This is a genomic window from Shewanella sp. MM_2022_3 (assembly GCF_022557375.1).
Classification (GTDB): Bacteria; Pseudomonadota; Gammaproteobacteria; order Enterobacterales; family Shewanellaceae; genus Shewanella; species Shewanella xiamenensis.
In genome coordinates this window covers 1-57,671 of sequence record NZ_JAKZGV010000010.1, presented here as the reverse complement: position 1 = coordinate 57,671, position 57,671 = coordinate 1, and the positions used below count along the sequence as shown (strand labels likewise).

At 45.4% G+C, this 57,671-nt stretch carries 49 protein-coding genes, 2 tRNA genes and 1 pseudogene (1 of these 52 running past the window's edge); 17 read left to right on the top strand and 35 right to left on the bottom strand.

Annotated features, from left to right (window positions below; genetic code table 11):
- The 5 genes in view from MMG82_RS08230 to MMG82_RS21585 are tightly spaced (at most 32 nt apart) and all read right to left on the bottom strand, a layout consistent with a single transcriptional unit that may run on beyond the window.
- Nucleotides 1-356: the 5' portion of a methyl-accepting chemotaxis protein gene (locus tag MMG82_RS08230; RefSeq protein ID WP_144346397.1), read on the bottom strand. It extends 1,585 nt beyond the left edge of the window; 356 of the gene's 1,941 nt are visible here — the first part of the coding sequence; it begins with the start codon at nt 354-356; its stop codon lies off the left edge, out of view.
- A gap of 25 nt (nt 357-381) precedes the next feature.
- Nucleotides 382-2,556, bottom strand: a complete 2,175-nt coding sequence (locus tag MMG82_RS08225; protein ID WP_037429779.1) for a chemotaxis protein CheA — start codon at nt 2,554-2,556, stop codon at nt 382-384.
- Nucleotides 2,553-2,873, bottom strand: a complete 321-nt coding sequence (locus MMG82_RS08220; RefSeq protein ID WP_241406720.1) for an STAS domain-containing protein — start codon at nt 2,871-2,873, stop codon at nt 2,553-2,555. Before MMG82_RS08220 ends, MMG82_RS08225 begins: the two co-directional genes overlap by 4 nt.
- Before the next feature lie 12 nt (nt 2,874-2,885).
- Nucleotides 2,886-3,251 carry a response regulator gene (locus tag MMG82_RS08215; protein ID WP_241406719.1) on the bottom strand — a complete coding sequence of 122 codons (366 nt, stop codon included), beginning with the start codon at nt 3,249-3,251 and terminating at the stop codon, nt 2,886-2,888.
- A 32-nt stretch (nt 3,252-3,283) separates the two neighbouring features.
- Nucleotides 3,284-4,459: a methyl-accepting chemotaxis protein gene (locus tag MMG82_RS21585; RefSeq protein ID WP_051714127.1), complete on the bottom strand. Its 1,176-nt coding sequence runs from the start codon at nt 4,457-4,459 to the stop codon at nt 3,284-3,286.
- A 514-nt stretch (nt 4,460-4,973) separates the two neighbouring features.
- Between MMG82_RS21585 and eco the strand changes: the two genes are divergently transcribed.
- Nucleotides 4,974-5,525: a serine protease inhibitor ecotin gene (eco, locus tag MMG82_RS08205; RefSeq protein WP_037418449.1), complete on the top strand. Its 552-nt coding sequence runs from the start codon at nt 4,974-4,976 to the stop codon at nt 5,523-5,525.
- Between the two features lie 218 nt (nt 5,526-5,743).
- Here eco and serS read toward each other — a convergent pair whose 3' ends face one another.
- The 6 genes from serS to lrp form a co-directional block, all read right to left on the bottom strand.
- Nucleotides 5,744-7,030, bottom strand: coding sequence for a serine--tRNA ligase (gene serS, locus MMG82_RS08200; RefSeq protein WP_037418445.1), 1,287 nt, complete (start codon nt 7,028-7,030; stop codon nt 5,744-5,746).
- Between the two features lie 18 nt (nt 7,031-7,048).
- Complete coding sequence (gene crcB, locus MMG82_RS08195; protein WP_037418443.1) at nt 7,049-7,423, bottom strand: fluoride efflux transporter CrcB; 375 nt, start codon at nt 7,421-7,423, stop codon at nt 7,049-7,051.
- On the bottom strand, nt 7,416-8,747 hold the full coding sequence (locus MMG82_RS08190; protein ID WP_037418440.1) for a replication-associated recombination protein A: 1,332 nt from the start codon (nt 8,745-8,747) through the stop codon (nt 7,416-7,418). The genes crcB and MMG82_RS08190 overlap by 8 nt, the downstream gene beginning before the upstream one ends.
- Nucleotides 8,748-8,755: 8 nt before the next feature.
- Complete coding sequence (lolA, locus tag MMG82_RS08185) at nt 8,756-9,382, bottom strand: outer membrane lipoprotein chaperone LolA (protein ID WP_047535689.1); 627 nt, start codon at nt 9,380-9,382, stop codon at nt 8,756-8,758.
- A 69-nt stretch (nt 9,383-9,451) separates the two neighbouring features.
- A complete protein-coding gene (locus tag MMG82_RS08180; protein ID WP_047535687.1) occupies nt 9,452-12,190 on the bottom strand; it encodes a DNA translocase FtsK 4TM domain-containing protein in 2,739 nt (912 codons plus the stop codon).
- Nucleotides 12,191-12,514: 324 nt separating this feature from the next.
- Nucleotides 12,515-13,021, bottom strand: a complete 507-nt coding sequence (gene lrp / locus MMG82_RS08175; RefSeq protein WP_037418431.1) for a leucine-responsive transcriptional regulator Lrp — start codon at nt 13,019-13,021, stop codon at nt 12,515-12,517.
- Between the two features lie 180 nt (nt 13,022-13,201).
- Between lrp and ald the strand changes: the two genes are divergently transcribed.
- Together ald and trxB are read left to right on the top strand one after the other, a co-directional pair.
- Entirely contained in the window at nt 13,202-14,317 is a 1,116-nt protein-coding gene (gene ald / locus MMG82_RS08170) for an alanine dehydrogenase (RefSeq protein WP_037418428.1), read from the top strand.
- Nucleotides 14,318-14,568: 251 nt separating this feature from the next.
- The gene (gene trxB, locus MMG82_RS08165) at nt 14,569-15,522 is read left to right on the top strand and encodes a thioredoxin-disulfide reductase (RefSeq protein WP_011622726.1); all 954 of its coding nucleotides are present in this window, start codon (nt 14,569-14,571) and stop codon (nt 15,520-15,522) included.
- A gap of 147 nt (nt 15,523-15,669) precedes the next feature.
- Here trxB and rplT read toward each other — a convergent pair whose 3' ends face one another.
- The 4 genes from rplT to thrS form a co-directional block, all read right to left on the bottom strand.
- Nucleotides 15,670-16,026 (bottom strand): 50S ribosomal protein L20, encoded by a 357-nt coding sequence (rplT, locus tag MMG82_RS08160; RefSeq protein WP_006081652.1) that lies wholly within the window; start codon nt 16,024-16,026, stop codon nt 15,670-15,672.
- Between the two features lie 16 nt (nt 16,027-16,042).
- Nucleotides 16,043-16,237 carry a 50S ribosomal protein L35 gene (gene rpmI / locus MMG82_RS08155; RefSeq protein ID WP_011072303.1) on the bottom strand — a complete coding sequence of 65 codons (195 nt, stop codon included), beginning with the start codon at nt 16,235-16,237 and terminating at the stop codon, nt 16,043-16,045.
- Between the two features lie 85 nt (nt 16,238-16,322).
- A complete protein-coding gene (gene infC / locus MMG82_RS08150) occupies nt 16,323-16,865 on the bottom strand; it encodes a translation initiation factor IF-3 (RefSeq protein ID WP_011072302.1) in 543 nt (180 codons plus the stop codon).
- A 3-nt stretch (nt 16,866-16,868) separates the two neighbouring features.
- The gene (thrS, locus tag MMG82_RS08145) at nt 16,869-18,797 is read right to left on the bottom strand and encodes a threonine--tRNA ligase (RefSeq protein WP_037418422.1); all 1,929 of its coding nucleotides are present in this window, start codon (nt 18,795-18,797) and stop codon (nt 16,869-16,871) included.
- A gap of 376 nt (nt 18,798-19,173) precedes the next feature.
- Between thrS and MMG82_RS08140 the strand changes: the two genes are divergently transcribed.
- Both MMG82_RS08140 and MMG82_RS08135 read left to right on the top strand, forming a co-directional pair.
- A complete protein-coding gene (locus tag MMG82_RS08140) occupies nt 19,174-19,443 on the top strand; it encodes a hypothetical protein (RefSeq protein WP_231570499.1) in 270 nt (89 codons plus the stop codon).
- Between the two features lie 214 nt (nt 19,444-19,657).
- Nucleotides 19,658-19,858 carry a CPXCG motif-containing cysteine-rich protein gene (locus MMG82_RS08135; protein ID WP_011622722.1) on the top strand — a complete coding sequence of 67 codons (201 nt, stop codon included), beginning with the start codon at nt 19,658-19,660 and terminating at the stop codon, nt 19,856-19,858.
- A 9-nt stretch (nt 19,859-19,867) separates the two neighbouring features.
- On the opposite strand, the gene MMG82_RS08130 is transcribed toward MMG82_RS08135, so the two are convergent.
- The gene (locus MMG82_RS08130) at nt 19,868-20,488 is read right to left on the bottom strand and encodes a riboflavin synthase (RefSeq protein WP_037418419.1); all 621 of its coding nucleotides are present in this window, start codon (nt 20,486-20,488) and stop codon (nt 19,868-19,870) included.
- Nucleotides 20,489-20,521: 33 nt separating this feature from the next.
- Here MMG82_RS08130 and MMG82_RS08125 point away from each other — a divergent pair, with 33 nt between their 5' ends.
- The 3 genes from MMG82_RS08125 to MMG82_RS08115 all read left to right on the top strand — a co-directional run bounded on the left by MMG82_RS08125 (nt 20,522) and on the right by MMG82_RS08115 (nt 22,348).
- Entirely contained in the window at nt 20,522-21,901 is a 1,380-nt protein-coding gene (locus MMG82_RS08125) for an MATE family efflux transporter (RefSeq protein ID WP_037427637.1), read from the top strand.
- 255 nt (nt 21,902-22,156) lie between these two features.
- Nucleotides 22,157-22,233, top strand: a tRNA-Val gene (locus MMG82_RS08120).
- Between the two features lie 38 nt (nt 22,234-22,271).
- Nucleotides 22,272-22,348: transfer RNA gene (locus MMG82_RS08115), tRNA-Val, on the top strand.
- A gap of 1,094 nt (nt 22,349-23,442) precedes the next feature.
- Here the strand turns inward: MMG82_RS08115 and MMG82_RS08110 are convergent.
- The 6 genes from MMG82_RS08110 to MMG82_RS08085 form a co-directional block, all read right to left on the bottom strand.
- On the bottom strand, nt 23,443-24,453 hold the full coding sequence (locus MMG82_RS08110; protein WP_047536560.1) for an aldo/keto reductase: 1,011 nt from the start codon (nt 24,451-24,453) through the stop codon (nt 23,443-23,445).
- A 55-nt stretch (nt 24,454-24,508) separates the two neighbouring features.
- The gene (locus MMG82_RS08105) at nt 24,509-25,516 is read right to left on the bottom strand and encodes an NADP-dependent oxidoreductase (protein ID WP_047536558.1); all 1,008 of its coding nucleotides are present in this window, start codon (nt 25,514-25,516) and stop codon (nt 24,509-24,511) included.
- Between the two features lie 21 nt (nt 25,517-25,537).
- Nucleotides 25,538-25,924 carry a hypothetical protein gene (locus MMG82_RS08100; protein ID WP_047536556.1) on the bottom strand — a complete coding sequence of 129 codons (387 nt, stop codon included), beginning with the start codon at nt 25,922-25,924 and terminating at the stop codon, nt 25,538-25,540.
- 5 nt (nt 25,925-25,929) lie between these two features.
- Complete coding sequence (locus MMG82_RS08095) at nt 25,930-26,748, bottom strand: oxidoreductase (RefSeq protein ID WP_047536554.1); 819 nt, start codon at nt 26,746-26,748, stop codon at nt 25,930-25,932.
- Between the two features lie 72 nt (nt 26,749-26,820).
- Complete coding sequence (locus tag MMG82_RS08090) at nt 26,821-27,603, bottom strand: SDR family oxidoreductase (RefSeq protein WP_047536552.1); 783 nt, start codon at nt 27,601-27,603, stop codon at nt 26,821-26,823.
- A 69-nt stretch (nt 27,604-27,672) separates the two neighbouring features.
- On the bottom strand, nt 27,673-28,764 hold the full coding sequence (locus MMG82_RS08085) for an alkene reductase (protein ID WP_047536550.1): 1,092 nt from the start codon (nt 28,762-28,764) through the stop codon (nt 27,673-27,675).
- A 132-nt stretch (nt 28,765-28,896) separates the two neighbouring features.
- On the opposite strand from MMG82_RS08085, the gene MMG82_RS08080 reads away from it, so the two are divergent.
- A complete protein-coding gene (locus MMG82_RS08080) occupies nt 28,897-29,454 on the top strand; it encodes a TetR family transcriptional regulator (RefSeq protein WP_047536548.1) in 558 nt (185 codons plus the stop codon).
- An 83-nt stretch (nt 29,455-29,537) separates the two neighbouring features.
- Here MMG82_RS08080 and MMG82_RS08075 read toward each other — a convergent pair.
- The 6 genes and pseudogenes from MMG82_RS08075 to MMG82_RS08050 form a co-directional block, all read right to left on the bottom strand.
- Nucleotides 29,538-30,571, bottom strand: a pseudogene (locus MMG82_RS08075) (alkene reductase).
- Nucleotides 30,572-31,559: 988 nt separating this feature from the next.
- Nucleotides 31,560-32,849, bottom strand: a complete 1,290-nt coding sequence (gene fabF, locus MMG82_RS08070; RefSeq protein ID WP_047536545.1) for a beta-ketoacyl-ACP synthase II — start codon at nt 32,847-32,849, stop codon at nt 31,560-31,562.
- Nucleotides 32,849-33,658, bottom strand: coding sequence for an oxidoreductase (locus tag MMG82_RS08065; RefSeq protein ID WP_047536543.1), 810 nt, complete (start codon nt 33,656-33,658; stop codon nt 32,849-32,851). The genes fabF and MMG82_RS08065 overlap by 1 nt, the downstream gene beginning before the upstream one ends.
- Nucleotides 33,659-33,699: 41 nt before the next feature.
- Nucleotides 33,700-36,765: an efflux RND transporter permease subunit gene (locus tag MMG82_RS08060; RefSeq protein ID WP_241406718.1), complete on the bottom strand. Its 3,066-nt coding sequence runs from the start codon at nt 36,763-36,765 to the stop codon at nt 33,700-33,702.
- On the bottom strand, nt 36,762-37,877 hold the full coding sequence (locus tag MMG82_RS08055) for an efflux RND transporter periplasmic adaptor subunit (RefSeq protein ID WP_172591420.1): 1,116 nt from the start codon (nt 37,875-37,877) through the stop codon (nt 36,762-36,764). The genes MMG82_RS08060 and MMG82_RS08055 overlap by 4 nt, the downstream gene beginning before the upstream one ends.
- A 78-nt stretch (nt 37,878-37,955) precedes the next feature.
- Entirely contained in the window at nt 37,956-38,594 is a 639-nt protein-coding gene (locus tag MMG82_RS08050) for a TetR/AcrR family transcriptional regulator (protein WP_241406717.1), read from the bottom strand.
- A gap of 69 nt (nt 38,595-38,663) precedes the next feature.
- Here MMG82_RS08050 and MMG82_RS08045 point away from each other — a divergent pair, with 69 nt between their 5' ends.
- Nucleotides 38,664-40,133: an efflux transporter outer membrane subunit gene (locus MMG82_RS08045; RefSeq protein WP_241406716.1), complete on the top strand. Its 1,470-nt coding sequence runs from the start codon at nt 38,664-38,666 to the stop codon at nt 40,131-40,133.
- A 247-nt stretch (nt 40,134-40,380) separates the two neighbouring features.
- On the opposite strand, the gene MMG82_RS08040 is transcribed toward MMG82_RS08045, so the two are convergent.
- The gene (locus MMG82_RS08040) at nt 40,381-41,271 is read right to left on the bottom strand and encodes a LysR family transcriptional regulator (RefSeq protein WP_047536537.1); all 891 of its coding nucleotides are present in this window, start codon (nt 41,269-41,271) and stop codon (nt 40,381-40,383) included.
- Nucleotides 41,272-41,387: 116 nt separating this feature from the next.
- Between MMG82_RS08040 and MMG82_RS08035 the strand changes: the two genes are divergently transcribed.
- From MMG82_RS08035 to MMG82_RS08025, 3 genes are read left to right on the top strand one after another with little or no spacing between them, the layout of a single operon-like run.
- A complete protein-coding gene (locus MMG82_RS08035; protein WP_047536535.1) occupies nt 41,388-41,819 on the top strand; it encodes an organic hydroperoxide resistance protein in 432 nt (143 codons plus the stop codon).
- A gap of 37 nt (nt 41,820-41,856) precedes the next feature.
- The gene (locus MMG82_RS08030; RefSeq protein WP_047536533.1) at nt 41,857-43,266 is read left to right on the top strand and encodes a coniferyl aldehyde dehydrogenase; all 1,410 of its coding nucleotides are present in this window, start codon (nt 41,857-41,859) and stop codon (nt 43,264-43,266) included.
- A 49-nt stretch (nt 43,267-43,315) separates the two neighbouring features.
- A complete protein-coding gene (locus tag MMG82_RS08025; protein WP_047536531.1) occupies nt 43,316-43,999 on the top strand; it encodes a type 1 glutamine amidotransferase domain-containing protein in 684 nt (227 codons plus the stop codon).
- A gap of 425 nt (nt 44,000-44,424) precedes the next feature.
- Here MMG82_RS08025 and def read toward each other — a convergent pair whose 3' ends face one another.
- Nucleotides 44,425-44,916: a peptide deformylase gene (gene def, locus MMG82_RS08020; RefSeq protein ID WP_037427638.1), complete on the bottom strand. Its 492-nt coding sequence runs from the start codon at nt 44,914-44,916 to the stop codon at nt 44,425-44,427.
- 210 nt (nt 44,917-45,126) lie between these two features.
- On the opposite strand from def, the gene MMG82_RS08015 reads away from it, so the two are divergent.
- Entirely contained in the window at nt 45,127-45,570 is a 444-nt protein-coding gene (locus MMG82_RS08015; protein ID WP_139122654.1) for an MGMT family protein, read from the top strand.
- Between the two features lie 127 nt (nt 45,571-45,697).
- Nucleotides 45,698-46,495 (top strand): DUF3108 domain-containing protein, encoded by a 798-nt coding sequence (locus MMG82_RS08010; RefSeq protein ID WP_037419101.1) that lies wholly within the window; start codon nt 45,698-45,700, stop codon nt 46,493-46,495.
- A 151-nt stretch (nt 46,496-46,646) separates the two neighbouring features.
- Here the strand turns inward: MMG82_RS08010 and MMG82_RS08005 are convergent, their stop codons facing one another.
- Nucleotides 46,647-47,426: a class II glutamine amidotransferase gene (locus MMG82_RS08005; protein WP_172591422.1), complete on the bottom strand. Its 780-nt coding sequence runs from the start codon at nt 47,424-47,426 to the stop codon at nt 46,647-46,649.
- A 244-nt stretch (nt 47,427-47,670) separates the two neighbouring features.
- Here MMG82_RS08005 and fadE point away from each other — a divergent pair, with 244 nt between their 5' ends.
- The gene (gene fadE / locus MMG82_RS08000) at nt 47,671-50,118 is read left to right on the top strand and encodes an acyl-CoA dehydrogenase FadE (protein WP_047536523.1); all 2,448 of its coding nucleotides are present in this window, start codon (nt 47,671-47,673) and stop codon (nt 50,116-50,118) included.
- A 154-nt stretch (nt 50,119-50,272) separates the two neighbouring features.
- On the opposite strand, the gene MMG82_RS07995 is transcribed toward fadE, so the two are convergent.
- From MMG82_RS07995 to MMG82_RS07980, 4 genes are all read right to left on the bottom strand, one after another.
- The gene (locus MMG82_RS07995; RefSeq protein ID WP_047536521.1) at nt 50,273-52,285 is read right to left on the bottom strand and encodes a sodium:proton antiporter; all 2,013 of its coding nucleotides are present in this window, start codon (nt 52,283-52,285) and stop codon (nt 50,273-50,275) included.
- A 296-nt stretch (nt 52,286-52,581) separates the two neighbouring features.
- On the bottom strand, nt 52,582-53,694 hold the full coding sequence (locus MMG82_RS07990) for an HDOD domain-containing protein (protein ID WP_037419113.1): 1,113 nt from the start codon (nt 53,692-53,694) through the stop codon (nt 52,582-52,584).
- Nucleotides 53,695-53,703: 9 nt separating this feature from the next.
- Nucleotides 53,704-55,680, bottom strand: coding sequence for an EAL domain-containing protein (locus tag MMG82_RS07985; protein ID WP_047536519.1), 1,977 nt, complete (start codon nt 55,678-55,680; stop codon nt 53,704-53,706).
- An 8-nt stretch (nt 55,681-55,688) separates the two neighbouring features.
- Nucleotides 55,689-56,267 (bottom strand): response regulator, encoded by a 579-nt coding sequence (locus MMG82_RS07980; protein WP_047536517.1) that lies wholly within the window; start codon nt 56,265-56,267, stop codon nt 55,689-55,691.
- Between the two features lie 92 nt (nt 56,268-56,359).
- On the opposite strand from MMG82_RS07980, the gene MMG82_RS07975 reads away from it, so the two are divergent.
- Nucleotides 56,360-57,670, top strand: coding sequence for an HD domain-containing phosphohydrolase (locus tag MMG82_RS07975; RefSeq protein WP_052183991.1), 1,311 nt, complete (start codon nt 56,360-56,362; stop codon nt 57,668-57,670).
- Nucleotide 57,671 lies beyond the last annotated feature (1 nt).

Sequence of the window (57,671 nt, the reverse complement as noted above, 5' to 3'; positions counted from 1 at the left end):
TAATCAACAATATCTTTGCGAATATCTGAAAGTTGTTGACTCAATTCAGGCTCGTTAATCTCCGTCATGGCTTTTTGAATGATGTCATTAAGAATAACATTACGTTCATTAAATACTTTATAAGCTGACTCGTTCTTCTGAAAGATATAGTCATAAGCCTGCATTTGAATTGTAAGCATATTAGCTTGGATGCGACCAGCCATATTAGAGTCGCGCGCCAACGAGCGGTAATCATTAAAACCGTTAATGGCTTTCGTTAGTCCAAAATAGGCGGCTAATGAAATCACGATCAATAGTAATAACACCAATGCATAACCACCAGAAATCTGCATGCTGAGCGTCAGTTTTTTAAACATAGTCAATATTCCTTTTCAACATAGGCTATTCATCTATCAGTGCTACATGATGATATTTTTTGGCGCTAATGCTTGCTTCAGTAATTAAACCCTGTACGTCAAGGATCAAGGCAATATCTCCCGTTCCTAAAATAGTGGCACCGCTTAATCCCTTGAGATGTTGAAACATTTTCCCTAAGGGCTTAATCACTGTTTGCTGTTCACCAAATAATTTATCGACAACTATCCCTGCTTTAGTTCGACCAAAACGAACAACAACAAGGCTTTCACGGGTATGGTTTTGATTTAAATTCGGTATATTAAAAAAACTTTTAAGTCGTATAAAAGGCATCAGTTCCCCACGCAAACTGATGTAATTCTTCTGTTGCTCATGCCATTCGCCCCGATTGAGCTCGACACATTCTTCTACCATATTCAGCGGTATCACGTAGTTTTCGTTGGCAGCACCTACCATAAAACCATCAATAATGGCAAGAGTTAATGGTAATGTGATCGTCACTTTTGTACCTTTACCCAGCTCGCTATCGAGTTCAACTGAGCCGCGTAACGCTTCAATATTGCGTTTAACAACGTCCATACCAACACCTCTTCCTGACAGATTACTTGCTTTATCTTTAGTACTGAGGCCTGGTTCAAAGGCTAATTTCAAAATTTCAGAATGGCTAAGCATCTGGTTTACATCAATTAACCCCAATGCTTCAGCCTTTCTTCTAATGCGTTCAGGGTCAAGTCCAGCACCATCGTCAGTAACTTCAATAACGATATGTCCAGAATCATGGTAGGCATTTAACATCAGATGTCCCTCAGCGGATTTACCGGCCTTGAGACGAGCCTCTGGAAGTTCAATACCGTGATCTAGGGCATTGCGAACGAGGTGGGTTAGAGGGTCATTAATCTTTTCAACAACGATTTTATCGAGTTCAGACTCTCCCCCTTGAATGGTCAACTCAATTTGTTTACCTAGTTCATTGCTGACATCACGTACCACTCGCCGGAAACGTGAAAAGGTTTCGCCTATCTGCACCATACGTAGTTGTAAGGCATTTTCTCTAATTTCTTGAACCAGATGTTCTACCGATCCTACTAGGTCATTAGCATCGAGAAATTGGTAACGGTCGACCATCACCTTCATCGCAGCACTTGCCGTCACCAGCTCACCAACCAAATTAATTAACTGGCCAAGACGATTAGAATCGACGCGAATAGTTTGCGCCTGCTCTCGAGCTTGAATTTGTTTTTTAAGGGCTTGCTCAACCACAGGTTTATCGACAAGTAAGTTTGCAATTAGCACTTCGCCCAGTTTTTTAGTCGTGCAGTCTTCACTCTTACCAGACTGTAAATCGAGTGATTTAGAGAGTTCTCTTTCAGTGATGGCGCCGATCGATAGCAGAATTTCACCTAGTCGCTGATTTTCAGACGGATTCAGCTGTTCAATCAGAGCTTGAAATGATTCGGAGATTTTTTGTGAAGGTAGAATCTGTATATCGCAATCATCTTGGGCAAATTCAAATACCGACTCAATTTGTTCTTTCGTACAATCTCCAGCAAAAATAATACGATAGCGTAAAAAGCAACTTTCGAAGTCACATTCTTCGAATGGCGGCAACTTGTGGCTTAAACAAATAACTTCAAGCACTTGACCTAATTGATGCAAATAACGAATAAAGCTTAATGGATCTAATCCATTACGTAGTGCATCGGCTTTAAAATCCAGTGATATAAGCCAATGGCCCGTATCAAGATAATGTCCTTCTATCCGTTCAGGGGTAATCGCCTCTGCGGCGAGAGTCTGAGGGTAACAAGGTTCAAGGTTTTCATGTTGCGCTAATTCGGCCAAAATTGACTGACTTTGAATGCAGAGTGTATTCAACTCTGCCTCATCCTCCTCTACCGCAGCATTGACCAACGCCCATGTATGATCTTTACATTTAAGGAGTAGTGCTATAAGCGCACTATCTATTTTCAATTCATTTTTGCGCAGCCTATCAATTGACGTTTCAATGGGATGAGTAAAATCAACGATGGCACGATAATTAAAAATACCCGCTGCACCTTTTATCGTGTGCATTGCTCTAAAAAGTTGATTTATTAATTCTGTACTTTCTGCGTCGACCTCTAATGACAATAATGCATCTTCCATTTCTGTCAGTAGTTCTTCCGCTTCGGTCATAAATAACTTTTGTACGTCATTGGCGGTCATAGGCGAGTCTCCGAGGATATCACTATGGTATCGTCAAATGTGCCAGACAAACCCGAAAGTGCGAGGGCATCTATTACCGCTTTGCTGTGGTGACAAAATTCTACTCGATGTGCCTCATTCAATACTTTAAGCGTCAGAAGCCACTGAAGCCCTGCGGTATCGATCTCCGTCACTTGAGAAAGATCAACACTGATGTCTACACCCGGTTGCAAATGACCGACTAGTGCATCACGAAATTCCATAACACTATAGATAGTTAACTCTTCGGTTAAGTTAACCTTTATAGATTGATCTTTTAGCGCGATATTGATTGGCATACACAAATCCTTTTACGGTAAACAAAGTTTAGCTACCGCATCAAGCATTTGGGGTGGTTGAAAAGGCTTGACTACCCATGCCTTAGCTCCCGCCATGCGACCTTCTTCCAGTTTATCCCGACCCGCCTCGGTGGTGAGCATAATGACTGGAGTGAATTTATAACGCGGATGTTTTTTAACTTCTTTTAAAAAGCTAATGCCATCCATATTTGGCATATTAACGTCACTGATAATAAGATTAATTTTATCGCCATTGAGTTTACTCAGTGCATCTTTACCATCACAGGCATCAATGACCTCATAACCTGCGCCCCTAAGCGCAATACTGACGACATGTCGGATAGAGGCAGAGTCATCAACTACGAGTATTCTTTTCATCTCAGTGGCCATCCTTGTTTTATAAACGTGAACTAAAAGAAGTTAATAGAACTTTTCTCTGCATGTTGATAATGGCTATCTTTTTTTGAACTATGGTGAATATGCTGTTCGGTCGCCACATACCTTTGCTTCATCATGGCAAGCAAGGAATCCACATCACCTTCAGGAATAGGTAAACCGGCTTCCCTCGCTTGCTGTTGAACACGGATTAGCTCTGTAAGTTCATCAATACTGGCAACAAGCTGTCTTAACATTTGGTCGCAGCGATCTTGAAATTGAAAATCCACTAATATTTGCTCAATTTCTCTTTTAACTTGCCGACCAAGCTCTAATGCTTGAATACCCTCATCTTTCATTTGCAAAGTACGATTTTCGAGGTGGTCAATTACACGGATGAGAATGGACTCACCACCTTCTAGCGCTTGGCTTTCCTGTAAAGTAGCTGCATCGGTCAGCTGGTATAGCTCCGCCATACGTTGATTTAATTCAGTGATCTGCTGAGTGATCCGTTCACCTGTCTGCCCTGATTGAGCTGACAAGGTTCTGACTTCATCAGCCACTACAGCAAAGCCGCGCCCCGATTCTCCGGCTCTAGCGGCTTCAATTGCCGCATTTAAGGCTAATAAATTGGTTTGTTGGGCAATTTTTCTAACTTCAGCTGCGAGTCCATCAAGTGCTTTGGTATCGTTAACTAATGCGGTTAACTGTTCTAAATGGTGCAGTTTGGCACTATTCATCTGGTTTAAGTCATTAAATAATGCTTTTAGCAGAGCTTTGTCGTCTTCTATAGCTGGGGAGTGGAGTTGATCTGCGATCCCAGTTGAATTACTAGTGACTTTTTCGATTTCGCTGATAATTGAACTAAATCGCTCCGTCATATTGGCTACGCTTTGGTTCATTTGTTGGTCGACAGAGACGATATGTCCCTGCCAAACGGGTACTAAGCGGGAAATAATCGCCTCAAGTTTGGCGACTTGTTGGTCAACATGATGTCGTTTCTCTTTTTCATAGGCGAGTTGGCGAGATTGATAAAGATGAGTCGATTTGTGAATTTGTGCCCGAAGCACCCAAGCAAATCCAAAGTATGAGAGTAAAGATAAGCCTGCAAGCCACCAATGGGAGAGCCAAACGAGCCCGCAGAAGACTATAGCTCCAACAATAAAGGTCAAGGTGGTGGTAGAAAAAAGATTGCGCTCCATGCTTGTCATTTTTACTGTCTCTTTTATTTCTATTATGTTGTTACGGAAGAAACTTTTCCCTACAGATAAACGTAGTCGCTTTTTTCGTATTACGCCAAAACTCTGAGTACTTCTTGAACAAGATCACACAAAAGGCTGATTTAATTAAATAAGCCTCTAATTATCTCAATAAATTTAACATTGGGGATGAAATGACGTTCGGATTAAGTACATCGTAAGTAGTTGATGGCTATCGGTCTCTAAGTGGTATTATTTTTTAAACAGTTTTTAAGCTCAAACAAACCACAGCATCGATACTATAAAATTTTCTATGAATGCGCCATTTTTCAAAAACACAGTTCAACTCTCTAAAATTCATTGATTTTATAGCCGAATGCTAGATAAAGATCTTAAGGAAAATGAGTCATGGGCTTAAATTTTCCTGCATAAATAACCCTTTCTTGCAAGTAAGCCGTTTATAGGTACCGTAGAATGGTTGTTCCATTATCCTAGCAACCTCTTTTTAAGTCTTAAGGAGAAATGTATGAAATTAACTCAATTGCGTCATCTTGCGGTAGTACCACTGGCCTTTACGTTGCTTTCTTTTAATGCCAGTGCTGTAAGTCCGCCTCATCCAACAGGACTTAATGCCCCAATGATTAATGTTTCTCGTATGAACACCAATAATTATGCTCCAGGGGAAGCCGTTAAAATGTTCCCAGCCCCCAACAAAGGCATGGTTCAACATATTTTGACATTACCTAAGCTTGAGAATGAAGCAGACTACATGGTCGAGATCCAAATAGGCCAAACTCAACTTGTTGATTGCAATAAACATGGACTCAATGGCCAGCTTAAAGAGCTCACCGTTGAAGGTTGGGGTTATAACTACTATCAGGTCGATGAAATATCAGAAGGCCCAAGCACTATGATGGCCTGTTTTGAATTAGCCAAAAAAGAAGCATTTCTAAGGATCCCAAGTGAATTAACACTGCGTTATGACAGTCGTCTACCAAAGGTGTTTTATCTACCCGAGGGTGCAGAACTGCGCTTTAGAACGTGGAAGGCTGATTCAGCGTATCAATATTCAAAGTAATCATGTAATAAAATCAAAAAGAAGGGATATCTATTGCAGATACCCCTTTTCATTTTGAGTCTTAACATTGAGTCGTGCTAATTGACGTTTTCTAACACAACCCAGACAGCTTTACCTAAGGTTGCGAGCATCACAGCGCAAAATATGGCGATGACCGCAGTATAGGAAAGCCAACGAAGATAGCGTTGACCTTTATCCATGGTATTGTGTTATGTCAATTAACCGATCTGTGTGAGTCCGCCCATGTATGGACGCAGCGCCTCAGGGATAGTCACGCTACCATCAGCATTTTGATAGTTTTCCAAAATTGCAACTAAGGTACGACCTACCGCAAGACCAGAGCCATTTAAGGTATGTAATAATGCGGGTTTGTTATCAGCCTTAACACGGTAACGCGCTTGCATACGGCGCGCTTGGAAATCCTTCATATTTGAGCATGAAGAGATCTCACGGTAAGTGTTTTGTCCAGGTAACCACACTTCAATATCGTAGGTCTTGCTTGAGCCAAAACCCATATCACCGGTACAAAGCACCACTGTACGATATGGTAAGCCTAAGCGTTGTAAAACCGTTTCCGCATGGCCAGTCAACACTTCGAGTGCAGCCATTGAATCTTCTGGCTTAACTAGCTGTACTAATTCCACTTTATCAAACTGATGTTGACGAATTAAGCCACGGGTATCTTTACCGTAAGACCCTGCTTCACTACGGAAACACGCGGTATGTGCGGTTAATTTAATGGGTAACTCATCTTCATCAACGATGGTATCACGCACTAAGTTGGTTAATGGCACTTCTGCGGTTGGAATAAGGCTTAAGCCTTGGCCTTCTTCGGTCGCAGGTTTTGTGTGGAATAAATCCTCACCAAACTTAGGTAATTGGCCTGTACCCAATAAGCTTGCTTCGTTAACCAGTAATGGCACGTAGGCTTCGGTATAACCATGCTCAGTGGTGTGCAGATCTAGCATGAACTGCCCTAATGCACGATTTAAACGGGCAATTTGGCCTTTCATCACGATAAAGCGTGAGCCAGTGATTTTCACTGCGCTCTTAAAATCTAAACCGTTTAGGCCTTCACCTAAATCGATATGATCTTTAACGGGGAAATCGAAGCTGCGTGGCGTGCCCCAACGACGGATTTCGACGTTTTCAGTCTCGTCAGCACCGATAGGCGCAGACTCGTCTGGCAGGTTTGGCATCGACATAGCAATCGCGTTCACTTCTTCAAGTACCGCGGCCAGCTCGACTTTCTTCGCATCTAATTGCGCACCTAAATCGCCTACCTGCGCCATGATGGCATCCACATCTTCGCCGCGGGATTTAGCTTGTCCGATGGACTTGGAAATAGCATTACGCGAGGCTTGCAGCTCTTCCGTTGCCACTTGCAGTGACTTACGTTTTTCTTCTAATTGGGTGAGATGAGCGACATCTAAAATAAAACCACGGGTAGCTAATCGCTCAGCGGTCACTGCTAATTCGTTGCGCAAAAATTTAGGATCTAACATGTGATATATTCTTAATAGTTAAATGCGAGAAAAAACCAGTTGTTGACCTAAGTAAACCATAAACAAACATAGACTTAGGTTCAACACCACATTCAAAGCTGCCTTCAACCAATCTCCTTCTTGCATCAGCAATAAAGTTTCGTTTGAGAAGGTTGAAAACGTTGTCAAAGCACCTAACAGGCCAACACCAATTAGTGCTTTGAGTTCTGGGCTGATATGACTCAATTGTCCCAGTGCGTAAATGACGCCCATTAAAAATGAACCAAGGACATTGACCAACAGTGTACCAAAAGGAAAACTGCTGCCAAATACTTGGATCATGAATATTGAAATAAGATAGCGAAAAACCGCACCAATGGAACCACCTAAGGCCACAAGTATGAGATTATTCATACCTTTTTCTCCCACTGGCTTGATCTAATTGCGCTAATTGCGCCAATTTGTCCTTAATCCGCTTCTCAAATCCGCGTTCAGTCGGGAAATAAAATTGCGATGCTTGTAAGGATTCGGGGAAATAATTCTCACCGCTGGCATAGGCATTGGGTTCATCGTGGGCATAACGATACTCGGCGCCAAAACCCATTTCCGCCATGAGTTTTGTGGGTGCATTACGTAAATGATAAGGCACGGCCTCTTGGCCCGTTTCGCGCGCCAGCGCCCTCGCCGCTTTAAAGGCTGTATACACGGCATTACTTTTAGGCGCACTGGCTAAATACACAATCGCTTGGGCAATCGCCCGCTCACCTTCGGCAGGACCTACGCGGTGAAAACAATCCCAGGCATTGAGCGCAATGGTCATGGCAGCAGGATCTGCGTTGCCCACATCTTCTGAGGCTATGGCTAATAAGCGTCTGGCGACATATAGCGGATCGCCGCCGCCTTCTAAAATGCGGCAAAACCAATAGAGCGCGGCATCCGGCGCCGAGCCGCGAATCGATTTGTGTACAGCCGAAATCAAATCGTAAAACTGATCGCCATTTTTATCGAACCCCGCCACTTGATGGCCTGCGACTTGTACTAGCATCTCGATGGTAAAACTGCCACCATCGGCCACCATATCGCTCATCAACTCAAGCAGGTTCAGCGCCTTACGCGCATCGCCATCACATAACTGCGCCAGTTTATTGAGCACATCATTTGGCATAATTAACTGTCGTTGCCCTAAGCCACGCTCTGTATCCGTTAAGGCTTGGGTGATGATATGCACTATCTCGTCTTGGCTTAAGCGCTTAATTAGATAAACACGCGCCCGCGACAGTAAGGCATTATTGATTTCAAATGAAGGGTTTTCCGTGGTCGCCCCAATAAAAATCACAGTGCCATCTTCAATAAAGGGCAAAAAGGCGTCCTGTTGACTCTTATTAAAGCGATGCACTTCATCAACAAATAACAAGGTACGTTGGCCACGGGATTGAGCAATCGCTTGCGCTTGCTCAATGGCGGCGCGAATATCTTTTACACCCGACGTGACCGCCGAAATACGTTCGACATGGGCATTAGAATAATGGGCGATAAGTTCGGCAAGGGTCGTTTTACCAGTACCAGGCGGTCCCCATAACATCATCGAATGGGCGCGGCCCGATTCTAATGCTTGGCGTAGTGGTTGGCCCTCACCTAACAAATGGGCTTGACCTATGTACTCAGCTATCGTCCTTGGGCGCATACGCGCGGCCAAAGGACGAAAATCGGGCGCAAAATTAAACGATAAACTACTCACTCGCTAACCTATTGGGGTTTAACACGTTGGTCATCAACATCAACATCAACGTTATCAGGCAACACAAACTTAAACAGCGCTTTATCCGCAGAACTAATAGTGTGTTGGTTGCTTAAGTCAAACTGGCTCAGATTGCCTTTATCATCGAGTACATTAAATTTATTCAGTGTGCCTTTGTTAAAACACACATTAACCGCAGAAATACCAGCGTCCATCGACTTAGGTTTGATTTCATAACAGTCTTGCTTCTTGGTCACGCTATATTGCGACCAAGTGGCATCATCGCGGTGAACTAATAAAGCGATAGGCGATGCATTAATAGCTTCAGCAAAATCCATAATCACAACTTCCTCGGCAAAGGGGTTGTAGATCCATAAGTCTTTACCGTCGGCGACAATTTTAGACTCATCGGGCGCCGTTAAATGCCAATAAAACTGATTAGGGTGAGCAAGTGCAAATACGCCAGCACCGCTTTGGATAACTTTTTTATTCACATCGGTAACGGTTTGCTTAAAATCCGCCTTAAGGGACTCCGTGCCGTTTAAGGTTTCGCGTAATTGCTTAGCATCATCGGCCAACACTGCATTGCTGTATAACAATGGTGATAACAACACAGCACACAACAGTTTTTTCATAGGTATCCTTTGGACTAAAAGTTCAACTCGCCGCATTATGGCAAGTTCAAACTGATATCTAGCTTAACATTAATAGTGTTTTGGGGCCGGAGGTGCTAACACTTCGCGGTTACCGTTATGGCCCTGCGCCGACACCACGCCCTGCATTTCCATTTGTTCGATAATACGTGCTGCACGGTTATAACCAATCTTAAATTTACGCTGCACGCTCGAAATCGAACCTCGGCGAGTTTCGGTCACGAAGGCAACGGCTTCATCATAAAGCGGATCGTATTCTTCATCGGATTCGGCGGTTTCACCCGGCAATAGCACTTGTTCACCCTCACTGACGCCGTTGAGGATCTCATCAATGTATTGTGGCTTACCACGGGCGCACCAATCGGCTACCACACGGTGAACTTCATGGTCATCGATAAAGGCACCATGGACACGATTTGGCACTGCGGTTCCGGGCGGTAAGTACAACATGTCACCCATACCGAGTAAGGTTTCGGCACCTTGCTGATCTAAAATGGTACGGGAGTCGATACGGGAAGACACTTGGAACGCCATCCGCGTCGGAATGTTAGCCTTGATTAAGCCGGTGATCACATCCACCGACGGACGCTGGGTCGCGAGGATTAAATGGATACCCGCAGCACGGGCTTTTTGGGCGATACGGGCGATCAGTTCTTCCACTTTCTTACCGACAATCATCATCATGTCGGCAAATTCATCGACAACCACCACAATTGATGGCAGTTTATCTAAGGCTGGTGCCTCTGGTTCCATGCTGTCTGAAGACTTCCACATAGGATCATAAATCACTTCACCATTGGCTTTAGCTTCAGCGATTTTCGCGTTATATCCCTTGATGTTACGAACGCCCATCATAGACATTAGCTTGTAGCGGCGCTCCATCTCACCCACACACCAACGCAGCGCGTTGGCCGCTTCTTTCATGTCGGTAACGACTTCACAGAGTAAATGCGGGATCCCCTCATAAACCGAGAGCTCAAGCATTTTCGGGTCAATCATGATAAAGCGAACATCTTCAGGACCAGACTTATACAGCAAGCTGGTGATCATCACGTTCACCCCGACTGATTTACCCGAGCCTGTCGTACCAGCAACCAATAAGTGCGGCATTTTACCTAAGTCAACCACCACAGGCTCACCGGAGATATCTTGGCCAAGCACCATAGTTAAATTCGATTTGCTCTGAGTAAAGGCTTCACAGTCGAGTACATCACGCATATACACTGTTTCGCGAAACTTGTTTGGCAGTTCGAGGCCAACGTAAGATTTCCCTGGGATCACTTCAACGACTCGGACACGCTCTGCCAGCAGTGAACGGGCTAAGTCATTTGCAAGGTTTGAAATCTTAGAGGCTTTAATACCTGGCGCAAGTTCAAGCTCAAAACGAGTGATCACCGGACCTGGATAGACCCCCACAACAGTGGCAACAATATTAAAGTCGGCAAGCTTAGCTTCAACCAAACGTGCCACATGTTCTAACTCTTCGGGACTAATCGGGTTCTTCTTGCGATCAGGCACATCGAGCAAACTGATGCTCGGCAGCGGATCCATAGGCTTAGTCGGCACAGGTTTATCTTCTTGGCCGGGTAATACGACAATGCCATCGACAATCTTAGCCTTAGGGGCCTGCTTTTGACGCTGCGCTTGAGTTACTGCACCCGTAGATGCTTTGGTATCAAAATCGATCACATCGTCATCATTGAACGTTAAGATGTCATCGTCTTCATCAATGATAGCTTCGCGATGCAATACTGGTTCATCCTCATCGTCGTCGAAAACCTGAGCATTGAAACCGTTATCGGTTTCATCTTCGTCCAAATCAGCATCTTGCGCTTTAGCTACCCAAGGTGGCGCTTCAAAATGACCGTATTCAGCGACCGCGCTAACAGGATCAAGTTGCGGCTCAACGCGTTGCTGGCCTTTAGGTTCAGCTTTTGCTTTATTGTTGTTTAAACTTAAAATTTTAACCAAAGAAGATAACTTACCTTTACCACTACTGGCTTCAGTGATGAATTCTTCACGGGGCTCTTCTGGTAACGCCCGTGTATGGATCACGCGGCTTTGTGTTGTATCTGGTTGACGTATTTTTGCTTTATCAAGCACATGTTGCGAATCACGACGCTCGCGGAATTTATCCACAACAGACATAAAACCGCGAGTATCTTCCGTTTCTCGCTCACGCTTTAACGACTGAGGTAAACGTTTGAGTTGTTTGTAGCACCAGATTGAGACAAAGCCGACCTTTTCAACCACAGTCAGCCAACTGATCCCTGTTAATAGCGTAAAACCCGAGCCTAAACAGCACAATAGCAATAAGGTTGTGCCTAACTTATTAAAATATGGCAGCATCGCTTGACCAATGACATCACCAGCTACACCGCCTGCGGAAAACTCATAGATATTATTGGCGTTCATGCTGGCTAATGCCGAAAAACCAAGAATAAGTAGCAGAAAACCAATGATCCGCAATGCGACCGAAAAGTAGTCGATTTCCAACAAATCATGGGCGCGCTTAAAAAGCAGCCAACCAGTAGAGGCGACAATAATTGGCATGATATAGGCTGTCACGCCAAAAAAATACAGCAGGATATCGGCGATCCAAGCACCAACAGCCCCTGTCCAGTTATTGATATCACCTTGAAAATGAGACTGACTCCAACCCGGATCTGAGGGACTGAAACTGGCTAAAGCGAGCAAAATATAAGTGGCTACAACACAGCAAATGATGAGTCCGCCTTCGAGCAGACGCTGCAAGCCTGAGAGCGTGCGTACACTATTTCCTTGAGACAAACGACTTAATCCATAAAATTGAAACAGGTGGGCTAACGATACCAGAATCCCATTAAATGTGGAGCATCTTAGGCTGTTTTTCTCCTAAGAATTACTGCTATAAGATAAAAAAACACTCTTGGCTCATAAAAGCTAGGACTTTGACCATTAACTGATTATTCCGCAATCAATTTAGGCTACATTGTTGAAGACAAATGCCAGATAAAAATATGCCCCTAAGCTGGCTAACTTAAGGGCAAAAGCAAGGTTATAAGTGTGGTTTTAAAAGGCTTACACTGGAATAAATAAGGGGCCTAGGCCCCTTATTGTAACCGTTTCAGGGTATTAAATATCGCAGAGCAGCTGGTTTATCGCAACACGACTAGTATGTTTAACTTCTTCCATCACCACGTAGGTACGGGTATCAGAAACAGAAGGTAATTTCAGTAAAGTTTCGCCCAATAAGCGGCGATAAGCCGACATATCAGAAACACGTGTTTTTAATAAGTAGTCAAAGTCACCAGAAACGAGATGACATTCTTGAATATCATCCAACAGTTGCACAGCGCGATTAAACTTATCAAATACTTCGGGAGTATCACGGCTTAATGTGATTTCCACGAATACCAGTAGGGATGCACCCAAGAAATGAGGATTCACCAAAGCAGTATAGCCATTGATATATCCTTGCTTTTCGAGTCGTTTCACTCTTTCTAAACACGGAGTAGGACTTAATCCCACTCTTTTAGATAGTTCCACATTTGAAATGCGTCCATCAATTTGTAATTCATTAAGAATGTTGCGATCGATGCGATCCAAGTCTTTTACAGGACTCTTTTTATTATATGCCATTTATTTAACCTTGCTTTATCACTAAAACAACATTTTATTCTACGTATGTCTAAAGTTCAGCAGCATAAACTGCGTCGCCGATACTATACTAGATATCCCTGAATTAATCACGTTCAGGTCACGATAAAATAACAATTATGCCCATTAAAAGTGGGTTTTTCAGGCAATTGAGGCTCAAAAATGATTATTGGTGTACCAAAGGAAATTAAAAACCACGAGTATCGTGTCGGTATGGTTCCTTCAAGCGTTCGCGAATTGACAATCAAAGGTCATGAAGTGTTTGTAGAAACGAATGCCGGCACGGGAATTGGTTTTACTGATCAGGATTATATTGATGCAGGCGCAAAAATATTAGCAACTGCTGCTGAAGTTTTTGCTAAAGCAGAGATGATTGTAAAGGTAAAAGAGCCTCAGGCAGTTGAACGCGCCATGCTGCGTCATGACCAGATTTTATTCACTTATCTGCATTTAGCACCGGATTTACCACAAACTGAAGATTTAATTAAAAGTGGTGCCGTATGCATCGCTTACGAAACTGTGACCGATGACCGTGGTGGCTTACCGCTGTTAGCCCCGATGTCAGAAGTGGCTGGCCGCATGTCTATCCAAGCAGGTGCGATGGCGCTGGAAAAATCTTCTGGTGGTCGTGGTATGTTATTAGGTGGTGTACCCGGTGTTGAGCCAGCTAAAGTTGTGATCATTGGCGGTGGCATGGTCGGTACTAATGCAGCGCAAATGGCTGTCGGTATGGGCGCGGATGTAGTTGTGCTTGATCGTAGCATCGATGCACTACGTCGCTTAAACATGCAATTTGGTTCTGCAGTTAAAGCGGTTTACTCGACTGCCGATGCGATTGAGCGCCATGTATTAGAAGCTGACTTAGTCATTGGTGGCGTATTAATTCCTGGTGCTGCGGCACCTAAACTGGTGACACGTAGCATGATTTCTCGTATGAAACCAGGCAGTGCTATCGTAGACGTTGCTATCGACCAAGGCGGTTGCGTGGAAACCTCCCATGCAACGACTCACCAAGATCCAACTTATATCGTTGATGATGTTGTGCACTACTGTGTAGCGAACATGCCAGGCGCTGTAGCCCGCACATCAACCTTCGCTCTGAATAACGCAACTCTGCCTTATATTCTTAAGTTAGCTAACTTAGGTTATAAAGCTGCTCTGTTACAAGACAAGCACTTACTGAACGGTTTGAACGTAATGCACGGCAAACTGGTTTGTAAAGAAGTGGCTCAAGCATTAAATCTTGAGTACACAGCGCCAGCAAGTTTATTAGCCTAATCATATGAGAGCCTAGGTTCACACGGACCTACTCTGCTTTGTTCGGCCTCACTCTGTTGAGGCCGATTTTTTATGCAGATCACAATTATCTTCACTCACGCCGGTTTTAAGCCATAGCCTTAGTAAACTCAGGCTGACAATTTGCCTTAGGATTCGATTAGCATAATCTAAAAGAATCACCAAACATCGCTTTACCCCTACAGGTAAATTCCCTACAATCCATGCAATTTGCTAAAAGCACGGAGAGAAAAATGAGCCAAGTCAGACATAGTAACCTATTGATTTTAGGTTCAGGTCCCGCAGGATACACAGCCGCAGTTTATGCTGCGCGCGCAAACTTAAAGCCTGTGATGATCACAGGTATGCAGCAAGGTGGTCAGTTAACGACCACAACTGAAGTTGAAAACTGGCCAGGTGATGCAGAAGACTTAACGGGTCCAGCATTAATGGAACGTATGCAAAAGCATGCGGAAAAATTTGATACTGAAATTCTGTTCGATCATATTAATGAAGTGACGCTAACTGAACGTCCTTTCCGTTTAAAAGGCGATAACGGCGAATATACCTGTGATGCGCTAATCATCGCCACTGGCGCCTCTGCCCGTTACTTAGGACTTGAGTCGGAAGAAGCGTTCAAAGGGCGCGGCGTATCGGCCTGTGCAACCTGTGATGGTTTCTTCTATCGTAATCAAAAAGTTGCAGTGATTGGTGGTGGTAACACAGCCGTTGAAGAAGCACTATACCTAAGCAATATCGCCGCCGAAGTGCACTTAATTCACCGTCGCGACACCTTCCGCTCAGAAAAAATTCTTATCGACCGTTTAATGGATAAAGTCGCCAACGGCAACATTATCCTGCATCTCGACCAAACCATGGAAGAAGTGGTTGGTGATGCAATGGGTGTAACAGGTCTAAAAATGAAGAGCACCAAAGACGGTTCTATCACTGATCTAGCTGTTGCCGGTGTGTTCGTGGCCATTGGTCACAGCCCAAACACAGGGATTTTCGAAGGCCAATTAGAGATGAACAACGGCTATTTGAAGGTGCAAAGTGGTCTTCAAGGTAACGCCACGCAAACCAGTATAGAAGGTGTGTTTGCCGCAGGAGATGTGATGGATCAACATTACCGTCAAGCGATTACCTCTGCGGGTACAGGTTGTATGGCAGCATTAGATGCCGAGCGTTACTTAGACGCGAAGAAATAATCTACTGTAAGTCTTATCTAGACTCAAATAATAGCAGGCATAGGTTAACTACCTAAGCCTGCTGTTTTTTATCTGCATATTGTGGCTAAAAACAGCAACAAAAAAAGGGACCAAATGGTCCCCTCTTAAGTGCGACAAACTAATTGCTTAGTTTAACGCTTCTTTTGCTTTTTCAACTAAAGTTGCGAATACAACTTTGTCAAATACAGCGATGTCAGCCAAAATCTTACGATCGATTTCGATAGACGCCTTTTTCAGACCGTTGATGAAACGGCTGTAAGACAGACCATTTTGACGAGCTGCAGCATTAATACGTGCAATCCACAGTTGGCGGAATTGACGTTTTTTCTGACGACGGTCACGGTAAGCATATTGACCAGCTTTAGTTACTGCTTGAACAGCAACGCGGTAAGTACGGCTACGAGCGCCATAATAACCTTTAGCTAATTTTAAAACTTTCTTGTGACGAGCACGTGCGGTTACACCACGCTTAACTCTTGGCATTTTCTAATCTCCTAAATTAAGCGTATGGTAATTGACGCGCGATTGCTGGAACGTCAACTTTGGCAACTAAACACTTGTTACGTAAGTGACGCTTACGCTTAGTGCTCTTTTTGGTCAGAATGTGACGTAAATGGGCTTGCTTGCGCTTGAAACCATTAGCGGTTTTCTTAAAACGCTTCGCTACACCTCTGTCGGTTTTCATTTTAGGCATTACTAAAACTCCGCATTGGGATGTTAAATAAAAAGCAAGGCGAGCGAAGGCATATAGCCTTCGCTACTTTTATAGGTTGCCCTACTTATTTCTTTTTAGGCGCTAGCACCATGATGGCTTGTCGGCCTTCCATTTTCGGGAAAGATTCAACAACCGCATACTCATCCAAATCAGTCTTAATACGGTTCAAAAGATCCATACCAAGATTTTGGTGGGCCATTTCGCGACCTCGGAAACGCAGCGTAATTTTCGCTTTGTCCCCGTCTTCCAGAAAACGTATCAGGTTGCGTAGTTTTACCTGATAGTCGTTTTCGTCAGTTCCAGGACGGAATTTAATTTCCTTAACCTGAACCTGCTTTTGCTTCTTCTTTTGTTCCTTGGCTGACTTAGCCTTATCAAACAGGAACTTACCGTAGTCCATAATGCGACATACTGGAGGTTCAGCATTTGGACTAATTTCAACTAGGTCTACACCTGCTTCATCTGCCAAATTCTGAGCATCTCTGATGCTCACCACACCAATAGCTTCACCATCAATGCCGGTTAAGCGTACTTCTGGTACACCTGTGATTTCTTCATTGATTCTATTAGGGGCCAGCTGACGCCCTGCTGTTTTCTTGATCTTTATGACCTATTCCTCCAACAATTTGAGACTACGGAGCGAAATCTGTTGATGGATTTTAGCGGCGAAATCTTCAATTCGCATCTTACCTAAATCAACGCCATCACGAGTACGCACCGCGACTTCCTTATTTTCCATCTCTTGATCGCCAACGACCAATAAATAAGGGACACGCCTTAAGGTGTGTTCGCGTATTTTAAAGCCTATTTTCTCATTCCTCAAGTCAAATGAGGCACGAATACCTTGTTCTTTGAAGAATTTGACCACTTCTTCAACATAATCAGCCTGTTTGTCGGTGATATTCATCACGACAACTTGCATTGGCGCTAACCATGTTGGGAACCGACCAGCATATTCTTCAATTAGAATACCTAAGAAACGCTCCAACGAACCTAAAATTGCACGATGGATCATCACAGGCGTTTGACGGCTATTATCTTCCGCCACATAAGTTGCACCTAAACGGCTTGGTAATGCGTAGTCAAGTTGCACTGTTCCGCACTGCCATGCACGGTCTAAACAGTCGTGCAGTGTGAACTCAATCTTAGGACCGTAGAAGGCACCTTCACCCGGTAAAATAGTGAATTCAATATTATTAGCACGTAAGGCTTGTTTCAACGCTTCTTCAGCTCTATCCCACATCGCATCGTCACCGATACGTTTTTCTGGGCGAGTTGATAGTTTTACCACGATGTTTTCAAAACCGAAGGTAGAGTAAGTATCGTATACCATTTGGATACAAGAGCTGACTTCCGCTTGAACTTGCTCTTCAGTACAGAAAATATGGGCGTCGTCTTGAGTAAAACCACGTACGCGCATCAGGCCGTGCAGTGAACCAGAAGGCTCATTACGGTGACAGCAACCAAATTCTGCCATACGCAATGGCAAGTCACGGTAAGATTTCAAACCTTGGTTGAAAATCTGTACGTGGCCAGGGCAGTTCATTGGCTTAACCGCATATTCACGGTTTTCACTGCTGGTGGTGAACATGGCTTCTGAGTACTTATCCCAATGACCAGAACGCTCCCACAGTACGCGGTCCATCATGAGTGGACCTTTCACTTCTTGGTAAGTGTATTGATTTAACTTGCGACGAATGAATCTTTCTAACTCGAGGAAGATACTCCAACCGTCGTTATGCCAGAACACCATGCCGGGTGCTTCTTCTTGCATATGGTAAAGATCGAGCTGCTTACCAATCTTGCGGTGGTCACGTTTAGCCGCTTCTTCGAGACGAGTTAAATAGGTACTCAGGGCTTTTTTGTCAGCCCATGCAGTACCGTAAATACGTTGCAGCATCTTATTTTCAGAGTTACCGCGCCAGTAGGCGCCGGCAATGCTCATCAATTTAAAATGCTGGCAAAAACGCATGTTTGGCACGTGAGGACCACGGCACATGTCGGTGTATTCTTCGTGATGATACAGAGCAGGTGTCGCATCTTTGCTAATGTTTTCATCCAGAATCGCAATCTTATATTCTTCACCGCGAGCGGCGAAGGTATCACGGGCTTCTTGCCAGCTTACAACGCGTTTCACTACGTCATAGTTGGTTTTTGCCAGTTCAAGCATACGTTTTTCGAGGGCTTCGATATCTTCTTGAGTCAGCTTATGCTCAAGATCGATGTCGTAGTAGAAGCCGTTATCGATCACAGGACCGATCGCCATCTTGGTTTGTGGCCATAATTGCTTGATTGCATGGCCTAATAAATGCGCACAAGAATGGCGAAGGATTTCAATACCTTCTTCGTCTTTAGCGGTAATAATAGAAAGTTCAGCATCGATTTCGATAAGATCGCAAGCGTCTTTGAGTTCGCCATTCACGCGACCAGCGATACAGGCTTTCGCAAGACCAGGGCCAATATCAGCGGCAACATCGAGAGTCGATACGGGATGTGCAAACTCGCGTTTGCTACCATCAGGAAGTGTAATTACAGGCATGAAATATCCTTGTCCAGTGGTGACCCACACGTAGGGCCACATGGTGATTAAGTAAAAAGAGTAATGCTCGCGAGGTTAAGACAGTACAGGAGTCTTAGCCGCCTTGCGTAGCAGGCAGTTATTCTACGGGATCGTCTTTAATACACGCAAGTTAAATGGCCCGATTGCTGGGGTTAGCGCCCAAATCGATGCATTTATTAAAACCAATCCGCGAAGTTTGCCGTTAATTCATCATATTGCAGTCAATCGTTCATGTGGCAGTCATCTAACGCCCCTACGCTATGCGCGTTAAATGACCGCGGGATTCTTTGTTATTTGCCATAACAAATGCCGTTGCCGTCACATCGCTGTAAATAATGAAGCAAAAGGAGTTGGTATGTTCACGAGTATCCTATTAACGGTTGCACTTAACCAAGTCGCCCAGAACCCAATCTCTGTTAACCCCATACCAAAAATACAATCTGAGCCGATAGTGGTTCAAAGCCAAACTGTAGTACATGTACAATTCGACACCATTGGCTTACAGGCCGATATCCATGCCGAGCTTTTGCTACAGATAGAACGACTATCGCAGGCCATTAGTGACAATATAGAGGAAGGCATATTACCGACGGCGCCTGTCGAACTGATGACTGTAAAGGATTGAGTTAACTTAACTGGTGCACATGCTTGACGGTTCTTACGCTAGAAAATTTTAGTGAAAAAAGTACCAAGCGCTGAGCTGAATGGAAAAATCTAGTTAATGAGATTTTGATATCGACTTTATCTAAGCTGCCACGGCACATTCTTGTATACTCAAACAAAGCCAGTGTGAAGGCTTAGCGACAAATGTCATCCCTTCGTTAGCGAGGAGTTGCGCCATGAGGATCATGAATAAAGTCATTGCCTGCCCCCACTGCGGACACCATCAACATATTAGTATTGATGCCAGCAGCGGCGATCAGGATTATTACGATGACTGCCGAATTTGTTGTAACCCCATCCACCTGCGTTTACATGTGGATGATGCCCGCCGAACCATAGAGTTATATATTGACTCGGACGACGAGCAAATTTATTAGGCATGTTGATTAAGATTGGTTGCTAAAACGTTTAGCCAGCACACGCTCAACTGTGTCGACGATGGCTTGGGTTTGGCTATCAATTTCGATATTTAACTCATCACCAACCTGACATTGGCCTAAATTGGTCAATTTAAGAGTTTCTGGGATCAAGTGCAGCATAAAAGTACTCTCGGTCACCTCGCCAACGGTAAGGCTGCAACCATTGACCCCAACAAAGCCTTTATAGAGAATATAATTCATCCATTTAGGCTCTACGCTTAAGGTCAGATCATAATGCTGCTCGGTGTGACTAATGTGACTGACTTTTGCCTTGGTATGAATGTGTCCAGATAGGATATGGCCGCCGATTTCGCTTCCAAAAGTCAGAGAGCGTTCAATGTTAACGCGCTGCCCAACGGATAAATTTGCCAAGTTAGTCAATCTTAAGGTCTCTTCCACTACGTCGAAAAATACCCTATCATCAACAACCTGAGTCACCGTCAGACATACCCCGTTATTTGCCACACTTGCTCCAATCGCAAGTCCCTCATGCAAATCAGGTTTAAACGCTACCTCAAGGGTATTGAGGCCATCTTTCTTATGTATTGCAACCACCTCACAGGTGGCTTGAACTATACCAGTAAACATTTTTTGCTCGCTTATTCGTTAAAGGCTGTATTTATGAATCATTCAGGCTTTCAGGCCAAACGCTTAATTCAACTCGCACTTCCAGTGTTGATCGCCCAAGTGACACAAACCATGATGGGGTTTATCGACACTGTAATGGCGGGTCGCGTCAGTGCGGTCGATATGGCCGCAGTTGCCGTGGGAACCAGTCTTTGGTTGCCCGCAATTCTATTTGTACAAGGGCTACTGATGGCGTTTACGCCATTATTTGCCCATCACAATGGCGCAAATAATCAGAAAGCCATTCAACCTTTGGCGTTTCAAGGCGCCTACTTAGCCTTAATTGGTGGCCTTGGCGTAATGGCGTTTCTCGCATCCGCGCCACTCGTGCTCAGCCATATGAATTTAGAGCCCCAATTGTACAACTTAACCATAGGATATATCGACGGTATTTTATGGGGCGCGCCCGCATTTGTGCTCTATCAAGTATTGCGTGGTTGCAGTGAGGGGATTTCTTATACCTTACCTACCATGATCATCGGTTTTGTGGGGCTCGCCGTAAATATTCCAGCAAACTATATCTTTATTTATGGTCACTTCGGCGTGCCTGCCATGGGCGGCGCTGGCTGCGGTGTCGCAACTGCATTGGTATTTTGGGCCATGTTGATCGCCATGACGATTTATATGCAGTTTCATAAGAAATTTGCCGCATTGGCACCCTTTAGCCAATTCCATCGCCCCGATTTTACCACCATGAAGAAGATGACCAAGCTCGGCATGCCAATCGCGATGGCGTTATTTTTTGAAGTAAGTCTGTTTGCGATTATCGCCCTGCTGCTGGCGCCATTAGGCGCAACTGTGGTGGCAAGTCATCAGATAGCGTTGAACTTCTCCGCTATTGTATTTATGTTGCCACTGTCGATTGGTATTGCCGTCTCGATTCGTATTGGCTACTACCTTGGCCGCGATCGTGCAGATATTTCTGCCGTGGTGGCTAAAGTCGGATTGTGGTTGGCACTATCGTTGGCCTTATCGACGGCAATCTTAACGGTGATATTCCGCTTTCAAATCGCCGAGTTATATAACAGCGATCCTGAAGTGGTGGTACTTGCGGGCAGTTTGATGTTGATGGCCGCGCTATATCAACTATCTGACTCAGTCCAAGTGGTTGCCGCTGGTGCACTACGTGGATATAAGGATACCCGCAGTGCATTTTATATTACGCTGTTTTCCTATTGGGGAATCGGCATGACCTTAGGTTATACCTTGGCGTATACCGACTTTATCGTACCCGCCATGGGCGCCCATGGCTTTTGGGCAGGATTGATTGCAGGTCTCACCTCTGCGGCGCTGCTGTTTTTTATCCGTCTACGTTATATTCAAAAGCATGGCGTACATTTAAGTCTGATTGAAGGCGACAGCGTGCACCATTGACATAGGACATAATTCACTGAATCAACGGCGAGCATTAGCTCGCCGTTTTGTTTAATTTCTTTTAATTTTGCAACCTTTGAAGCCTAACTTGCCGTTTTATCAGTAACTTTGCTGAAACACTGGGCAAGTTGCACAGCAATTCACCATTTGACAATAAAATTCGTTTTTTTGCTTGCCAGCCTTTCGCTATCCCCCTAATATAGCGCTCGTTCGAAAGCGAGATGCGTTTAGCGGTTTCGATATAAGTAATACGATGCACCCGTAGCTCAGTTGGTTAGAGCACTACCTTGACATGGTAGGGGTCGGTGGTTCGAGTCCACTCGGGTGTACCACTCTTTTCACAGAGTCTAAAAAGTGAAATTCAAACAGTGCACCCGTAGCTCAGTTGGTTAGAGCACTACCTTGACATGGTAGGGGTCGGTGGTTCGAGTCCACTCGGGTGTACCATTTCTTGCTTTAACTCCCTGTAAAATCCCAATTTAACCTGTCCATCCATCAAGATGCTTAACTTTTACTTGTGCCTAAGATAAAATCTTAGTGTCTGTTCTTGGTTTTTCCAAAAATATTCAAACATACCCCACCCTTCGGCTCTGCCTGATTTTGCCTCTATTGCTTAATCCACATTTACCGGAATTTCCCTCAAATTCGCCGTTTTTCTAAATTTGTGCCCATTTCGTGCCAAACCTATTGGCACAACATGCTTCTGACGATTTTTTTGTTGACCACCACCCTAGTTGGCACACAACAGCAGCTTAAAATTCAAATCGGCTTGAAACTATCAAAGTAATGAACAGCCAAGTGAGAAGATTTTATTTGACTAACGAGTTATCGAGGAAATCGCATTAATAATTGAATGATTAGCCATACAGCTTGTTAGCCCATGTATTATTTATCAATAGTTGTAATCCACTTGCTCACCTTTGCTCAACATAAATGCCATTTTAATCAATGTTATTAGCACGTTTGTGGACATTTCCTTGCTAACGTTTTTGCTCTAATCTCAATTTTTCGGATTATTAGAAGTATGGCAACCGGCTTTTAGTTCTAAAGAAACGGGTGATAAAATCATCAGAGCTAACTGGCTTCTGCGACGACACTAATTTTCTGAGTACACTTCCGAGCTTCAGTTATAAATTCTGGTGTACGAATTGGGGAGGTTAGATCAGGGTTTCTTTGTTAACACACTTCACTTGAATAAGCAGGTTTACTCACTTTACGAGAAGTCTAAAAGTATCGAATCAACTAAGCGATAGCCATAACATTAGAACTGCTCTTTGCTGACGTACTTATGATTGAGGTTCTAGTATTGTATAAGACGTTGGACGTTTCTAGGCCAACATTGAACATCTTTAAAATATTGTATTTATGACCTCGCCACAATCTTGTCGGTATAACTTAAAGGAGCTGGGGACACAAAGCCCCTTTATTTGTCACCTTAATTTGGCATTCATTCAGCTACCATTGCCAACAGCTCTGATATTTGGATGAGGGGCGAACCCATAATTTGGTATCAAAGGACCAAGCGTCGCGATCTTAATATATCACTTACAAGCAACCATACGAGTTAAATCCTCTTCCCAAGGAGTTGGTGACCGAACTGATGGCAATGAAGCTATATTACTCACCTTATCGAGACGAGCGAGTTGCTCGCTCGATAAGTTTACTAACAGCGCGCTTAGGTTATCAGTCAGTTGGGCTAGCGAACGGGGTCCGATAATCGGCATTGTGTCATGCGAACCTGCCCAGGCTATTGCGACTTGGCTAGGGCTTATATTCAGTTCATCAGCAATCGCTATAACAGTGTCCAGAATGTCTGAGCGCTGCTGGGAATTCTCAGCTTGGAAAACTCGTCCTCCAAACCCTTCTGCACGGCCTTTGGCTCCTTGTCGGTACTTACCAGTGAGCATGCCGCCGCCAAGAGGTGACCAGGTTGTTACCCCAAGGCCAAATGCCAATGAGGCCGGTAATAGATCGGTTTCGGGTTCGCGTCTAACTAGGCTGTGTTCGAATTGGGCCGCCGCGATAGGGACTGTATGGAGCAGCTCGGCCATAGTCACGGCGCGAGACAAACGCCAAGCGGAAAAATTTGATAGACCAGCATAAAGAATTTTGCCTGCGCGTACTAAGTCTTCAAATCCGCGGATAATCTCTTCGGTCGGAGTGATTTCATCGGGGTGATGTGCCCAGTAAATATCAATCCTGTCGGTTTTTAGACGTTTAAGACTCGCTTCTACGGAGGCAATCATGGCTTTGCGGCTATTACCTGTGACCAGCCGATTAGCATTAGGGACTGAGCCGCTAGTGAACTTAGTTGCGAGTACGAAGTTTTCACGTCGTCCTTGCAGAAGTTTACCGAGTAACTCCTCGGATTGGCCAAATTGATACACATCTGCGGTATCAATGAAGTTTCCACCAGCTTCATCGTAGGCGTTAAAGATTGATGCTGCTGTATCTGGATCGGCCCCATAGCCCCAACCAGTGCCAAAATTTCCTGTGCCCAGTGCGACCAGAGAAACACGCAGGCCCGTTTTTCCAAAAGGGATATATTTCATATTGCTCTCCGTAAATGCAGCTTATGCGATGCTTATAAAGGAATACTGCTGTGCTTTAATCATGTATTTTGACAACGACTTTTCCTTTGGCATGCCCTTCGGCGAGGTAAGCCAGCGCTTGTTTTGCGTGTTCGAATGGAAAGACTTTGTCGATAACTGGTTTGATAGTTTCTGCTTCAAGGAGTTTGCTGATTTCGCTCAGTTGGCTGCCATCGGGGCGAACAAAGAGAAAAGAGTAATCAACGCCTTTCTTTTTCGAGAGGCGGTTGATTTTCAGGCTCATCAAACCAAATACAAAGGCTAATATCCCATTCAGTTTGCGTGCCCGCGCAAAAGCCGCGTCTAGAGGGCCAACAAGAGAGATAATTTTGCTTCCTGGTTTAAGGATGTTGATGGATTTCTCTATGGTGTCGCCTCTTGTGGTTCCTAATACGGCATCATAGTTGTGTAGCACTGCTTCAAACGCTTGTTTTTTATAGTCCACTATCGTATCTGCACCAAGACTTCGAACTAACTCAACATTATGGGTACTTGTGGTGGTTGCCACCGTTGCGCCAAGGTGTTTTGCTAGCTGAATCGCAAACGTCCCTATTCCACCTGAGCCCGCGGGGATAAACACTTTCTGACCTGCTTTGAGATTGGCGCGTTCTTTTAGCGCTTGCCAAGCGGTTAGGCCGACCATTGGGATTGAGGCCGCTTGCACGAAATCAAGATTAGCCGGTTTCAGCGCAGCCGCACTTTCTGGCACCACAGCAAATTCAGCAAGCGAGCCAATGCCTAGATCAAAGATGCTGGCAAAAATAGCATCGCCAGGCTTGAAGCGTGTGACTTGGCTGCCAACTTCAGTGACTATTCCCGCTAAGTCGCTACCGAGCGTTGCTGGCAACTTAAAATGCAGAATAGGTTTAAAGGTCCCCGTTGGGATCATATTGTCGATAGGATTTAAGCCTGCCGCGTAGACCTTTACGAGCATTTCATTGGGTTTGATTGTCGGTTTAGGGACATCACTAAACTCAATAACGGGTGATGATTTATGGTATTTCTTGAGGATAAGCGCTTTCATTGGTGTGTTCTCAACTTATTGCTAACGTGATGTTTTTTTTATCAATGTTCGCCAAACATACAAAAAAGCCAATCCTAAAATCGCTTCTATCAACGCCGCTATCAGGATTTTGTTATTAGCATGACCGACGGAAAACTCATAAACAGCGAGTAATATCAGTATGGTACAAGTTGTTATTATTCCTTTGATGAGCGCCATCCGAGTCGCTGAATGCTCAGTATTTCTAGCCACGAAAAACATGATGGCGAACCCTAGATAAAATGCCGAACCACGGCGACTAACAACACCTGTGCTATCGCTATATTGCACTCCCCATTGCGTTAACATTTGCTCAGGGCATAACATCCAGCCGAGGGCTAAAACGAGAAACAACAAGGAAGTGAGTATCGCCACATGTCGAAAGGTCACTGGTGTTATCCTTTCTCATCAATACGTAAGCTTTTACGTATGCCTTTATCCAATACTGATGCTGGGGCAAATCTGCGTAAAAATTTAAGCTGGCTGGCTGCTTTACCTGCGGTATAACGTAATTGAGGCTTAGTTGCCTGAGCCGCCTTTAGCACCACCTCCGCGACGACTTCAGGCGTGTCGCCACCTTCCATCGCCTCTTCTACAACTTTAGTCAGCTTAGCGCGGATCTTGTCGTATTCTGGAAGCATAGAATCGGGTTGGACATTGTTTGCTTCAAATTTGGTTTTGGTAAACGCCGGTTCGATTAATGACACCCTAATGCCGCGCGTACGCAATTCATGATCTAAAGCTTCAGAGTAGCCCTCAACAGCATGCTTGCTGGCGGCATAAAGCGCCACATAAGGCATAGGCACAACACCTATAATTGAACTGATGTTAATGATCCGGCCAGCTCCTTGACGTCGCATATGGGGCACGACGGCACGCGTCATACGGACAATACCGAAGAAGTTTGTGTCAAGAATACTCTTTGCTTGTTCTATTGAACTTTCTTCTGCACCTGCGGGGGCAACGCCAAAACCCGCATTATTAACTAAAAGGTCAATGCGTCCCTCAAGTCGAATGAGTTCAGCAACGGCGGCTTCGACAGATTCATCATTAGTCACATCAAGCGCCAGCATTGGAAAGCGAGCGCCACTCGAGGTTGCCCCACGTCGGCTGGTGCCGTAAACGCGGTAGCCAGCTGCTGCAAGTTTGATGGCCGTGGCTTCGCCAATGCCGGATGAGGCGCCCGTCACCAGTGCCACAAGTTTATTAGTCATTTTTTAAATCCTTAAACAAGGTTTTGATTGTCAATGCCTTAGCAAGGCACTGAATTAAGGTTAGAACGTTATTTAGGCTGTCTTATAACGCGCAGCTGCATGCGACATCTCGATGTCTGAAAGCAATCCTTGTCGCGCCTTTTCTAAATCATCCCAACGTGTCTCTTTATGCAGTGGTGGAATGGTGACCAGTTCTTTGCGATCGAAACCAACCAGTGCCGCATCGACGAGTTCATTGACTTCCATCATAGGTGAGGAGTTGCTGATATCGATTCCCGCGCGTTCCCAGATTTCGGTATAAGTGCCTGCTGGCAGAAGCGCTTGAACGTAAATACCTTTAGGTGACAATTCTTGGTGCATGCCTTGCGATAAGAACAAGACGAACGCCTTGCTAGCACCGTAGACAGACATTTGGTATTCAGGCGCTAAGGCAACAACCGAAGACACATTGACGATAGCGCCTTTGCCTTGTTGGACTAAACGTGGCGTTACCGCATTGGCAAGTCTGGTGAGTGCTGTGATGTTAAGTGCGATCAGTTTTTCGATTGAATCTGATGTTTGTTCAACAAAGCTACCTGATTGCGCGATACCCGCGTTGTTAATCAGAGTGTCGATACGCGCATCGTCTTGCAGACGTTTTTCAACGACAGCAAGGTCGCTAGATTTGGTTAGATCTGCTGGCAGCACATCGACATTTACGCGATACTCTTGGCGCAAGCGAGTTGCCAGAGTCTCAAGTTTTGCGCCATCACGGGCAACGATGACGAGATCGTGACCACGACGCGCAAAGCGATCAGCATAGATAGCACCAATACCAGTAGAAGCGCCTGTGATAAGGACGGTAGAAGTTGTCATTATGTTTTACTCTCTAAATAATTCTTTAAAAGGTCGCGAATTACCTTATGTATTTCGCGAGTTAATGTTTTAGGCGTTAGCATCGGCCAGTGTTGGATAATCGGTATAACCTTTAGCACCGCCGCCATAGAGTGTTGTGCCATCAAGCGCGTTTAACGCGGCGCCTGTTTTTAATCTTTCAACGAGATCAGGGTTTGAAATGAATGGGCGGCCAAGGGCAAACAAATCTGCTTTGCCTTCTGCTAAGTGAGCTGAAGCCAGTTCGGTGTTATAGCCATTGTTGGCCATATAGGTATTTTTGAAGCGTTGGCGCAGTGAGCCGTAATCAAAGGGGGCAATATCACGCGGACCGCCGGTTGCACCTTCGACAACATGTAGATACACAATGCCGAGATTATTCAACTCATCCGCTACATAGTCGTATTGTTCCTGTGGATTGCTGATGGAGATGGCATTAGCCGGTGAAACAGGAGAAATACGCACACCCGTACGCTCAGCACCAATTTCTTTACTTACTGCAGCCGTGACTTCCAACAGCAGGCGAGCACGGTTTTCGACAGACCCACCATAGGCGTCGGTGCGCTGATTAGCCCCATCTTTTAGGAATTGCTCCAACAGATAGCCATTTGCGCCGTGAACTTCCACGCCATCAAAGCCCGCTTTTATTGCATTGGCAGCCGCTTGGCGGAAATCTTCGATAATGCCAGGGATTTCATCGAGTGCTAATGCGCGAGGTTCAGAAGTATCTGCAAAACCATTATTCACAAATACTTTGGTTTCAGCTCGGATCGCTGACGGCGCAACTGGCGCAGCACCATTGGGTTGCAAGTCAACGTGGGAGATACGTCCGACGTGCCAGAGTTGGACAAAGATTTTCCCCCCTTTGGCATGTACTGCATCGGTGACTTTACGCCAGCCATCGATCTGCGCCTGAATGTAGAGACCTGGAGTGTCTTGATAACCTTGCGCTTGCGGGGATATCTGAGTGGCTTCAGTAATGATCAGGCCCGCCGATGCGCGCTGTGCATAGTAAGTGGCAGCAAATTCACTCGGCACTAAGCCTGCACCCGCACGGTTACGAGTTAGTGGTGCCATCACAAAACGATTAGCAAGGGTAAGCGAGCCAAGTTTGTAGGGTTGGAATAGAGCTTTATCTGTCATTTTTGCGTTTTCCGTTTTATCACTGGAGAATGAGCTTAATGATGATGATCGCAATCTAAAAAGTCAACGCTTTGATTATGACCATCATCAAAGTATACTAAGCCATGATTTTTACGAGGAGACGTAATCAATATGAAAGTGACAAAGGCACAAGCCCAAGAAAACCGTGAGCGAATCGTTAGAACAGCTTCGGTATTGTTTCGTGAGCGTGGTTATGATGGTGTTGGCATCGCTGAGTTAATGTCTACAGCGGGATTTACTCATGGAGGGTTTTATAAGCATTTTCAGTCTAAAGCTGACTTGATGGCAGAAGCTGCTGCCTACAGCTTTGCACAATCAAATTCACAAATGTCTGATTTTGACATTGTCTCTTTCGTGCAAAAATACCTCTCTAGGGAACATCGTGATGCACCAGGTAACGGCTGTACCATGGCAGCACTTTGTGCTGATGCAGGACGCCATTCTGAGCCACTCAAAGAAACATTTTTGACTGGAATTGAGAATCAACTAACCAGTTTGTCTAATGGGTCTGAGTCTACAACGGAAGAACGAAAGGCAAAAATTAATGCCATTGCTCATGCCGTTGGGGCTCTTGTTCTATCACGGTCTTGTCCTGATGATTCACTTCTTGCTGACGAAATACTTGATGTGTGCCGTGAAGAAATAATTACAAATCTTGAAGCTAAGTAAAAAAAGAAGCCTTTAACAATACTATCTAATTACTCAGATAGAGCGAAGCTGCTATCCGAGTAATGGAAAGCGTCTTCTTTTAATTACTCAAGTGCTGGGTAATCGGTATAGCCCTCTTTGTCACCACCATAAAATGTTGCTCGGTTGTATGAGTTAAGAGGTGCTCCTTTTTTCACTCTCAGAGGAAGGTCAGGGTTAGCAATAAAATATCGTCCAAAAGCAACAGCATCCACGTGCCCATTCTCAACAGCGGCAGAGGCTGTATCTGGCTTATAGTTTCCAGCTGCAATTAAAATATTAGGCCAGATGGGGCGAAATAATTCGGAGGATAAAGGTACATTTTGATGATTTACCTCTTCTTGACCTGCTCCGCTAGCGCGGGGTTCAATCAGATGAAGATAAGCCAGATTCAATGCTGCTAATTTTTTTATTAAAAAGCTATAAAGCGTCATCGGATCCTCTTCATTGCTACCGTTCGCTACTCCAAAAGGAGAGAGGCGTATTCCAACTTTATCAGCGCCGAAAACCTGGCTTACAGCAGTTGCAACTTCAATTACAATTCGACAGCGATTTTCAATTGAACCGCCGTAGTAATCTGTCCGTTGGTTGGTGCTAGAGTGTAAAAACTGTTCAAGTAAATAACCATTGGCGGCGTGAATTTCAACTCCATCAAACCCAGCCTGTTTAGCATTCCTCGCTGCTTGGGCATATTCTTCTATAACTAATGGTATCTCTTTTGTATCTAATGCTCTGGGCCGCTCGAATTCTGTTCGATCAAATGACGCTGTAAACGCTTTTCCGGGGGCGGCAATAGATGATGGAGCAACGGGTAGATTGCCGTTCAGTATAGATGAATGAGAGATCCGCCCCACATGCCAGAGTTGCAAAAATATAACCCCTTCTTTTTTGTGAACCGCATCAGTAACGTTCTTCCATCTATCTGCGCTTGGCTATGTATTCCTGGGGTAGCAGGCATACCTTGAGCCATTGGTGATATCTGAGCTCCTTCTGAAATAATTAACCCCCCTTTAGATGCACGCTGTTGATAATATTCAACATTGATTAATTGCGGAATATTATCGGGTTGTGCCGCACGCATACGTGTTAACGGGGCCATTACAATTCTATGTGCTAATGTTTGGCTGCCAATTTTTAACGGTGAGAAGAGTGTTCTGATCATTTTTCAGTTTTCAGTTTTCAGTTTTCAGTTTTCAGTTTTCCAATAATTAGTTACCGTGGTAGTTCCTGTTGTCATCAAAACATTCAATAAAAATATCAAATATGGCATGTAATACCATAACGCGTTCCATACCAAGTTTTTCACTAAGTGCAGTATGTGGTTATTTATCTTCGATAATTATCTGTCATTTTATGTTTTCTATTTGATGACTGGAAAAACACGTAATGATGACGATTGAAATCTAAAAAAGCAACGCTTTGATTATAATCATCATCAAAAATGCTGAGCTATGATTTTTTGAGCTGGGGTAATTGATATGAAAGTGACAAAACTACAAGCCCAAGAAAATCGTGAGCGCATTATTAAAACCGCTTCTATGTTGTTTCATGAGCGTAGTTGCAACTGTGTGGCATCGCATAGTTAATGGCGGAGTAATCCTCTCCCCTTCAATTAAAAGCAAGGAACATTGAATATTATCAAGGATACGTCTTTGGTAAACCGTTACCGATAGATGAATTCTTAAGCACTTTAGTTGAGAAAAAATCACCACTGTTTCAGTAGTCACGTTGTCACATGACTAAAATTTGGGCTACTGGCTATTACCATTCACAGCTTCAACTGTCATGCTTAACAAGGAATGGGGGCACTAGCGTGTTACTCGTGCCCATCAGCCCACTCTTGGGACATAAACGATTTTTAGTTTTCCTTCGAACATAATAAGTGACATTACTTTTTGTAGCCCTTATCCAATTCCAAGCACGCCAATTCTCAAGTTTGAAGTATATCAATATGTAAAAGGAAAGGATTAACCTTTCCTCTCACTTTGTCATGACATCCGCTGGCGAGCACTCCAACATATTCGCAATCAGTTTAATGGCTACTTCTGAATGTTCGGGTAGGTATTTCCGGTGTCAAAGTTAACGTCTTAACGCGACTCTTGGTCCCAACGCCGAAACACCACGCTGGCGTTGACGCCCCCAAAACCAAATCCATTTGATAATGCGTGCTGAATGTTTACATCCTTTTTAGTTTTAACTAGATTCAGACCCAGAGCGAGCTCATCTGGATGATTAAGATTCAACGTTGGAGGTACAACTTGGTCTCTGATTGCCAGCAGAGTGAAAATAGCTTCTATTCCGCCTGCGGCGCCAAGTAAGTGGCCTGTGCTGGATTTTGTTGACGTGATAGCCACATCCGAACCTTCACCAAATACAGTTCGGATAGCTGCAAGTTCACTCTTATCTCCAACTTGAGTTGAGGTAGCATGCGCATTGATATGCTGCACCTCACTTGGGGCTATCCCCGCTTGCATCAAAGCTTGTTGCATAGCTCGCTGGGCACCATTACCGTCCTCTGGGCCAGCAGTTAGGTGGTAAGCATCTGCGCTAGTTCCATATCCAACAATTTCAGCGATAGGCTGAGCACCTCTCGCCTTCGCATGCTCCAACGATTCAATAACCAATACCCCCGCACCTTCGGCCATCACAAAACCATCACGGTCTCGGTCAAACGGACGAGAAGCCTCTTGAGGACTATCGTTAAACCCAGTTGATAAAGCGCGAGCAGCAGCAAAACATCCAAGCGTAACTCGATCGATAGCGGCCTCTGTTCCCCCGCATATCGCAATATCTGCCTCTCCGCTCCGAATAAGCCTAGCTGCATCACCGATAGCCTGAACGCCGGCCGCACACGCTGTTACCGGAGCGCCCAGAGGCCCTTTGAATCCATGCCTGATGGATATCTGACCCGCCGCCATATTGGCAAGAAAGGAAGGTGCCGTAAACGGCGATAGGCGACGAGGGCCTCGGGAATCTGTGGTACGAATCGCCTCAGCAATCGCGCCGAATCCTCCAACCCCCGACGCAATAATCGTAGCCGTTCGTTCTTGATCCTTTACCGCGACTGGATGCCAGTTTGCTTGTGTTAGCGCTTCATCTGCTGCAACCAGAGCAAACTCAATGAAGCGGTCCATCTTTTTACGTTCTTTAACCGGAATAACACGATCGGGGTCATAACCTGCTAGAGGGTCTTCTTCCAATGTAGGGACTAAGCCACCCACTGTCGTTCCTGTTCCATCAGCCACGTCTTTCGGTAGATGTCGAATTCCTGATTGTCCTGCTAGCAATCGTTGCCAGACCCTATCGGCACCAACACCTAAGGGGCTTACAACACCCACACCGGAGACAACAATTCGCACTTCGTTGGTTCTGTTCATTATTTCATCCCGAATGTTTTTCTGATCCCTTTTTCTACCGGAGTGGCTGGCATAAAACGGCGCAACTTCCTCAGCAATGAAGCTTCACCTTTTGGTGTATGGCGCATTTTCCAAGCACCGAGCGCAGCATTGATGACTGTTGCGGCAACATCATCCGGGCGTGGTGCTTTATGCACGTTCTGTTGTATCGCCTGAGAGACAATGTCACGGGTTGAGTTGTATGCCGAAATAGGGGATGCAACAACCGGGGCATTAATATCAAGGTTGGTTTTGGTAAATGAAGGCTCTACAAGTGCTACACGAATACCAAATTCTCGAACTTCATGGTCTAGCGTTTCCGACAAGCCCTCAACAGCATGCTTGGACGCCGAATATAGCCCCATGTAAGGCGCAGGAAGGAATCCCAGTACAGAGCTAATATTCACTATGCGGCCAGCATGCTGTAGCCGCATATAAGGTAACACCGCTTGCATCGTGCGGAGCATACCCCAGACATTGGTATCGAACAGTGCTTGACCTTCTGCAATGGAGGATTCCTCCGTTGCACCGAGTAGCGTAACACCCGCGCTGTTAACAAGCACATCAATGTGTTTAGCTTCGGCAATGATGGACGCAATCCCACGTTGAATAGAACCTTCATCCCGAATATCCATTTCGATCAGTGCTACGCCTTGAATCAGCTCAGCTTTTTCGAGATTTCGAACGGTACCAAATACTTTGCACCCTCTTTTAAAGAACATTTCTGCTGTTACGCGTCCTATTCCCGACGAAACGCCCGTCACTACGACAACTTTAGCATTACTTGACATAATAATTTCCTCTCAAAATGCATACGTTAATCACGTAAACCTCAGCTACTTTGGCTAGGTCTGATCTTGAACCAGATAGAATACATAGCTGGAAGAAACACCAGCGTCAGGATTGTCCCAGCCAACGTGCCGCCAATCAGCGTATAGGCCAGCGTTCCCCAGAACACCGAATGGGTAAGCGGGATGAACGCCAGAATTGCCGCCAGCGCCGTCAGCAGCACCGGTCGGGCTCGCTGTACGGTGGCTTCGACGACCGCACGAAATGGGTCCAGCCCCTCCTGTTCGTTGTGGTGGATCTGCCCAATCAGTATCAACGTGTTACGCATCAGGATCCCTGATAACGCAATCAGACCAACCAGCGCGTTGATGCCGAACGGTTGCTGGAACAGCAGCAAGGTCGGCACCACACCGATTAACCCCAGCGGACTGGTCAGGAATACCATCACCATCGCCGCAATCGAACGCACCTGCAAAATAATGATGAGCAGCGTAAGGGCAATCATGATCGGGAACAGCGGTAGCATGGCGACAGTCGCCTTAGCGGATTCCTCGATAGCGCCCGCCTGTTCAATCCGGTAGCCTGCCGGAAGATTCTCGATGATCGGCTGCAACTGGGTCATGATGGCGGTGGAAACGTCCGGCGGCTGCAGTCCTTCGCCGATGTCACCGCGAACCGTGATAGTCGGTGTGCGGTCACGGCGTCGCAGGATAGGATCTTCCATGCGCACATCCACCGACCCCACCTGAGACAACGGAATACGCTGCCCTGCGGAACCGACCAGCGTAAAGTCGGCGATCTTAGCCGGATCAAGACGAATGTCACCGGCAGCTCGGCCGACAACCTGCACTGAACGAATATCTTCGCGCACCGAGGTAATCGGTACTCCACTCAGCAGGAACTGCAGTTGCAAGGACACCGAATTGGTGGTCAGCCCCACCGCCTGGAGTCGATCCTGATTGAGGGTAAAGTGCAACGTTGGAACGCGCGGCCCCCAATCCGTATTGACGGTATGCATCATCGGACTTGCGCGCATGACGGTTTTGATTTCATCGGCGATGGTGCGCAGCTTGTCTGGATCAGGCCCCATAACGCGGTAGGCGACGGGGAACGGTGACGGCGGGCCAAACACTATCTGAGTGACACGCACCTGCGCCTCCGGCGCTAAGCCACCAACTATCGCCTCACGCAACCTGAACTTGAGGGCTTCGCGCTCTTTGTCGTTACCTGCCAGCACTACGATTTTGGCAAACGACGGATCGGGTAATTCAGGCGACATTGCCAAGAAGAAACGCGGCGCACCTTGGCCGATATAGGATGTCACAACGCGCGCTTCTTGCTGCTGCGCCAGCCAAGCTTCAACTTTCGCGGTGGCGGCGCTGGTTTGTTCAATCGAGGTGCCATATGGCATTTGCACTTCCACAAGCACTTCAGGCCGATCAGACGTCGGGAAGAACTGCTTCTTGACTGCCCCCATACCAAGTACAGAGACCACAAACAGCGTGATAACCGCACCAGCGACGATCCATTTGCGGGTAATAACAGCCCCCAGCACTTGCCGAAAACGGTTGTAGTTACGGGTGTTATAAATGGCGTCATGTCCGCCTTCAACCTTCTTGATATCCGGCAGCATTTTCACCCCCAGATAGGGGGTAAACACTACCGCCACCACCCAAGAGGCGATCAGCGCAATACCGACAATCCAGAACATATTGCTGGTGTATTCACCAGCGGTTGAGCGGGCGAACCCGTTCGGCATAAAGCCGATGGCGGTAACCAGTGTGCCAGAGAGCATCGGCGCTGCCGTATGACTCCAGGCGTAGGCAGATGCTTTGATACGGCTATAACCCTCTTCCATTTTCACCACCATCATTTCGATGGCGATGATGGCGTCATCCACTAGCAAGCCCAGCGCAAGGATCAGCGAACCCAGCGTGATGCGGTCGAAATTCTTGCCGCTAGCAGCCATGATGACAAACACCGCCGCCAGCGTCAGCGGCACCGCTGCAGCGACCACAATACCGACGCGCCAGCCCATACTGACAAAACACACCACCATCACCACCAGCAAGGCGACAAAGAATTTGACCATAAATTCGTCGACAGCCGAACTGATATTGACGGCCTGATCAGTCACTTTGCTCAAGGTCATGCCTAGGGGCAGCGCTGCGTTGATTTTGGTGACTTCCGCTTCAAGCGCTTCGCCGAGCTTAAGCCCATTCCAGTCATCACGCATCACGATGCCCAGCAACAACGCTGGTTCACCGTTGCTGCGAACCATGAAGGTCGAGGGGTCTTCATAACCACGCTCGACGGTGGCGACATCGGATAATTTCAGTGTCCTTCCCTGCACCACGATAGGCGTCTGATGGATTTTCTCTAGGTTATCGAATGCGCCGTCGACACGTACGAACACTTGCGGCCCGTTGGTTTCGATGGAGCCTGCCGGAGTTAGTACGTTTTGGTTGTTGAGCGCGGCAAAGATATCTTGCGGTGTGACGCCAAGCGTTGCCAATCGGTCGTGGGAGAACGAGACGAAAATGCGTTCAGGTTGCTCGCCGATGATATTGACTTTCTTCACCCCGGGAACGTGCAACAGTTGCTGGCGTAAGGTTTCCGCATCCCGCACCAGCAGCCGCTGCGGTTCGCCTTTGGCTTTGAGCGCGAAGAGCGCAAACGTCACATCGGCATATTCGTCGTTGATAATGGGGCCGACGACGCCGGCAGGTAAATTTTTGGCTTCATCCCCCATCTTTTTACGTGCCTGATAAAACTCCTCCTGAATCTCCGAAGGCGGCGCACTGTCAAGAAAAGAAAGCATGGTGATAGCCAGACCGGGACGGGTGAAGGTTTCCGCACGATCATACCAACGCAACTCCTGTAGGCGTTTTTCCAGCGGTTCAGCGACCTGATCTTGCATTTCCTGCGCCGTGGCCCCTGGCCAAGCGGTGACGATTGTCATCTGCTTGATGGTAAATGGTGGATCTTCTGCACGCCCGAGCTGGAAAAACGCGAGGATACCGGCGGCAGCGATCAGGAAGATCAGAAACAATGTTACGCTACGTTCGCGCACCGCAAGTGCTGACAGGTTAAAACGATGCTCACTCATGGACGAACTCCCGCGACGGTAGTCGTCGAGGCTGGAACAGAGACGCGCACCAGTTCACCCTCATGTAACAAGTGAGAACCAAGTGCTACTATCAGATCTCCTTGATTGATTTGGCCGGAGACACGCGCAAAATTATCGCTAATGTTTAGAACGGTGACTGGACGCCACGAAACTTTTGTAGGCGTGCCATTAATACTCCAAACGCCAGCCCCTTTACCTGCGTCGAATAAAGCCCCAAGTGGAACATTGAAACTACCTTCTGTTGTCAAAGCATCGTTAGCAATCTTGACGGTTACAGTGGAACCTAAAGGTGCACTGCCAAGCGTTCCTGTCAAAACATATCGCGCTTCAAAGGTACGAGTCATTGGGTCTGCAGCATCTGAAAGCTGTCTGAGCGTTGCAACCGACGTCATATCAGGCCGACCAAAAAGCTGTGCCTGCCCAGAAGAACCCAATGAAGGCCGCAGAGTTTCAGGTAGTTGGATCACTGCTTCACGAGCCCCGGCGTGTGCAACTCGAACAACTATCTGACCAGCACTGACAACTTGCCCAGGCTCAGTAAGCGTTGCGACCACAGTCCCATCAGCATCGGCGACAAGATCCGTATACCGAGTAGCATTGATTGCCACTTCAGCTTGTGCTTGTGCTGCACGAAGTTGAGCCGCTGCCGTATCCGCAGCTGCTTTTACTTGATCGTAAGCTGAGGCAGATATAGCGCCAGTACCACGCAAATCCCGGTATCGAGCCTCATCTTCCGCCGCTTGTTTCGCCTTAGCTTCAGCCGCCACAACCGCCTCTTGTTGGGCATGAGCCGCAAGCTTTAGGTCTACCGGGTCAAGTTGCATCAGTACTTGCCCCCGCTTCACCATTTGCCCGGTATCCACAAGGCGTTTTAGCACCTTACCGGATACCCGAAAACCAAGATCGCTTTCTATACGAGCCGCTACGACACCAGTGAATGAGCGAGATTCAGCACGAGGCGAATCAATCTTAACGGTCCGTACCAATGGCGCTTCGGTACGAGGATCAGTTTTGTTTTCTTCGCCGCAAGCCGTCAAGACCAGCGGTAACGAAGTAATAATTGCTATTGTAAGTATGTTGTGACGAGACATACATAAGCCTCCATGAAGAACTGTTCAGGAGTGCAATTATTATTCCAGTGACCAATTTAGTCAATAGTCACATCAATTTTATGGTGCAAGACTACGAAGAACCAAATTTGAGAGCTGGACAGGAGCCTCTTCAATGAAGTCAAAATTATGTTGCAACATGAGGGGATTCATATATGGCCTCATGACAAGATAAATGGCTGTTGTTATTTCATCTAACGGTGTTTTACGCTCAAAATCTCCCGATTGACGCCCTTCTTGAAGGATCCCTTGCAGTAGCGCCTTGATGTTTTGCTCATAGTAAATGGTTGCCTGCCAACGTTCTGCAGCGGCTGAAGCGGCAATTTCATAGAGCTTTTGGTCTTGGGAAAATAACCGAAAGCTTGCCTGAACAATTTCTTTAAACATTCGGCGTAGCTTCTCTGGCGGTTGGTCAACACCTTCTATCGCTTTTCGAACATCGGCCTCAATTTCACCTAAACAGTTTGTGCATATACTTTCCCCAATGGCCTGTTTAGAGGAAAAAAATTTGTATATATATGCTTTTGAAAATCCAATTGATTTAGCCAAATCTGAGACAGTAGTTTTACCGTAACCGTAGCGGCTGAAATGTTCTGTTGCTGCAATAACAATCTGATCCCGCACATCATGATCAACAGGACCTCGATTCAATGCTGGACTGTTGTGCTCTTCACTCATAATCTTTTCTCTGACTTCCATACATATCAGAATTCTAACGCGTCACGGCCAGATTGACAACGAGTGACCAAATGGTAACATGGTCACCAGATGTCAATCCTTGGTAATAATATGCGTCTAAAACACTCATTCATCATGCTTACGGTAACCAGTATGTTAGCTGGCTGTGCTGTAGGGCCTGACTATATCCCTCCGAAACTATCTACCCCCAATCACTTTTATGGGCAGAACTCTGTTGGCAAACAAGAAACAACGATCGATGCTCAGCTAGACGTGTGGTGGGAAAAATTTGGTGACGCGCAACTAACTCATTACATCGCCATTGCCCTAGACCAGAACCTTGATCTGGCTCAGGCAACGGCACGACTGGCTCAAGCAAGAGCAGGGCTAGGAGCAGCCAATGCAGCTCTACTCCCATCCGGCAGTATCTCTGGGCAAGCCGCTCGCGCTTACCAATCCGTAGAAACCCCTTTGGGACAAATATTGAACTCATCCCCAAGTTTTGATCGTTATGGCAGCAGTTACGAAACCAACCTGAACGCAAGTTGGGAACTAGATTTGTTTGGCGGTCTCCGCCGAGACAGAGAGGCAGCTCTAGCTGAGTACCAAGCAACGTCGGCAGGAATTGCAGCCACACGACTGGCCGTAGCCGCACAAACCGCCAGCATCTACGTCAACATTCGCGCCATCCAAGCTCGACTAGACATCGCTCGCAAACAAGTAGAAACGCAGCAGCAAATGCTCGATATGATCAATCTCCTTTACAGCAAGGGGTTAGTGCCTGAACGCCAAGTCCATCAAACACAAGCTATGCTCGCTCAATATCAGGCGACTGTTCCTCTGATGGAAGCAAGCCTAGAGACAACAATGAACGCACTAGACGTGATACTGGGTACGCTTCCTGGATCACATCGCGCAGAACTTACTGCAATCGTTCCGCTTCCCTCTATCCCGAACACTATCAACATGGGTACGCCCGGTGAATTGCTCACACGTCGCCCTGACCTCATTATTGCAGAGCGGCATCTGGCAGCGTCAAATGCAAAGATTGGTGTTGCGATTGCCGAGTATTATCCAAAATTTTCATTGAGTGGACTGCTAGGAAGTGCTACCTCAATTACAGAAGGAAATTTATTTAGCAACGCCGCTAACCAAGCGGCTGGCGTCATTGGTTTACGTTGGCGCTTATTTGATTTTGGTCGAATAGATGCCCAGATTGCGCAAGCCAAAGGCCGTGAAGCAGAAATGCTTGCTGCCTATAGACTGGCGGTTCTGAAAGCCACTGAAGATGTCGAAAACACGTTCTCAACATTAGCAAAACGGGAACAACAGACTGAGATTGTATCGCAGGGGGTTGACGCTATTCAGCATGCACGTAACGCCTCATTTTCCGCATACCAGAAGGGAATAGCCAGCAAGTTGGAGGTACTACAGGCTGATGAAAGTTTACTGCGAGCATCGGATGAAGAAACGCTTGCAATAGCCGAGACCATAACGTCAGCAATAGCTGCCTATAAAGCACTGGGCGGAGGCTGGGAAGCTGATGAGAATACCCCATAATGTCAGCATATTCGCCGGGAACCAAACATCATAGATAACCAGAAGAACCGATGAAGTCTCGGAAGAGACAATTATTCCGGTAATACACAAATTTGTATTACCGCCCCTGCTGTTTAGAAGTTCAGTCGTTCGTTGACATGATGGAAACATATTTTATGAGATCTTTCGCCCCAAACTTCTTGATGCTTTTAGTATTGATGCTCAGCAAATGCTAATCAATTTAATGAGCGTAAAAAGATACATCGTCTTACATAACCCCTTGTAGAAGACCTAATAGCGCGCTTCGAGCATGAGCAACTCTTGGCTGACGTAATGCGCTAGGTAACCAAATGAGGTAGTAATTAATTTCTGTTTGAGTTCTTGGTGGCGGGATAAGCATTAACTCACCCGAGTCAAGTTGCTTTTCACATAAAAATTGCGGAAGAACAGACCAACCAATTCCCTGCACCAACAGGTTTCTATGGGCTCGTAGATCTTGACCTACCATAGCGGGGATCAAATTGTGCGCATCAATGCGGTTGGCGCTCAGCCAAGCATCTACTAAGGATAATTCTAAGTTGTAGGCTAATAGCGGCTCTTGCAGTAAAGCACGATCAAACTCTGCCGCTTGTAATATGCGTTCAACTACCTTCGGAGAAGCGACCGCAATCACCTTATCTGTCAGCAGTATTTCACTTTTTAGACGATTATCGGTCACTGGATGAGCTGAAATACCTAAATCACAATGTCCCTCCAATAACATCTGCGTGACCATGGGGCCATCCCCTGCATGCATACGAACGCGTATTCCCGCATCAAGCAGTGGGGCTAATTGAGGCGCGAGATTTTCCGCCATAAAATCAGCATGGCCAATCAGTTGCAAAGCACCAGAGACATCACGAGAACGCGCTCTCGCAGACGCAAGGGCGGCTTCTGCCGCATCGAGTTTATCGCCAATATCAGCAGCTAACTCATCCGCAACAGAAGTCGGTAATACCCCGTTGACTTGACGCTCAAATAAAGGCCGACCAACGGCCACTTCAAGTCCTGCAATATGCTGCGATACCGCAGGTTGCGTCAGATTGAGCATACGCGCAGCACCACTAATTGAGCGTTGTCGATAAACTTCAATAAACGTTCTTAGCCGGACTAATGACATACAACCCCATAAATTTATTTATACCCCCACTAAAATAGCATTGTTATCTTAGTCCTTCAAAATTCTTTTATGATTCATTCAACGCAAATTTACACCTTCCGATTAAGGAGATAGTGATGTTGAAGAATGAACTTTATCGCACGGCGGCTACGGCAACGGGTGGACGAGATGGCTATGCAAGAACAGAAGATGGCTCACTCCATATTTGGTTGGGGGCTCCAAAAGAATTAGGCGGGCGAGGTTTTGGTAATAATCCAGAACAGCTATTTGCTATGGGCTATGCCGCTTGTTTTCTCAGCGCGATGAAAGCAGTTGTTGCGACCCATAAAGTAGCCTATCCAAAGGTTCCAGATGACGCAAAAGTCACTGCACAAGTTGGCATAGGCATATTACAGACCCAGGGATATGGCCTCGCCATCACACTCAACATCGAATTACCTGGCATTGAAAAGCAGCAGGCTCAAGCACTGGTTAACGCAGCTCATCAAGTATGCCCCTACTCGAATGCCACCCGCGGCAACATTGACGTTCAATTAAACATTATTTGAATCAAACTAAGTTCATGTGAATGGAGTAAAAACACCAATGAAGCAAACAAAACAAGAATTACAGAGCATACTCAGCGGCTTAAAAAGTTCACACCTCAAATTAGGCGTAACTGATGCGGCGGTTCGCCATGACAGATTATTACGAGCAGTAAAATTACTTAACGAAAATCACGTGCAACTCTCGGCCGCCATCAGTGCCGACTTTGGTCACCGCAGTGGCTATCAGTCACTGCTGGCCGATATCGCAAGTACTATCAGTGCATTAAAGTTTGCTGCCGAGCATGTAGAACAATGGATGCAACCCGAAATAGTGGCGGCACCCGCTGACGGCATGCAAACCTGGATTGAGCAGCAACCGCTTGGCGTGGTGGGCATTATCAGCCCTTGGAATTTTCCACTGAATCTCGCATTCGGCCCTCTAGCGGGCGTCTTTGCCGCTGGTAATACAGCCATGCTTAAACCTTCAGAGTTAACGCCCACGACCTCATTGCTACTTGCAGAATTGGTCACCCAATACTTTGAACCACACGAGTTGGTCGTAGTATTAGGTGATGCTGAAGTTGGACAGGCATTTAGTGCTTTACCATTTGATCATTTGGTCTTCACGGGGAGCACCGCAATTGGAAAGCAGGTCATGCGTGCCGCAGCTGAAAACTTAGTGCCAGTTACATTAGAGCTGGGCGGTAAATCCCCCGTTGTGATTGCAGCAGATGCCAATATTCAAGTCGCCGCCGAACGCACTATGACGGTCAAAACATTTAATGCAGGCCAGATTTGTGTATCACCTGATTACATACTATTGCCTCAGGCAGCAGCTAGCGACTTTGTCACTGCGACACGCCGCTTTATGGCTGAAAACTTTCCAGCCATACAGCAAAATGATGATTACACTTCAATCATCAGTCAAAGACACTTTGAGCGCTTGGTAGCCCTTATCTATGACGCCAAAGAAAAGGGAGCAGAAATCATCAGCCTAGCTCCCGCTGGAGAGCCAGATTTTGATGCCATTACACGCAAGATTGCCCCTCACATTATCTTGAATGTCACAGAGGATATGTTAGTGATGCAAGAGGAAATCTTTGGCCCACTGCTACCAATCAAAATCTATCAACAGATAGATGAAGCGGTTACATATATTAATGCGCACCCAAGGCCTCTCGCCGCTTATTATTTTGGAAATGACAGCAAGCAGCATTCGTTTTCCATGAGTACAACATCAGGAGCGTTGGTGATTAACGATCTCATGACGCATGCTTCTATCGATACCTTACCCTTTGGCGGCGTCGGCGCTTCTGGGATCGGAGCTTATCATGGTATTCACGGTTTTAGACGTTTCAGCCATGCCAAGCCCGTAGTTGTTCAAAGTGAAGATGGCGCTTCAAATTTACGTTTACGAGCCCCATATCAACAGAAACATGCCATGTTGAAATCACTATTTATCGCTTAATAACACACACTATTTATTGAAACCCGCTGAGCGGGTTGAGGAAAAATACATGAAAATTCTAATGGTACTAACTTCACATAGCGAACTGGGTAATACAGGCCACAAAACTGGCTTTTGGTTAGAAGAGTTTGCGGCGCCCTATTACACCTTCAAAGATGCGGGGGCTGATATAGTGTTAGCGTCTCCTCTTGGTGGTCAACCGCCACTCGATCCCAAGAGCGAGCTTGAGGATTTTCAAACCGATTTAACCCATAGATTCAACCAAGATCTTACAGCTCAACACGCTTTAGCTAATACAGTGAAATTAGAGACGGTTAAGGCAGAAGACTATGATGCCGTGTTTTATCCTGGTGGTCATGGCCCATTATGGGATTTAACCAACTCAGAAGATTCAATTAAATTAATTCAAGCCTTTACGGCGGCCAACAAACCAACAGGATTTGTCTGCCACGCTCCCGCTGTCTTACGCCACGTGACTACACCCAATGGCGAACCATTGATTAAGGGCCGCAATGTGACAGGTTTTACGAATGGCGAGGAAGCGGATGTGCAACTCACCGACGTGGTACCGTTTTTGATTGAGGATGAGTTTATTCGTCTGGGAGCGAATTACCAAAAAATCCAAAACTGGGCGCCTTTTGTTGTAGAAGATGGCACATTGATCACGGGTCAAAATCCCGCCAGCTCTGAACCTGTAGCCATCGCTCTATTAAAGCAGTTATCTGATGTATAGAGATGAGCACAGAACATTTTGCTAAGTGTTTTTAATACTCTGGACAGGTATTAAAGCCCTCACCACCGATAGTGAGGGCTTTCATCTTCGCTAATAATTAAACTTGAGGAGTTAAGACGACAGTTGCACCACGCCCAGTGTAACTAACTGATACGGCATAAAATGTGCAAAAATCAAGCTCAACCTAGCTTAATTTTGTACCCATTTCGTGCCAAACCTGCTAGCACAACATGCTTTTGATGATTTTTTGTTATTACCATCGTAGTTAGCCCATAGATGCTGATAACAGACTCGTTTTGCGTGTATCTAGATAAACATTCAACAACGTAACAATTTTATCACCATGAGTACGACGGGTAATGCCGCCTAGAAACAGCAAAGCCGCAATCTAATGTGCGGCTTTGCAGAGCAAGACATTGGGGAAATTAGGCGTATTTACGTACCTTTTTTAAGGCGATTTGTTGCTTCAATGCCGATAAATGCTCGATAAACACTTTACCGTGTAAATGATCAATTTCGTGTTGCAAAACAATGGCTAAAAAGTCGTCGGTTTCGATTTCAACCGCTTTGCCTTGTCTGTCTAAGGCGGTGACTTTGACCTTTTCGAAACGGCTCACTTTGGCGCGGTAACCTGGGATTGAAAGACAGCCTTCTTCACCCACATACTCGCCAGACTTTTCAACAATCTCTGGATTAATCAGCACTAAGGGTTGGTCACGGGTTTCGGATAAATCGATCACAATCACCGCATCTGTACTGCCCACTTGGGTAGAGGCCAGACCGATACCATCGTCAGTGTGGTACATGGTTTCGATTAAGTCATCGATAAATCCCTGAATTGCTTCTATATCTTTTACGGGTTGCGCTTTGCGTTTTAGACGTTCATCGGGAATTGTCAGAATATCGAGTACAGCCATGCCTGTTTCATCTCTTATGGAGTCAAAAAAATTGGCGCCATTATGAACTATTCCTGTGTTTTCTCAATATTCAAAACTAAATAGTTTAATAAAAATCATTACAATCGATTTTTTAGATTTAAATTACGGCTTTTCAAACTAGCCTCTATTTCACTTGGCCTTTGTTTAACGCTACACTGGCTCACCTTTTTCATGGTTTTATTTGGCATCATCATGCGGTTTGCAAAAGATAAGTCTCCACTTTATCGCTACTTAGAGCAAGATAAGGCTAATACGCCAGACGAGTTAGACAATACACAAGATATACGAAGTCATGCCCTATCACCCATGGCGAAGATTTGGCAGATTGTAGCGATGATCCCGCCCGGCAAAGTGAGCAGTTATGGTAAGATCGCCGATTTCGCAGGGTTACCAGGACGCGCTCGCTATGTATCCAGGGCTCTCAAATTGGCCCCCGAACATTTGTCACTTCCTTGGCATAGAGTACTCAATAGCCAAGGAAAAATTTCCTTCGAAAAACATTCAGCCTCCTTTCAGGAACAGATGGAATTATTGCGCCTTGAAGGTGTAATGGTGAACTGTGGCAAAGTGAACTTGTCTGAATGTGAGTGGCAACCGGATATGGCAACCTTAGTGATGTCAATCCCGTTCTAATTTAATATATTGATCTAAAAACTATTTATTCCAATATAAACTCGGTTATAAACACTTAAATTTGATAGCTGAGCCATAGGATAAGCAGTGTTAGACGCTTTCTGTTTGCGATATAAAGGAGCATTAATTGCGCACAATTCCAACGTTATTCGTGAGTCTCGCACTCACCCACAGCGTATTTGCGATGGCGGCGCCAACGCCTTTAACGCCTCAAACTGCTGAATATCAAGTTAATTATGGTGATGTTGAACTGGGTAAGGCCAAGTATCAACTGCCAGCCATAGAGGATGGCGTCTATAAATATCGCTTCGACAGCGATCTTAGCCTGTTATTACTGACCGATGTGCGCCATGTACTGAGTGAGTTTGCCCAAGAGGGCAATCAATTATTACCCCTGCGCTATTTGCATGAGCGCCAAGGTGTCGGTCCGAATTTTATCGAGCAAACCGCCTTTGCCAAGGGGCAAGGGATGATCCATACCCGTTATAAGGATGAAAAAGGTAAATTCCCCTTCGAAGGCGATATTTTCGATCCGTTAATGGTGCAGCTGCAGTTTCGACTCGATATCAGCGCTGGCAAAGAAGTGCTTGATTATAAAATGATTAAATCTAACGAGCTCGATGAGTATAAGTTCCATGTGATTGGTAAGGAACGGATGACAATTGAAAGCGGCAGTTATGATACAGTCAAAATTGAGGTAGTGCGTGACAATCATAAACGCCAAACCTTCTTTTGGATGGCGCCGGATTTAGCCTACCTCCCCGTTCGTCTGACGCACTTTGAAAAAGGCAGCAAACAGCTAGATATCAAACTGCTTAAGTATCATTTCGACGATGTGCCAGTTGAAGCCGCGCCCGCTGCTGTTGATACTGAAGTTCCGACGGAGCAGAAAGTACCTAAACTTCTCGGCACAGGCGCGAATTAAGCCAGTTACACATTTATCGCAATTTAAGATGGATTTAGCGCTGTTTCTAAGATGCCGTAACAGCACAAAAGGCCAAACGTGAGTGACTCCGTTTGGCCTTTTGTGTCTTATTGAATTCCGTCAAAGTGCAATGACTGTGACAGCGCCCCAATTACAAATCGATAAGCAGCTCACCTAAGCGGAACAACTTCCAATTACCGGGTTGCATCACCTGCCAGTCTTCGTTTTCGGTTAGCGGCCGAGTGGCAATTACAGTCACGACATCGTGTGGCGTGGTTTCTTTATCAAAATCAATCACTACATCGGTATCAAGTAATTTTGCCTTGCCAAACGGCGCCGTGCGGGTGATGTAACACAGATTATTACTGCAATAACTCATCAAGTATTCGCCATCGCTGAGGATCATATTAAACACACCTAAGGCACGGATCTCATCGGCCAGCGTTGCCACAAATCGAAATACCGCTTGCATATCTTCAGGCCGACGATCACCAAACTTGGCCGCGATTTGCTCCAATATCCAGCAAAAAGCCAGCTCGCTGTCGGTATCACCAACACTCTGATAACGAGACACCTGAAACTTCGCCTGATAGTCGCTTAACTGACCATTATGAGCATAGGTCCAATAACGGCCCCACAACTCACGGGTGAATGGATGAGTATTTTCAAGGGAAACACAGCCGCGATTGGCCTGACGAATATGGCTTATCACCACCTCGCTTTTAATCGGATAGGATTTGATCAATTTTGCAATGTGCGACTCACTACTCGGGCAAGCATCTTTAAAAGTTCTGCTGCCACGGCCCTCATAGAAAGTGATCCCCCAACCGTCAACATGGGGCCCAGTGACGCCACCACGCTGTGCTAAACCCGTAAAACTAAACACAATATCGGTCGGCACATTGGCGCTCATCGCCAGTAACTCACACATGTTTATCGCCTTTCTTAATCCAAATATCCACAGTTTTGCATTGTAACTAGTTGATGACATTTGTGGAATGATCAAAGGTGACAAAAAATTTAAACAATTGTTTGAAAAATACTTGTATTAAAACGGCCTTAGGTTTAACTTTTATGCGACACAGGTCAGACCACAAACTATAATTGTGATCGCAATCAATAAAACTCGTTATGACCTGTGATTGGCACTCGGTCATACTTAAGGAGAAATTACAGTGACTACCCTACTTTGGATCATCGCCATGATCTTAGTGCTAGGAGCCCTAGCTTACCTTCGGGTATCTTTGCTCACTGCCACTATTGCAGCCGCTGTTGTGATGACAGCCGGATGGACACTCGATGTTGTCGGCCCTATCTCTTGGATTATCTTCCTAGTGATCGCGATGCCACTCAATATCAGAGCATTTAGACAAAATGTTATCAGTCGCCCACTGATGAAAATGTACCGTGGCATCATGCCCGAAATGTCTTCAACCGAAAAAGAAGCGATTGAAGCTGGTACCACTTGGTGGGAAGCCGATCTGTTTGCGGGTAACCCAAACTGGAAAAAACTCCACAACTACCCTGTCGCTCGTTTAAGTGCCGATGAGCAAGCCTTCTTAGACGGTCCAGTTGAAGAAGTGTGCCGCATGGTGAATCAACACCAAGTATCACACCAACTTGCTGATTTGCCTGCTGAAGTATGGCAATACCTGAAAGATCACGGCTTCTTCGCCATGATCATCAAGAAAAAATACGGCGGTTTAGAATACTCAGCCTACGCCCAATCACGCGTACTGCAAAAGCTTGCGGGGTTAAGCAGCGAGCTGGCATCCACTGTAGGTGTGCCTAACTCCTTAGGCCCTGGCGAACTGTTACAACACTATGGTACGCCAGAGCAGCAAAACTATTACCTGCCACGTTTAGCCAAAGGGCTAGAAGTCCCTTGTTTCGCGTTAACTAGCCCAGAGGCTGGTAGCGATGCCGGCTCTATCCCTGACTTTGGTATCGTGTGTAAAGGCCAATGGGAAGGCGAAGAAGTCTTAGGTATGCGCTTAACCTGGAACAAGCGTTATATCACCCTCGCCCCTGTTGCGACTGTATTAGGCTTAGCCTTTAAACTGCGCGATCCTGATCACCTGTTAGGCGATAAAGAAGAGCTGGGCATTACCTGCGCGCTTATTCCTACAGACGTTGAAGGCGTTGAAACGGGTCGTCGTCACTTCCCGCTGAACTGTATGTTCCAAAACGGTCCTACTCGCGGTAAAGACGTATTCGTACCATTAAGCTTTATCATCGGTGGTCCGAAAATGGCTGGCCAAGGCTGGCGTATGCTGGTTGAGTGTTTATCTGTTGGCCGTGGTATCACCCTGCCATCAAACTCTGCCGGTGGCGTCAAAACCGCGGCGTTAGCAACTGGTGCCTATGCGCGTATTCGTCGTCAATTCAAACTGCCTATTGGTAAGTTGGAAGGGATTGAAGAGCCAATGGCACGCATCGGTGGTAACGCCTACCTGATGGATGCCGTGACCTCATTAACCACCACAGGTATCGACTTAGGTGAAAAACCTTCAGTTATCTCGGCTATAGTGAAATATCACCTGACTGATCGGATGCAGAAATGCGTTATCGACGCCATGGACATCCACGGTGGTAAAGGTGTGTGCTTAGGCCCTAACAACTACTTAGGCCGTGGCTATCAAGCGGCTCCGATTGCGATTACCGTTGAAGGCGCAAACATCCTGACACGTTCGATGATCATCTACGGTCAAGGCGCTATTCGTTGTCATCCTTATGTATTGGCCGAAATGGAGTCAGCGTTTGATACTGAGTCTGGCCAAGGCTTAGCCAACTTCGATGCGGCCATCTTCGGTCACATTGGTTTTGCGACCAGTAACTTTGTCCGTTGCTTCTGGTTAGGTCTGACATCAAGCCGTTTCTCTAACGCGCCATACTCAGATAAAACCAAACGTTATTATCAACATATGAACCGTTTCTGTGCTAACCTTGCCCTGCTATCAGACTTGGCCATGGCAACCTTAGGCGGTAACTTAAAACGTAAAGAGCGTATTTCTGCCCGCTTAGGCGATCTGTTAAGCCAGTTATACCTCGCTTCTGCGACCTTAAAACGTTATCAAGATGAAGGCCGTCAAACCGACGATCTACCACTGGTACAATGGGCGGTTGAAGATGCTCTGTACAAGTTACAGGCTTCATTAGACGATTTACTGGATAACTTCCCTATGGGTCTGGGCGGCGTATTACGCGCCATCATGTTCCCATTTGGTCGTCCACTGAAACGTCCAAGCGATGTGTTAGATCATAAAGTGGCCAAGATAATGCAAACGCCCTGTGAAAGCCGTGATCGTTTAGGTAAAGGCCAATTCTGGACTAACTCTGAGCACAATGCTGTGGGTATCCAAGAGCAAACGCTGAAGGATATTCTGGCCGCCGAACCTTTATTCGACAAAGTCTGTAAAGCCAGTGGCAAACGTTTACCTTTCATGTGGTTAGATAAAGTCGCTGCTGAAGGTAAAGCCTTAGGCGTACTAAGCGACAGCGAAGTACAACTGTTGGAACGTGCCGAAATCGGCCGTATGAAGTCTATCAATGTGGATGACTTCGACCCAGCAGAGCTGCGCCCTGAAGTGATTTCTACCACTTCACAGGAACGCGCAGCTTAATCGCTAAGCTGTACTAGCTAAGCGGTACTAACTAAGCCCATCTAAATAAACAAAAGGCACTACAATCTAGTGCCTTTTTTATTTTCGTCTCACTTAACTGGCTTATCCCTTCGCAAATACCAAGCTCATCCTTAGCTAACCTTGGCCTTGCCTATTATCCCTTCACCAACGTTTCATCCGATGTGTTGATGTTATCTTGTGCTTCAACCTCAGGTTGCGTTTGTTCCGCCGCCTTGATTTGCGCTTGGAGCTCAAGTCGTTGACGTTCAGCTTCTGCTTTCTCCTCGGCCTTGGCTTTCGCAAGGGCCGCTTCTTCCGCCGCTTTGGCCTGTGCAACTATCGCCTCTTGCTCTGCAATCGCCTGTTGGATTTTCGCTTCTTCAAGGGCTTCAACGGGCAATAAACTAATCAACTCAATGCCGTTGGGGAATTGGTTGTTATTGCCTGACACAATCACAACTTTACCTTCTTTGGTTAGATACACTAACGGCAATGCCGTTTCGCCATAACGCTTGCGGAAATGCTCGAAAGTGAAGTTTTCAGTTAAGTTAGTGACTTTAAGTTGCGCTCCTTTCGCCATTTGACTAGCGATTTTGGCATAGGAAACCGTATCACCAAATAAACATAGCCGCTGTTTGTAAGACTCAGACAATTGATGGCGCGCGCTGCCCTGCTCGGCATTATTAAGGCCAAAAACCTTTTTAGCGCCTAATACATCTTGAAAATAAAAGGTCACTAGCGGGTTTAACTGCCTATAAGGCGACATGATCAGCACGCGGCCAATCCCAGTTAGATCCATATAGGTTTCAGCATGTTCCGAGGCAGGGTTACCAAAATAGACCGGAATATTGTCCATCCGTGCAAGGCGAATATTATCCCAGTTGCTGTCGGCCAGCAGCACTTTGACATCTTTGCTTTTTAAGATTTTTGCCAGCTCGCGGGAAAACTTGGAGGCACCAAAAATTAATAATCCTTGCGCCGAACCCGACGTAACCCCAAGGTATTTCGCCCAGCGGCCCGCGGTTAGGCTTTGGATCACCACTGTGCCGATAATGATTAAAAACACTAAAGGTACAATGGCTTCGGCGCCCTGCACATTGTTTGCCTCTAACTTAATGGCGAATAATGAAGACACGGCCGCCGCCACAATCCCCCGCGGAGCAATCCAACATAGGAACCACTTATCGGCCTTTGATAATGACGTGCCTATGCCAGATACCCAAATACTAACTGGCCGTGCGATCAGCATGGTCACAGCGAGTACACCAATTCCGCCCCAGCCTAAATCCATCATGGCATTCGAGTCTAGTCTGGCGGCTAACAGGATAAATAATGCGGAGATCAGCAGAACTGTCAGTGTTTCTTTAAATTCAAGGATTTCAGCAATATCCACGCCGCGCATATTCGCCAGCCAAATGCCCATCACAGTCACGGTGAGTAATCCCGATTCTTCCTGCAACAAATTTGAGCCGACGAAAATCCCCAGCATGAGGGTTAATACTGCGGTATTACGTAAATAGTGTGGCAATAAATTGTGGCGGATCACTTGGCCAATTAAGTAACCCGATGCAGCGCCTAAGCCTAAGCCAAGTGTGAGCATAGAACCTAGTGCATAGAGTACATGGCTAGTTTGATTGCCAGATACCGTAATATATTCAAACACTAATACCGCTAGCAGCGCGCCAATTGGGTCAATCACAATCCCTTCCCAGCGTAAAATACTCGCGAGCTGCGACTTTGGCCTAACGCTGCGCAGCATTGGTACTATCACAGTTGGCCCCGTGACCACCACCAACGCACCAAATAGCAGTGCAACTTCCCAGCTAAAATCCAGCAGGTAAAAAGTGGCAACACTGATACAGCCCCAGGTGATCACCATGCCGATACTCACTAAGTGAGTCACCATGCGGCCATGATCTTTAATCTCTTTAAAATTGAGGGTTAATGCGCCCTCAAACAGGATAACGGCAACGCCTAGGGAAATAATCGGAAACAGTAAATCCCCAAATATTGCATCGGGATTTAACACTCCAAATGCTGGACCTAGTAGTAAACCACAGAGTAGTAGTGGTAAAATTGCAGGTAATCTCAATTTCCAACCAAGCCATTGACAAAAAAGCGAAAGCACGCCGATGAGTGCTAGCATCCCAGTGATTTTTTCAACCATAAAACATCCTTTCGTTAGGTGAGGCATGCGATTGTGGATTTAACCTAACACGCTTTTTCATTCAGGAAAATAAACGGTTAATGATAACAATAGCAGTAAAAAGCACGCTCTAGTGATGCAAATAAGTTAGATGATATTCAACTTTATTCACATACCAAGGGAGTTCGAAGGGTTACATTGCTATATAGGAAACACGAAAGCGACAGAGAATAAAGTTGCAGTCTATTCAGCAAGTTGGGATAAGTTAGTGATCGAATAAATATGTAAGATCTAAATGCCCACAAATGTATCTTGAGTTAGAGATTAGCTAATTTTAGTTTTATTTGCTCATCGGGTAGCTTATTCAATATTTCATCGGGGATTCTGCCGTGATATTTAGTGGCATAGTGTGCCAAGCATAATAATAAGGCTAGATTATGTTCAACATTACTCACCTCAGGCTCTGCGCTGGATAAAATGTTGTCACATAAGGATTCGCTATACCCCCAAAGCGTTAAAAGATAGGCTGATATAGAGACGATGAGTTTTCTCACTGGCCACTCCGTAAACTGAGTCGCAAACGAATCTTGCCAAATACGAGATGCCAAAATCAACTCACCTATTGACGACATCAAAGCGGCAATAAATAGCTCTTCTTGTAGACTCTTTTGTAAATTAAGTGCTTTAGCGATTTTTTGAGCGTTAAGCGCTAACTGATACGCATGTTCGTTAATTCTACTCTGTGCAGACTTATCAATAATCGACGTCGCCGATTGCTCAATGGCGATGGAACTAATAATAGCGCTAGTTAAATCCACCCCTAAGCGTTTGATAGCCTCTTCAATTGACAGTGTTGTGCGGCTAAAACCCAAAAACGCGGAGTTTGCGAGTTGTAATAATTTGGCGGTAATAATTGGTTCGTGGGCAATAAGATCAACGATATCGGCGGCTTCGGATTGCTGATTTAGAAGCACTTTGCGGACTTGTTGCACTATGTCTGGCAGAGGTAGTAATAAAGCACTTGCGCCCAACATTGCTCTAACGTCTTGGGAGAATGGCAATTTATGAACCCGTTCTACTGAGGTCAGAAGTTGTACAATATCCTGTTCATTGAAGGGTTTACTCAATACAAAATGAGCCGTTTTGCCCGCTTTGCATACTACTTCCTCTGTCGTGTCACCTGTAAGTAACGCTCTAATTGCCTGGGGATAATGTTTTGAAACCTCAACGAGTACCCTATCGCCATTAACATCAGGCATTAAATAATCGCAGATTATAAGATCGACATTAACATCATTAGCAATAGATTTTGCCCAGTTTAGGCCATCCTCCTCAGTCCAAAACTGCCAATCAGGTCTCAGTCTTTTCGCTAGCCGCAAGAGAGCTCTAAGCATAAAACTGTCATCATCAACAAAGAGTACATTAAACATAACTCTCTCCTAAGCCATTGTAGCTGAAAGACTTTCAAAAGAAGCCAATAGCGCTAAATACTCCTCTTCAGATTGCGGTTTAGAAATGCAGTATCCTTGCACTACATCACAACCTAAGGATTTGACAATATTGAGTTGGTCCAATGTTTCAATACCCTCGACAACCACTTTCATGTTCAGATCATGTGCTAACCTGACCACATTAGCCACTAAACTTTCAGTATTCAAATTACTTTCAATATCGAGCACAAGTGAACGGTCAATTTTTAGTACATTAATAGGTAGTTTACTCAAGTAACTCAAAGATGAATAACCGGTACCAAAATCATCTATCGCAATACTGATACCGAGTTCAGCAATCGCCTTAAGGGTGATCGCGCAATCTTCAAGGTTATTAAGCAAAAAAGTTTCTGTTAATTCAAATTCTAAATCTGTCGGTGAAACGCCTGTCAGCTGAATATGATGCTTTATCCAGTGAATAAAATCAGGCTCAGTTAACTGTCGACCAGATATATTAATTGCCATTTTTCCAAATTGAATGCCTTCACTCCGCCATCTGGCCGCAGTAATAAAGGCCGTTTTGAGTACCCAATAGCCAATATCCACCATTTGGCCATGTTGCTCAGCTAAAGGAATAAATAACGCAGGTGAAACCATCCCAAATTCGGGGTGCTGCCAACGAATGAGGGCTTCACAGCCGGACAAATTATATTTGGCAAAATCAAATTTTGGCTGAAAATGCAGAAAAAGTTGACGCTGTTGCACCGCATGAAATAACGCCTGATTTAATGAGATCTGGTGTTTTTTTCGTTCAATAGCTTGCTGATCATAACGCATGAACATCCGGACTGAGTCTTCTGCCATCATCAGATTACCCAGTAATAAATTATTCAGAACGGCTCGAGGCTCATCACCATCGTCGGGTATAAGACAGTAACTGACAGCATAATCCAACTTAGATGAGGTCAAATTAGCTTTACCAGTCACGGGGTCAATAATTGAAGCGGCCTTCTGTAAAGCGTCCATCTCGGAGGTAATATCAGGTAAACAAAGCACAAATTGTTCATTCGCTAGTAGTGCAAGCTCCCCTGCCGTACCAGTGGAATTAAGTAGCTGTAATGCAATATGCTCGATAGTCCGCTGCGCTTCTGAATAACCAATCATGCGGCTCCAGAGTTCAAAACTTTTGATCTTGATAACAACGAGAACCATAGCTCTGCGAGAATTGAGATATTGTGTTATCACCGAGATAAGCTGCTGATAATTAAGCAGCGAAGGAAGTTCAAATGCCGTGTTTAGCAACTCTCCATCAGTCACGGGATTTAAACACAAAACGACCCCAGAAGGACCAGCTAAACGACAACTCACTTCTAATTCAGTGTGATTCAATAACCTAATAGATACACTCTGACCGATTGCTAATGCCTGTTCCTGCAAGGTTAACCTATCTGTTTCAACCAAAAACTCATCAAGCAAACGTCCCTCGACCAAGGTTGAACCCAAGAGCTTTGTCGCCGCAATATTAGCATGCACAATTTGATTAGATGGGGATATCTCGAGTAAGGCATCGGAACTAGCCAACAACATTTTTTGGGATTGGCGTTGAAAAATCTGTTTGTTGTGATGCGTAAATGCATTCGCTATTTCTTCAAGTAACTCGTTATCTTCCCAAGGTTTTTGCAGAAAACGATACGCACTACCCGCATTAAGTAATGATTTCACCGACTCAAAATCTGAATAACCACTAATGACAAGCCCGACGACTTCAGGATATAAGCGTTTGATTTTAGAAAGTAACAGCCCTCCATCCATATAGGGCATTCTAAAATCGGTCAAAACAACTTTACAATCATAAGTGAGTAATAGGTTTAACGCTTCTTCTCCACTTTGAGCTGTCTTTACCGAATAGCCAAAACGAGTTAATAAGCGTTTTAGGGCCTTTAAAATGCCAACATCGTCATCGACTAGTAGTAAAGAGTTATCCATTGTGGCCTCTAGCTTAAGAGCATATTTACTCTGTCCAATAGATCATGATTATCAAAAGGTTTTGCTATCGCATCATCCGCACCTAATCTAATCGACTCTGCTAACTCTTTAGGTGAAAGCCCTGATAATACTAAAATTTTAATATTTGCTAACTCCGGTCGCTCTCGAATAAATTGGATAACTTCAAAACCATTCAACCCAGGTAAGGACAGGTCAAGAAGAATTAAATCTGGCTTTTCAGCAATAATTTTCACCCCAGCCTGAAAACCATCCTGTGCCGATAAAATTGCAAAGGGTGTTGAATGGAGTGCCCGCCTGAGTGCATTTCGCATCGATAATTCATCATCAATGATAAGAATAGACTTTTTATCAGCCATTAACTCATTATTATTTGAGGCTAAAAAGGCTTCTGGCATTGGCATGTTTTGTTGATGTAGAAAACTAATGAAGTCATCAACCAAGACTCGATAATTACCCCGTCCAGGTAATTTGTAACCTTTTAATTGACCTTTAGCGATCCAGCGACTCACTGTGCGTTGATGAACATCGCAATATTGAGCAATCTCGCTTGGCTTGAGCGTTTTCATGCTCTCGTACCCATGATTATTCTTGCTTAGTTAACACTTATAGCATAATTTTAATCTATAAGACAAATAGGACAAATGCGATAGGTGACTTAATGCCAACCCCATCTGAAAGCACTCTGCCATTGATTTTGTGTGTAGACGATGAAGCCAGTATTCTAAAATCGCTACAGCGGCTTTTTATCGGTAAGGAGCTGCAGCTTTTATTGGCTGATAGCGGGAGCCAAGCTTTAGAGTTAATGAAGCAGCATAGAATCAATGTCATTATCACCGATATGCGCATGCCGAATATGACGGGGGCAGAATTTTTAGCTAAAGCGGCGGTATTACAACCAGACGCTTACCGCATTTTAATGACCGGTTATGCTGATCTTGCCTCGACGGTCTCTGCAATCAATCTTGGAAAAATCCACAGATATGTTCAAAAACCTTGGGATAATCAAGAACTATTAACTGTGGTTGACGAAGGATTAGCAATGTACCACTTAATTCGTCAAAACAAACAACTTACTGCCAAGGTAGCCGCACAAAACAAACAGTTAAAAGAACTCAATAACTCCCTTGAGGAAACCGTTCAAAAACGTACAGAACAACTTAAGCAAACACTATTAAAATTCAAAAACTTAGCAAGTGAACGACAAAAAGATGAAGCTGCTACCTTAGAGGTACTCTACAATATCATCGTGAGTTATCCACCACTCAGTGGCGAACTGGCCCGTAAAATCAGCGCCACCTGCGAATATCTTGCAAATGCATTGCAATTGCCCGCAGAACAGGTAGTTACGATAACAAAAGCGGGCTTATTTTCAGAAATCGGTAAAATCGCGCTCCCCACCAAAATAGCTGAAACGGCATATACCGACCTCTATGATCGTGAACGTCGTTTATTTAATGAACATCCATTACATGCCGAAGAGATCTTACTGCCGGCGATACATTTAAGCGAAATGTCACTCATCATCGGCAATCAATTAGAACGCTTTAATGGCGGTGGTGAACCCGCTCAAAAAGCAGGCGTAGACATCCCTCTTGGGTCACGAATATTGGCAGTAGCGAGAGATTTTTGGCTGCATGTTGAAGGCCGATACGATGGTAATAAAAAAAGCATGGCTGACGGCTTTGACGCAATAAAACTACGCCAGGGCAGTTATTATGACCCAGTGATAGTCAACGCTTTGTCAATTTTAGTCACTTCCGAAGAAGTAGACATAGCAAACAAAGCAAGAAGAGGACTACAAGTGAGTGCACTCAAAGCCGGTATGAAATTAAAGCAAAACTTATACAATCTTAAGCACATACTGCTGTTACCTGAAGGACATATACTAACCTCTGCTTCACTTGATAAATTATCAAAGTATCAGCTAAAACATAAGGAGCAATTGTTAGTTGAAATAGAAACAAACTAAA

Excerpts from the sequence above, each read along its gene's own strand:
- MMG82_RS08225 (WP_037429779.1), bottom strand. The coding sequence starts at position 2,556 with ATGACCGCCAATGACGTACAAAAGTTATTTATGACCGAAGCGGAAGAA.
- MMG82_RS08220 (WP_241406720.1), bottom strand. The coding sequence starts at position 2,873 with ATGCCAATCAATATCGCGCTAAAAGATCAATCTATAAAGGTTAACTTA.
- MMG82_RS08215 (WP_241406719.1), bottom strand. The coding sequence starts at position 3,251 with ATGAAAAGAATACTCGTAGTTGATGACTCTGCCTCTATCCGACATGTC.
- MMG82_RS21585 (WP_051714127.1), bottom strand. The coding sequence starts at position 4,459 with ATGACAAGCATGGAGCGCAATCTTTTTTCTACCACCACCTTGACCTTT.
- eco (WP_037418449.1), top strand. The coding sequence starts at position 4,974 with ATGAAATTAACTCAATTGCGTCATCTTGCGGTAGTACCACTGGCCTTT.
- serS (WP_037418445.1), bottom strand. The coding sequence starts at position 7,030 with ATGTTAGATCCTAAATTTTTGCGCAACGAATTAGCAGTGACCGCTGAG.
- crcB (WP_037418443.1), bottom strand. The coding sequence starts at position 7,423 with ATGAATAATCTCATACTTGTGGCCTTAGGTGGTTCCATTGGTGCGGTT.
- lolA (WP_047535689.1), bottom strand. The coding sequence starts at position 9,382 with ATGAAAAAACTGTTGTGTGCTGTGTTGTTATCACCATTGTTATACAGC.
- lrp (WP_037418431.1), bottom strand. The coding sequence starts at position 13,021 with ATGGCATATAATAAAAAGAGTCCTGTAAAAGACTTGGATCGCATCGAT.
- ald (WP_037418428.1), top strand. The coding sequence starts at position 13,202 with ATGATTATTGGTGTACCAAAGGAAATTAAAAACCACGAGTATCGTGTC.
- trxB (WP_011622726.1), top strand. The coding sequence starts at position 14,569 with ATGAGCCAAGTCAGACATAGTAACCTATTGATTTTAGGTTCAGGTCCC.
- rplT (WP_006081652.1), bottom strand. The coding sequence starts at position 16,026 with ATGCCAAGAGTTAAGCGTGGTGTAACCGCACGTGCTCGTCACAAGAAA.
- rpmI (WP_011072303.1), bottom strand. The coding sequence starts at position 16,237 with ATGCCTAAAATGAAAACCGACAGAGGTGTAGCGAAGCGTTTTAAGAAA.
- thrS (WP_037418422.1), bottom strand. The coding sequence starts at position 18,797 with ATGCCTGTAATTACACTTCCTGATGGTAGCAAACGCGAGTTTGCACAT.
- MMG82_RS08140 (WP_231570499.1), top strand. The coding sequence starts at position 19,174 with ATGTTCACGAGTATCCTATTAACGGTTGCACTTAACCAAGTCGCCCAG.
- MMG82_RS08135 (WP_011622722.1), top strand. The coding sequence starts at position 19,658 with ATGAGGATCATGAATAAAGTCATTGCCTGCCCCCACTGCGGACACCAT.
- MMG82_RS08130 (WP_037418419.1), bottom strand. The coding sequence starts at position 20,488 with ATGTTTACTGGTATAGTTCAAGCCACCTGTGAGGTGGTTGCAATACAT.
- MMG82_RS08125 (WP_037427637.1), top strand. The coding sequence starts at position 20,522 with ATGAATCATTCAGGCTTTCAGGCCAAACGCTTAATTCAACTCGCACTT.
- MMG82_RS08110 (WP_047536560.1), bottom strand. The coding sequence starts at position 24,453 with ATGAAATATATCCCTTTTGGAAAAACGGGCCTGCGTGTTTCTCTGGTC.
- MMG82_RS08105 (WP_047536558.1), bottom strand. The coding sequence starts at position 25,516 with ATGAAAGCGCTTATCCTCAAGAAATACCATAAATCATCACCCGTTATT.
- MMG82_RS08095 (WP_047536554.1), bottom strand. The coding sequence starts at position 26,748 with ATGACTAATAAACTTGTGGCACTGGTGACGGGCGCCTCATCCGGCATT.
- MMG82_RS08090 (WP_047536552.1), bottom strand. The coding sequence starts at position 27,603 with ATGACAACTTCTACCGTCCTTATCACAGGCGCTTCTACTGGTATTGGT.
- MMG82_RS08085 (WP_047536550.1), bottom strand. The coding sequence starts at position 28,764 with ATGACAGATAAAGCTCTATTCCAACCCTACAAACTTGGCTCGCTTACC.
- MMG82_RS08080 (WP_047536548.1), top strand. The coding sequence starts at position 28,897 with ATGAAAGTGACAAAGGCACAAGCCCAAGAAAACCGTGAGCGAATCGTT.
- fabF (WP_047536545.1), bottom strand. The coding sequence starts at position 32,849 with ATGAACAGAACCAACGAAGTGCGAATTGTTGTCTCCGGTGTGGGTGTT.
- MMG82_RS08065 (WP_047536543.1), bottom strand. The coding sequence starts at position 33,658 with ATGTCAAGTAATGCTAAAGTTGTCGTAGTGACGGGCGTTTCGTCGGGA.
- MMG82_RS08060 (WP_241406718.1), bottom strand. The coding sequence starts at position 36,765 with ATGAGTGAGCATCGTTTTAACCTGTCAGCACTTGCGGTGCGCGAACGT.
- MMG82_RS08055 (WP_172591420.1), bottom strand. The coding sequence starts at position 37,877 with ATGTCTCGTCACAACATACTTACAATAGCAATTATTACTTCGTTACCG.
- MMG82_RS08050 (WP_241406717.1), bottom strand. The coding sequence starts at position 38,594 with ATGGAAGTCAGAGAAAAGATTATGAGTGAAGAGCACAACAGTCCAGCA.
- MMG82_RS08045 (WP_241406716.1), top strand. The coding sequence starts at position 38,664 with ATGTCAATCCTTGGTAATAATATGCGTCTAAAACACTCATTCATCATG.
- MMG82_RS08040 (WP_047536537.1), bottom strand. The coding sequence starts at position 41,271 with ATGTCATTAGTCCGGCTAAGAACGTTTATTGAAGTTTATCGACAACGC.
- MMG82_RS08035 (WP_047536535.1), top strand. The coding sequence starts at position 41,388 with ATGTTGAAGAATGAACTTTATCGCACGGCGGCTACGGCAACGGGTGGA.
- MMG82_RS08030 (WP_047536533.1), top strand. The coding sequence starts at position 41,857 with ATGAAGCAAACAAAACAAGAATTACAGAGCATACTCAGCGGCTTAAAA.
- MMG82_RS08025 (WP_047536531.1), top strand. The coding sequence starts at position 43,316 with ATGAAAATTCTAATGGTACTAACTTCACATAGCGAACTGGGTAATACA.
- def (WP_037427638.1), bottom strand. The coding sequence starts at position 44,916 with ATGGCTGTACTCGATATTCTGACAATTCCCGATGAACGTCTAAAACGC.
- MMG82_RS08005 (WP_172591422.1), bottom strand. The coding sequence starts at position 47,426 with ATGTGTGAGTTACTGGCGATGAGCGCCAATGTGCCGACCGATATTGTG.
- MMG82_RS07995 (WP_047536521.1), bottom strand. The coding sequence starts at position 52,285 with ATGGTTGAAAAAATCACTGGGATGCTAGCACTCATCGGCGTGCTTTCG.
- MMG82_RS07990 (WP_037419113.1), bottom strand. The coding sequence starts at position 53,694 with ATGTTTAATGTACTCTTTGTTGATGATGACAGTTTTATGCTTAGAGCT.
- MMG82_RS07985 (WP_047536519.1), bottom strand. The coding sequence starts at position 55,680 with ATGGATAACTCTTTACTACTAGTCGATGACGATGTTGGCATTTTAAAG.
- MMG82_RS07980 (WP_047536517.1), bottom strand. The coding sequence starts at position 56,267 with ATGAAAACGCTCAAGCCAAGCGAGATTGCTCAATATTGCGATGTTCAT.
- MMG82_RS07975 (WP_052183991.1), top strand. The coding sequence starts at position 56,360 with ATGCCAACCCCATCTGAAAGCACTCTGCCATTGATTTTGTGTGTAGAC.